The 57043-nt window shown below is 58.3% G+C and carries 48 protein-coding genes, 1 pseudogene and 1 other annotated feature (1 of these 50 cut by a window edge); of the genes and pseudogenes, 20 read left to right on the top strand and 29 right to left on the bottom strand.

The window, feature by feature from the left end; genetic code table 11:
* The 3 genes from ACXAIC_RS19710 to ACXAIC_RS19700 all read right to left on the bottom strand — a co-directional run.
* A protein-coding gene (locus ACXAIC_RS19710) for an ABC transporter permease (RefSeq protein ID WP_475184162.1) crosses the window boundary here: on the bottom strand, window positions 1-803 show its 5' portion. The gene continues 25 nt to the left of window position 1, outside the view; 803 of the gene's 828 nt are visible here — the first part of the coding sequence; its start codon is at window positions 801-803; its stop codon lies off the left edge, out of view.
* The gene (locus ACXAIC_RS19705; RefSeq protein ID WP_475184158.1) at window positions 800-1513 is read right to left on the bottom strand and encodes an ABC transporter permease; all 714 of its coding nucleotides are present in this window, start codon (window positions 1511-1513) and stop codon (window positions 800-802) included. Before ACXAIC_RS19705 ends, ACXAIC_RS19710 begins: the two co-directional genes overlap by 4 nt.
* 132 nt (window positions 1514-1645) lie before the next feature.
* Window positions 1646-2422 (bottom strand): ABC transporter substrate-binding protein, encoded by a 777-nt coding sequence (locus ACXAIC_RS19700; RefSeq protein WP_475184155.1) that lies wholly within the window; start codon window positions 2420-2422, stop codon window positions 1646-1648.
* Between the two features lie 365 nt (window positions 2423-2787).
* Between ACXAIC_RS19700 and ACXAIC_RS19695 the strand changes: the two genes are divergently transcribed.
* A complete protein-coding gene (locus ACXAIC_RS19695; RefSeq protein WP_475184154.1) occupies window positions 2788-3435 on the top strand; it encodes a glutathione S-transferase family protein in 648 nt (215 codons plus the stop codon).
* Here the strand turns inward: ACXAIC_RS19695 and ACXAIC_RS19690 are convergent, their stop codons facing one another.
* On the bottom strand, window positions 3436-4371 hold the full coding sequence (locus ACXAIC_RS19690; RefSeq protein ID WP_475184151.1) for a LysR family transcriptional regulator: 936 nt from the start codon (window positions 4369-4371) through the stop codon (window positions 3436-3438).
* A 175-nt stretch (window positions 4372-4546) separates the two neighbouring features.
* On the opposite strand from ACXAIC_RS19690, the gene ACXAIC_RS19685 reads away from it, so the two are divergent.
* Window positions 4547-5542 carry an MBL fold metallo-hydrolase gene (locus ACXAIC_RS19685; protein WP_475184148.1) on the top strand — a complete coding sequence of 332 codons (996 nt, stop codon included), beginning with the start codon at window positions 4547-4549 and terminating at the stop codon, window positions 5540-5542.
* Window positions 5543-5603: 61 nt separating this feature from the next.
* Here ACXAIC_RS19685 and ACXAIC_RS19680 read toward each other — a convergent pair whose 3' ends face one another.
* The 6 genes from ACXAIC_RS19680 to ACXAIC_RS19655 form a co-directional block, all read right to left on the bottom strand.
* On the bottom strand, window positions 5604-6881 hold the full coding sequence (locus ACXAIC_RS19680; RefSeq protein ID WP_475184146.1) for a molybdopterin molybdotransferase MoeA: 1278 nt from the start codon (window positions 6879-6881) through the stop codon (window positions 5604-5606).
* Window positions 6878-7399: a molybdopterin-guanine dinucleotide biosynthesis protein B gene (mobB, locus tag ACXAIC_RS19675; protein ID WP_475184144.1), complete on the bottom strand. Its 522-nt coding sequence runs from the start codon at window positions 7397-7399 to the stop codon at window positions 6878-6880. Before mobB ends, ACXAIC_RS19680 begins: the two co-directional genes overlap by 4 nt.
* Entirely contained in the window at window positions 7396-8049 is a 654-nt protein-coding gene (mobA, locus tag ACXAIC_RS19670; protein ID WP_475184142.1) for a molybdenum cofactor guanylyltransferase MobA, read from the bottom strand. The genes mobB and mobA overlap by 4 nt, the downstream gene beginning before the upstream one ends.
* Window positions 8046-8909: a formate dehydrogenase accessory sulfurtransferase FdhD gene (gene fdhD / locus ACXAIC_RS19665; RefSeq protein WP_475184139.1), complete on the bottom strand. Its 864-nt coding sequence runs from the start codon at window positions 8907-8909 to the stop codon at window positions 8046-8048. The genes mobA and fdhD overlap by 4 nt, the downstream gene beginning before the upstream one ends.
* Window positions 8910-9168: 259 nt before the next feature.
* Window positions 9169-9627, bottom strand: a complete 459-nt coding sequence (locus tag ACXAIC_RS19660; protein ID WP_475184137.1) for a BLUF domain-containing protein — start codon at window positions 9625-9627, stop codon at window positions 9169-9171.
* A gap of 315 nt (window positions 9628-9942) precedes the next feature.
* Window positions 9943-10623, bottom strand: a complete 681-nt coding sequence (locus ACXAIC_RS19655) for an SDR family oxidoreductase (RefSeq protein ID WP_475184135.1) — start codon at window positions 10621-10623, stop codon at window positions 9943-9945.
* A gap of 280 nt (window positions 10624-10903) precedes the next feature.
* On the opposite strand from ACXAIC_RS19655, the gene ACXAIC_RS19650 reads away from it, so the two are divergent.
* Together ACXAIC_RS19650 and ACXAIC_RS19645 are read left to right on the top strand one after the other, a co-directional pair.
* On the top strand, window positions 10904-12067 hold the full coding sequence (locus tag ACXAIC_RS19650; protein WP_475184133.1) for an Mrp/NBP35 family ATP-binding protein: 1164 nt from the start codon (window positions 10904-10906) through the stop codon (window positions 12065-12067).
* Between the two features lie 188 nt (window positions 12068-12255).
* Window positions 12256-13494, top strand: a complete 1239-nt coding sequence (locus ACXAIC_RS19645; RefSeq protein ID WP_475184131.1) for a multidrug effflux MFS transporter — start codon at window positions 12256-12258, stop codon at window positions 13492-13494.
* 65 nt (window positions 13495-13559) lie between these two features.
* On the opposite strand, the gene moaA is transcribed toward ACXAIC_RS19645, so the two are convergent.
* The 3 genes from moaA to ACXAIC_RS19630 form a co-directional block, all read right to left on the bottom strand.
* Window positions 13560-14549, bottom strand: coding sequence for a GTP 3',8-cyclase MoaA (gene moaA, locus ACXAIC_RS19640; RefSeq protein ID WP_475184200.1), 990 nt, complete (start codon window positions 14547-14549; stop codon window positions 13560-13562).
* Window positions 14550-14766: 217 nt separating this feature from the next.
* Window positions 14767-15213 carry a MarR family winged helix-turn-helix transcriptional regulator gene (locus tag ACXAIC_RS19635; RefSeq protein WP_475184129.1) on the bottom strand — a complete coding sequence of 149 codons (447 nt, stop codon included), beginning with the start codon at window positions 15211-15213 and terminating at the stop codon, window positions 14767-14769.
* Window positions 15206-16312 (bottom strand): Acg family FMN-binding oxidoreductase, encoded by a 1107-nt coding sequence (locus ACXAIC_RS19630; RefSeq protein WP_475184126.1) that lies wholly within the window; start codon window positions 16310-16312, stop codon window positions 15206-15208. Before ACXAIC_RS19630 ends, ACXAIC_RS19635 begins: the two co-directional genes overlap by 8 nt.
* A gap of 214 nt (window positions 16313-16526) precedes the next feature.
* Here ACXAIC_RS19630 and ACXAIC_RS19625 point away from each other — a divergent pair, with 214 nt between their 5' ends.
* From ACXAIC_RS19625 to ACXAIC_RS19605, 5 genes are all read left to right on the top strand, one after another.
* Window positions 16527-16868 (top strand): ArsR/SmtB family transcription factor, encoded by a 342-nt coding sequence (locus ACXAIC_RS19625; protein ID WP_475184124.1) that lies wholly within the window; start codon window positions 16527-16529, stop codon window positions 16866-16868.
* Complete coding sequence (locus ACXAIC_RS19620) at window positions 16865-17299, top strand: SRPBCC family protein (protein WP_475184122.1); 435 nt, start codon at window positions 16865-16867, stop codon at window positions 17297-17299. Before ACXAIC_RS19625 ends, ACXAIC_RS19620 begins: the two co-directional genes overlap by 4 nt.
* A 102-nt stretch (window positions 17300-17401) precedes the next feature.
* Window positions 17402-18841, top strand: coding sequence for a cryptochrome/photolyase family protein (locus ACXAIC_RS19615; protein WP_475184121.1), 1440 nt, complete (start codon window positions 17402-17404; stop codon window positions 18839-18841).
* Between the two features lie 61 nt (window positions 18842-18902).
* Window positions 18903-19271, top strand: coding sequence for a gamma-butyrobetaine hydroxylase family protein (locus tag ACXAIC_RS19610; protein ID WP_475184119.1), 369 nt, complete (start codon window positions 18903-18905; stop codon window positions 19269-19271).
* A 205-nt stretch (window positions 19272-19476) separates the two neighbouring features.
* Window positions 19477-20202, top strand: a complete 726-nt coding sequence (locus ACXAIC_RS19605) for a DNA helicase (protein ID WP_475184117.1) — start codon at window positions 19477-19479, stop codon at window positions 20200-20202.
* Between the two features lie 65 nt (window positions 20203-20267).
* Here the strand turns inward: ACXAIC_RS19605 and ACXAIC_RS19600 are convergent, their stop codons facing one another.
* From ACXAIC_RS19600 to ACXAIC_RS19575, 6 genes are all read right to left on the bottom strand, one after another.
* Complete coding sequence (locus ACXAIC_RS19600) at window positions 20268-20861, bottom strand: L,D-transpeptidase (RefSeq protein WP_475184114.1); 594 nt, start codon at window positions 20859-20861, stop codon at window positions 20268-20270.
* Between the two features lie 320 nt (window positions 20862-21181).
* Window positions 21182-22837, bottom strand: coding sequence for a DUF1963 domain-containing protein (locus ACXAIC_RS19595; protein ID WP_475184112.1), 1656 nt, complete (start codon window positions 22835-22837; stop codon window positions 21182-21184).
* 158 nt (window positions 22838-22995) lie between these two features.
* Window positions 22996-24633, bottom strand: coding sequence for a fumarate hydratase (locus ACXAIC_RS19590; RefSeq protein WP_475184110.1), 1638 nt, complete (start codon window positions 24631-24633; stop codon window positions 22996-22998).
* A gap of 416 nt (window positions 24634-25049) precedes the next feature.
* Complete coding sequence (locus ACXAIC_RS19585) at window positions 25050-25607, bottom strand: YceI family protein (RefSeq protein WP_475184107.1); 558 nt, start codon at window positions 25605-25607, stop codon at window positions 25050-25052.
* A gap of 24 nt (window positions 25608-25631) precedes the next feature.
* Window positions 25632-26216 carry a cytochrome b gene (locus ACXAIC_RS19580; RefSeq protein WP_475184105.1) on the bottom strand — a complete coding sequence of 195 codons (585 nt, stop codon included), beginning with the start codon at window positions 26214-26216 and terminating at the stop codon, window positions 25632-25634.
* A gap of 53 nt (window positions 26217-26269) precedes the next feature.
* Entirely contained in the window at window positions 26270-26851 is a 582-nt protein-coding gene (locus ACXAIC_RS19575) for a YceI family protein (protein WP_475184103.1), read from the bottom strand.
* A gap of 398 nt (window positions 26852-27249) precedes the next feature.
* Here ACXAIC_RS19575 and ACXAIC_RS19570 point away from each other — a divergent pair, with 398 nt between their 5' ends.
* The 3 genes from ACXAIC_RS19570 to ACXAIC_RS19560 all read left to right on the top strand — a co-directional run bounded on the left by ACXAIC_RS19570 (window position 27250) and on the right by ACXAIC_RS19560 (window position 31959).
* Window positions 27250-27972, top strand: coding sequence for a glycerophosphodiester phosphodiesterase (locus ACXAIC_RS19570; RefSeq protein ID WP_475184101.1), 723 nt, complete (start codon window positions 27250-27252; stop codon window positions 27970-27972).
* A gap of 385 nt (window positions 27973-28357) precedes the next feature.
* A complete protein-coding gene (locus ACXAIC_RS19565) occupies window positions 28358-29116 on the top strand; it encodes a FecR domain-containing protein (RefSeq protein WP_475184099.1) in 759 nt (252 codons plus the stop codon).
* A gap of 71 nt (window positions 29117-29187) precedes the next feature.
* On the top strand, window positions 29188-31959 hold the full coding sequence (locus ACXAIC_RS19560; protein ID WP_475184097.1) for an EAL domain-containing protein: 2772 nt from the start codon (window positions 29188-29190) through the stop codon (window positions 31957-31959).
* A gap of 127 nt (window positions 31960-32086) precedes the next feature.
* Here the strand turns inward: ACXAIC_RS19560 and ACXAIC_RS19555 are convergent, their stop codons facing one another.
* From ACXAIC_RS19555 to ACXAIC_RS19525, 7 genes are all read right to left on the bottom strand, one after another.
* The gene (locus ACXAIC_RS19555) at window positions 32087-33544 is read right to left on the bottom strand and encodes an NAD-dependent succinate-semialdehyde dehydrogenase (RefSeq protein ID WP_475184095.1); all 1458 of its coding nucleotides are present in this window, start codon (window positions 33542-33544) and stop codon (window positions 32087-32089) included.
* 191 nt (window positions 33545-33735) lie between these two features.
* Window positions 33736-34182, bottom strand: a complete 447-nt coding sequence (locus ACXAIC_RS19550) for a helix-turn-helix domain-containing protein (protein ID WP_475184093.1) — start codon at window positions 34180-34182, stop codon at window positions 33736-33738.
* A gap of 124 nt (window positions 34183-34306) precedes the next feature.
* Window positions 34307-38656 (bottom strand): translocation/assembly module TamB domain-containing protein, encoded by a 4350-nt coding sequence (locus ACXAIC_RS19545; RefSeq protein WP_475184092.1) that lies wholly within the window; start codon window positions 38654-38656, stop codon window positions 34307-34309.
* A gap of 175 nt (window positions 38657-38831) precedes the next feature.
* The gene (locus ACXAIC_RS19540; RefSeq protein WP_475184090.1) at window positions 38832-40736 is read right to left on the bottom strand and encodes an autotransporter assembly complex protein TamA; all 1905 of its coding nucleotides are present in this window, start codon (window positions 40734-40736) and stop codon (window positions 38832-38834) included.
* A gap of 360 nt (window positions 40737-41096) precedes the next feature.
* Window positions 41097-42008: a bifunctional methylenetetrahydrofolate dehydrogenase/methenyltetrahydrofolate cyclohydrolase FolD gene (folD, locus tag ACXAIC_RS19535; protein ID WP_475184089.1), complete on the bottom strand. Its 912-nt coding sequence runs from the start codon at window positions 42006-42008 to the stop codon at window positions 41097-41099.
* Window positions 42009-42152: 144 nt separating this feature from the next.
* Window positions 42153-43346 carry an AGE family epimerase/isomerase gene (locus ACXAIC_RS19530; protein WP_475184086.1) on the bottom strand — a complete coding sequence of 398 codons (1194 nt, stop codon included), beginning with the start codon at window positions 43344-43346 and terminating at the stop codon, window positions 42153-42155.
* A 169-nt stretch (window positions 43347-43515) separates the two neighbouring features.
* Window positions 43516-45054, bottom strand: coding sequence for a trimethylamine methyltransferase family protein (locus ACXAIC_RS19525; RefSeq protein ID WP_475184083.1), 1539 nt, complete (start codon window positions 45052-45054; stop codon window positions 43516-43518).
* Window positions 45055-45389: 335 nt separating this feature from the next.
* On the opposite strand from ACXAIC_RS19525, the gene ACXAIC_RS19520 reads away from it, so the two are divergent.
* Both ACXAIC_RS19520 and bmt read left to right on the top strand, forming a co-directional pair.
* Window positions 45390-47951 (top strand): GcvT family protein, encoded by a 2562-nt coding sequence (locus tag ACXAIC_RS19520; RefSeq protein ID WP_475184081.1) that lies wholly within the window; start codon window positions 45390-45392, stop codon window positions 47949-47951.
* A gap of 102 nt (window positions 47952-48053) precedes the next feature.
* Window positions 48054-49082 (top strand): betaine--homocysteine S-methyltransferase, encoded by a 1029-nt coding sequence (bmt, locus tag ACXAIC_RS19515; protein ID WP_475184079.1) that lies wholly within the window; start codon window positions 48054-48056, stop codon window positions 49080-49082.
* A 26-nt stretch (window positions 49083-49108) separates the two neighbouring features.
* Here bmt and ACXAIC_RS19510 read toward each other — a convergent pair whose 3' ends face one another.
* Complete coding sequence (locus ACXAIC_RS19510) at window positions 49109-49609, bottom strand: hypothetical protein (RefSeq protein ID WP_475184077.1); 501 nt, start codon at window positions 49607-49609, stop codon at window positions 49109-49111.
* 310 nt (window positions 49610-49919) lie between these two features.
* Here ACXAIC_RS19510 and ACXAIC_RS19505 point away from each other — a divergent pair, with 310 nt between their 5' ends.
* Both ACXAIC_RS19505 and ACXAIC_RS19500 read left to right on the top strand, forming a co-directional pair.
* A complete protein-coding gene (locus ACXAIC_RS19505) occupies window positions 49920-51287 on the top strand; it encodes a ferredoxin reductase family protein (RefSeq protein WP_475184075.1) in 1368 nt (455 codons plus the stop codon).
* 109 nt (window positions 51288-51396) lie between these two features.
* Window positions 51397-51822 carry a PaaI family thioesterase gene (locus tag ACXAIC_RS19500; RefSeq protein ID WP_475184073.1) on the top strand — a complete coding sequence of 142 codons (426 nt, stop codon included), beginning with the start codon at window positions 51397-51399 and terminating at the stop codon, window positions 51820-51822.
* Window positions 51823-51870: 48 nt separating this feature from the next.
* On the opposite strand, the gene ACXAIC_RS19495 is transcribed toward ACXAIC_RS19500, so the two are convergent.
* Window positions 51871-53082 carry a GGDEF domain-containing protein gene (locus tag ACXAIC_RS19495; protein ID WP_475184071.1) on the bottom strand — a complete coding sequence of 404 codons (1212 nt, stop codon included), beginning with the start codon at window positions 53080-53082 and terminating at the stop codon, window positions 51871-51873.
* 330 nt (window positions 53083-53412) lie between these two features.
* Between ACXAIC_RS19495 and rplM the strand changes: the two genes are divergently transcribed.
* Both rplM and rpsI read left to right on the top strand, forming a co-directional pair.
* Window positions 53413-53880: a 50S ribosomal protein L13 gene (gene rplM / locus ACXAIC_RS19490; RefSeq protein WP_475184068.1), complete on the top strand. Its 468-nt coding sequence runs from the start codon at window positions 53413-53415 to the stop codon at window positions 53878-53880.
* Window positions 53881-53882: 2 nt separating this feature from the next.
* Window positions 53883-54359, top strand: a complete 477-nt coding sequence (gene rpsI, locus ACXAIC_RS19485) for a 30S ribosomal protein S9 (protein ID WP_475184066.1) — start codon at window positions 53883-53885, stop codon at window positions 54357-54359.
* 195 nt (window positions 54360-54554) lie between these two features.
* Here rpsI and ACXAIC_RS19480 read toward each other — a convergent pair.
* Window positions 54555-55532, bottom strand: a pseudogene (locus ACXAIC_RS19480) (transposase).
* Window positions 55135-55251: a sequence feature (AL1L pseudoknot), on the bottom strand. Its footprint overlaps the pseudogene before it by 117 nt.
* Before the next feature lie 90 nt (window positions 55533-55622).
* On the opposite strand from ACXAIC_RS19480, the gene ACXAIC_RS19475 reads away from it, so the two are divergent.
* The gene (locus ACXAIC_RS19475; protein WP_475184063.1) at window positions 55623-55997 is read left to right on the top strand and encodes a hypothetical protein; all 375 of its coding nucleotides are present in this window, start codon (window positions 55623-55625) and stop codon (window positions 55995-55997) included.
* Between the two features lie 196 nt (window positions 55998-56193).
* Window positions 56194-56574 carry a hypothetical protein gene (locus ACXAIC_RS19470; RefSeq protein WP_475184061.1) on the top strand — a complete coding sequence of 127 codons (381 nt, stop codon included), beginning with the start codon at window positions 56194-56196 and terminating at the stop codon, window positions 56572-56574.
* Window positions 56575-57043: the final 469 nt, after the last annotated feature.

Raw genomic sequence — 57043 nt, 5'->3', positions numbered from 1 at the left:
CGCTGTTCAATCTTATCCCAGACCCGGCGCAGGGTTTCAACGATGAAGAGATACATCACGGCTGCCCAGATATAGGCCTGAAAGTCATAGGACCGGGAATAGGCCCGCCGGGTTTCGCCCATCAGGTCATAGATCGTCACAATCGAAGCAATCGCCGACCCCTTGATCATCAAAATGATCTCATTGCCATAGGGCCTGAGGGCAACCACCAGAGCCTGGGGCAGGATGACCTTGAAAAAGGTGACGGGTCTCGACAGTCCGAGGGCCTGAGCCCCTTCCCACTGACCGCGAGGCACGTTCAAGATCGATCCGCGAAGAATTTCAGCCTGATAGGCGGCCGTGTTCAGAGAAAATGCAAAGATCACGCAATACCAAGCTTCGCGAAAGAATGTCCAAAGCCCCAAGTCCGTCAACTCCTCTCTGAAGGCCCCGGCGCCGTAATAAATCAGGAATGTCTGGGCCAGCAGAGGGGTGCCCCGGAAGAAATAGACATAGGCATAGGCAGGCCAGGAAAGCAGCTTCCACCTTGACCCTCGCGCCACGGCAATTGGCAGGCTGAGCAAAGCTCCGATGAGCAGCGAGACGCTGACAATTTGAATCGTAACGAGAAAACCATCGGCGAATTTGGGCCAGTATTTGGCAACAAACGGGCTCGCAAGATTGTTGCCGAGATAATAGAGCAAGGAAACGCCGGACACGAGCCACAGAGACATCAGAACATGGCCGAGAATGCGCGCATTGGTCCAGGCACGTGGCGGCAGAGGCGGCGGCGTGGCGCCGGTTTCAGGATTTGCAGCAATCATCTCGCAGCATCTCCTTTTTTGGTCCAGCGGTCTATCCATGTCAGTCCGGCGGAGGACACCATGGCCAGCACAAGATAAATCAGACAGGCAACACCGAAGAACAGAAACGGTTCCTTGGTCACCCTGGCAGCGATACCTGCTTCGCGCATGAGGTCAGGCAGGCCGATCACGGACACAAGAGAGGTCTCTTTCAGCAGGATGAGCCAAAGGTTCGCGAGCGCGGGAAGCGCGAGGCGGATCAACTGGGGCAGGATCACGAGTGTTAGGGTTTGAAACCGGGACAGGCCAAGCGCATGACCGCCTTCATATTGTCCCTGTGGAATGCCCTTGAAGGCAGACAAAAAGGCTTCTGACGCGTAGGAGGAAAACACAAGGGAAAGTGCGACCATCCCTGCGACAAAGGAATTCACTTCGAAATAGAAATCAAAACCGGCGAGTTTCAGGGCAGCCTGGAGGCCTATCTGGACTCCGAAATAGACGAGAAACAGCGTGAGAAGTTCCGGAAGCCCCCGGAAGATGGTCGTGTAAATATCTGCCGCGAGCTTGAGGCTGGCTTCGCTTGAGTTTTTGGCAACTGCCAGCAGAAAACCAAGCAGTAGCCCAATCGGCAAGGACGCCAGGGCGAGGGCCACTGTGACAAGCGTACCGTACGCGATCTCGTCACCATAGCCTTCCCCTCCGAAGGACAGCAGCGTCAGAGCGTCATTCATGAGCTGGCGCTTCTTTCCGTTTTGTTTGAAGCTCCGCCCGATGGGGCGCGCCCACCGGTGAAGTTTTGTCCCCTTTGGCAAAGCGCGGCGCTGATGAGCGCCACGCTTCCTCGCGTTTCAACGGAAGAGAAATCAGCCGCCGTAAACGTCGAACGAGAAATACTTGTCGTTGATCTCTTTGTATTTTCCGTTCGCCAGAATGGCTTCGATGGCTTTGTTGAACATCTCTTTCAGCTCGCCGTCATCCTTACGGATCGCAATGCCGGCGCCCTCGCCGTTGATGACCGGATCGGGGGTCAAGGTGCCGAGCAGCTTGCAGCAGGCACCATCTTCCGTGGCCAGCCAGTCGGACAGAACCACGACATCGTCGATCACCCCGTCGATCCGGCCGCTGGCCACATCAAGCTTGTACTCATCCGGGGTCGGATAGAGCTTCAGTTCCGCAGAGGGAAGTTTTTCCTCCGCATAGTTGGAATGGGTCGTGGAGGACTGGGCGCCAAGAGTAAAGCCCTTCAAATCCGCATCAGCGGTTCCGGCAATCTTGGAATCCTTCGGCACGGCGATCGCCGGCGGGGTGTTATAGTATTTGTTGGTGAAATCCACCTTTTGCTTACGCTCTTCGGTGATCGACATGGAGGCGATGATCGCGTCGAACTTCCCGGCTTGCAGGCCAGGAATGATACCGTCCCAGTCAGAGGTGACGAATTCGCACTCCACCTTCATTTCCTCGCAAAGAGCTTTTGCGATATCGATGTCGAAGCCGACCAGCTGACCGTCAGCGGTCAGGGAATTGAACGGAGGGTAGGCGCCTTCGGTTCCGATTCGAACCTTGGACCAGTCTTTCGCCTCAGCGGCACCAACGGCAGCCAGAACAGCAACAGCAGCGGCAGCCATACGCAAAACACGCATTTATTTTCCCCTTGATTATGTTTGCGGCGCAGGAAAAACAGTACTCCTTTGCCAGAAGGCTCTATTCCATACACTTCCGCCCAGATTTCAAGCATGCACAGAAAAAAAACACAGCCTAATTCATGCCGCTACAACGTTTGGGAGGTGTTCTTTCAGGAAGGACATGCTGAGGGCTGTATTCGTGTGCGCGTGTGAGGGGACATATTTCAACAATGCAGACCGGCACGGATCGAAAACCCTTATGAATTGGATGAAATGATTGAATTGGAGCAGGCGCGCGCGCCGGGCTAACAAACGTTTGAGGAATTTGTTGAAGGGCCTCACGGGGCTGTCCCGTGGCGCCTTGTCCTGAAACCGGAGGCCCCATGGCACAATTTGAACTCTTCATCGGCAACAAGAACTATTCGTCCTGGTCCTTCCGGCCCTGGATCGCTCTTCGGCAAAAGGCCATTCCCTTCACCGAAACGCTGATTCCGTTTGATTTTGACAACGGCAATCCTGAGTTCAAGGCTTTCTCGCCGAGCATGAAGGTGCCGGTTCTGAAGGACGGCGACCTGACGGTTTGGGATAGTCTGGCGATCCTCGAATATGCCGCCGAGTGTTGTCCCGAAAAGCGGCTTTGGCCGGAAGACCAAAAGCTCCGCGCCCATGCCCGCGCCATAAGTGCGGAAATGCATTCCGGCTTCGGCGCCTTGCGGGGAGCATGTCCGATGAACATGAAGCGTCCGGTTGAAGTCTTGTCCGTCAATGAGGGCGTCAAAGCCGATGTGAACAGGATCCTCGACATCTGGGGCGAATGCCTGGACGTGTCGGGCGGGCCGTTCCTCTTTGGCGATTTCACCATTGCCGATGCCATGTATGCCCCGGTCGTCAGCCGGTTTGCCACTTACAGCCTGAGCGTTTCGCCGGTGTTTACGGCCTATCACGCGGCCATGACGGCCACTGGCGCCTGGCAGGAGTGGGAGGCGGCCGCTCTGAAAGAAACCTGGTATGTCGCGGTCGATGAAATCTGATCAACCCGCGCGCTTGACCGGGGCATGGCCGAGCGCTTCCAGCGCGCCCCGGTCTTCAAAATAGCTCCGCAAACGGTCCACAAACCGGCGCACTTTCAACGGGATGAACCGGTTGGACGGATAGACTGCATGGATGGGATGCGGCGGGTAGCGCCAGTCCGGCAGCACCAGCTCCAGCTCCCCGGACTGGAGCTGCGGCTCCACCATCCAGCGGTTGGCAATGGTGATGCCGAGCCCGGCAAGCGCCGCGCGGCGCAAGGTCGCCGAGTTGTTGATTTTCATGGACGGGCAGATCTTGATGGACAGTTTTTCGCCCAGGGTGCTGAGGAACGGCACCCGGTCGCCGGTCGAGATGTTCTTGTAGAGAAGATAGTCGTGATCGGGCAGATCCGCCGGATGCTGGGGCCGTCCGCGCCGGTTGAGATAGTCCGGTGAGGCGATCAGGCAGCGCTGCGCCACGCCCAGCCGTTTGACGATGAGCCGGTCATCCTTGATGTCTCCCATGCGAATGGCAATGTCGAGCCGTTCCTGGATCACGTCGACAAATTCATCCGAAAGCGAAATGTCCAGCAGCAGGCAGGGGTGTTCTTTCTTGAAGGCGATCAGGAACTCCGACAGGATGCTCTCGGCAAAGCCAAGAGGCAGGCCGATTGAGAGCGGACCGGACATTTGCGCGTCTTCGCTCTGCACGGACCGGTCGGCCTCCTCCAGACGCTCCAGAATGTCGCGTGCATAGCTGAAATAGCGCTCACCTGCCTCCGTCAGGTGCAGCTGGCGGGTGGTGCGGTTCAGCAGGCGCACGCCAAGATCGGTCTCCAGACCCCTGACCTGCTGGCTGACCGCAGGCTGCGAGATGCCGAGATGCTTTGCGGCTGCGGAAAAACTGCCGAGATTGACGGACTGAACAAAGCTGGCGAGGGCACTGAACCGATCCACTAGAGGCTCCATTTATCGCAAAGACGCTTTAGATATAAGCATAGATTATGAGTTTTATAAGTTAGGGTCCTCTTCAAAAATAATTTGAATGAAACATTTTCTAGAAAGCCCGGCCGGGTCACCGGTCGGGTCAGTCAAATCGACCATTCTCAAGGACTAAGCAGGAGGCAGACTTATGACCTTGTCCAACATTTCCTTTTCCCGACGCTCTTTCCTTGGAAGCTCCGCCGCTGCCGGGGCCCTGTCCGCAGCGGGGGGGCTGGCGCTGATTTCCAGCAAGGCCCACGCATCGGCACCCCAGTCGGGCGCGCCGATGGCTGGCGCCTTGCGCTACAAGGTTGGCAGCATGGAGGTCACCGCGCTTCTGGATGGCTATCTGGATGTCACGCCGGAGATTGTTGTCGGCTATGACGACGCCGAGGGCCAGCGCCTGCGAGACAAGGCGCTGATTGACGGTAACGCGCTCCGCATTCCCGTCAACGCCTTTCTGGTGAACACCGGAGAGCGTCTTGTTATGGTTGATGCGGGGACATCCGATGCCCTGGGGCCGACCATGGGGCGGTTGCCGCAGGCTCTGGCGGCTGCGGGCGTGTCTCCAGCCCAGATTGATGCGCTTCTGATCACCCATATGCACCCGGACCATCTGTTCGGGGCGGTTGACGGAGACGGCAAGAAGGTCTTTGCCAATGCGGAATTGATCCTGCCGGAGACCGACCATGCCTTCTGGCATGATGATGCGATGATGAATGGCGCCCCGGAGGAGTTCAAACCCTTCTTTGAGGGCGCGCGCCGGGCCGCGGCTGCCTATGAGGGCAGTACGACGCTTGTCTCAGGCGACGAAGAGGTGCTTCCCGGCTTCCGGACGATGGCGCTGCCGGGTCACACACCCGGTCACACCGGTTTCCTAATCGACAGCGATGGCGAAACGCTGGCGGTTGCCGGGGACATTTTGCATATGAGTGCGTATCAGTTCGACAGGCCGGACTGGGGGATCGGCTTCGACATCGATGCCGCTCAGGCGGCGGCGACCCGCAAGGCCTTCTTCGATCAGGCTGCCAGCGAAAAGCTGCTGTTTGCCGGCGCCCATGTTCCGTTTCCCGGACTTGGCCATGTGGCTAAGGAAAAGGACAGCTACCGGTTCGTGGCCGCCAGTTGGCCCTATGCCTATTAAGGCCATGCTGGTCTTGTTGACCAGTGCCTGACGAGAGCCCGGCGGACCGCCGCCGGGCTCCTTATCGGATCCCAAATCCGGAAAAGGGCAGATAGCGGACCATGTCACCTGCCTTGATGCTTGTGACCTCTTCCGGGATCTCGATCAAGCCATCGGCTTGGCGCAGTCCCGTGATCAGCCCGGACCCGTCTCGCATGAACTTGTAGGCGGCTGGGCGTCCCGCCGCATCAAGGCCGGTATAGCCACGGTAAAACTCCCGCCGATCGGGCTTTTTCTTTGCAATCTCGAAGGCTGCCGGCATCTCGAAGCGTTGCGGCTCCAGAAATGGCCCGCCGGACAGACGGCTGATAACGGGCCGAACATAGAGCAGGAAACAGACCATCGCGGCCACCGGGTTGCCTGGCAGTCCAAGAAACACGCAGGATTTAATCGTGCCAAACATCATCGGCCGGCCGGGCTTGATGGCCAGTTGCCACATATGACGCTGCCCCAGCGCATCCAGCGTTGACAGGATATGGTCCTCTTCGCCCCGGCTGGCGCCTCCGGTGGTCAGAATCACGTCAAATCTTTCAGCGGCCTCCGACAGCACCGCCTGCACATGCGCTGCGTCGTCCTTCAAGATCCCCAGATCCTCGATCTCAAGGGGGAGGGTGGCGCTCAGGCCGCGCAGCAGAAAATGGTTGGAATCATAGACATCGCCGAGCGAAATCAGCTGGCCGGGGCGGCGCAACTCGTCCCCGGTCGAAACCAATGCCACCTTGAGCTTCTTGCGCACGGAAACAGCCGCCTGGCCTGTGGAGGCGATCGCGGCAAGATCCTGCGGGCGCAGCAGCAGGCCGGGGGACAGCAGCGTACTTCCCGCCATCACATCCTCTCCCGCTTTCCGGCAATTGGCCCCCGGTCTGAGGCCTTGCGGAACGATCACGAACTCCTGACCGTCCTGCTGATGACGCTCACAATCCTCCTGCATGGCCACCGTGTCCGCGCCCGGCGGCATTACAGCGCCGGTGAAAATCCGGGCGGCAGCCCAGGGGCCAAGCAGACCGCCGGTGCCCTGTCCGGCGGCAATGCGCTGCTCAAGGCGGAAGAAGCCCCCGGCCTCGTCAAAATCCGCGTGGCGGAAAGCATAACCGTCCACCGCTGAATTGTCGGCCAGAGGCACGTCTCTTGGAGCGGTAACCGTTTCCGCCAGAATGCGCTCCAGCGCGCTCTCCAGGGGAACAGTTTCGGTGTCCGCAACTGGCGTCAGCCGGTCTTTGAGGATCGCAAGCGCCTCGTGGTGACGCAGCCGGTCCTTGTCATGCAGAAAGCAATCATCAAGCAGGGACTTCCCGGTCATGTTGCGGCCTTCCTCAGGTCAAGGCGGGACGCAATGAAGTCGGCCATGGCCGGGACATCGTCCAGGTGGAAAACAGGCAAGGTTTCTGCCGGAAGATCATGATCGGACGCGATCGCCAAAATGTTCGGATCACGAGGGGCCAAGGCTCCCCGATCCGCGCTTTCGGCCCGCCGGGCCTCGATCTTCGGATGGCTTTCCCGCTTGTAGCCCTCGATCAGGATCAGGTCACAGGGGGCAAGCCGGGCAAGGATCTCATTGAGCGGCGGTTCCTCATCGCCGTTCAATTCATGCATCAAGGCCCATCTGCGCCCGGACACTAGCGCCACTTGCTGCGCGCCCGCCTCCCGGTGGCGGAAACTGTCCGTTCCGGGATGGTCGATATCGAAACTGTGATGGGCATGCTTGACCGTAGACACTTTCAAGCCGCGTGCGGTGAATTCGGCCACAAGCCGGGTGACAAGCCGGGTCTTGCCCGAATTCTTCCAGCCGGTGATGCCAAAAACTGGGGGGGGGGTCATGGGGCAAGCGCGCTCAGGGTTTGGCGCACGGTTGTCAGGTCATCCGGACGATTGGCGTTGAAAAACGGGTCCAGCCCTGTTGCTGGGTCAGGGTCAAAGGACACCTCGACACTGTCATGCCGGTCGACAAAGGCCAGCACCTTGCCGCTTTGCCCCGTGGAAAGCCACGTATGGAGATCGTCATGCAGGGCCACGGGCCAGAGCCCGAATACCGGATGAAGCTTGCTGGAGGAGGAGGCAAGGGCAATGACGGGCCGGTCAGCAGGCACAGCCGCCCGCAACCGGTCTACAAGGTTTTCGGGAAAGAACGGCGTGTCGCCGGCAACCGATACCACATGGGTTGTTTCAGGGTGATGGCCGCGGGCATGGGTAAGCCCGGCCAGAACCCCGGCCAGCGGTCCGGCAAATTCCCCGACGGGGTCGTGCGCGACCGGCAGGCCAAACTCCGCAAAGCGCGCAGGGTCACCATTTGCATTCAGCACAGTGGCGGGGACCTGAGGGGCGAGCCGGGCAAGGATGATTTCCAGCATGGAGGTTCCGCCAACATCCATCAGGCTCTTGTCACCTCCACCCATGCGCCGCGATTGCCCGCCGGCCAGGACGCAGCCCATGATCCTGTCTGCAGCCAAGCCCGAATGCCCTGCTGTCATTGCGCTGCAAAGCTCCCTTTCCGTTTCACTTTCTCCGGCTCGTCATCGGCAAAGTCCGGGTCCATGTCAAATTCGATCCGTTCTGTGCCCGACAGTGCAACAAAGCGCTTGCCCCGCGCGCGGCCGATCAGGGTCAGACCGGCCTTGCGTGCCAGTTCCACACCCCAGGCGGTGAAGCCGGAGCGGGACACCAGAATCGGAATGCCCATCATCACCGTCTTGATCACCATCTCGGAGGTGAGGCGTCCGGTCGTGTAAAAGATCTTGTCGCTGGCGGGAATTCCGTTCAGCACCATCCAGCCGGCAATCTTGTCTACGGCGTTGTGGCGGCCGACATCTTCCATATAGACTAGGGGCCGGTCCTCCCGGCACAGCACACAGCCATGGATGGCCCCAGCTTCCAGATAAAGAGACGGAGTGGTGTTGATGGTTTTGGTGAGCCCGTAAAGCCAGGAAGTCTTGAGCGTTGCCTCCGGCCTCAAGGTCACGTCCTCAAAGCCTTCCATCACATCGCCGAATACCGTGCCCTGGGCGCAGCCGGAGGTGCGAACCTTCTTCTTCAGTTTTTCTTCGAAATTTGTTTCGGTTTCCGTGCGCACCACAACCACATCCAGATCGTCGTCATGGTCGATGGCGGTGATCACGTCCTCCGGCGCCAGCATGTTCTGATTCTTCAGATAGCCGACGGCCAGAAGGTCAGGATGATCGCCAATCGTCATCATCGTGACCACTTCCTGGGAATTCAGATAAAGGGTCAGCGGTTTTTCAGTCACAACCCGGGTTTCAACCGGTGCCCCGGTCTGGTCGATGCCGTTGACGGTGGTTGACAGTCCGGGCTGCTCCGGATCGGGCTTCAGCATGTAAGGGCCTGGCAAAGGCGCGCAACTCCCAATGTGATCTTTTCCGGAACACTATGGGACGCCAAAGGGCAAGGGCAAGATCTTAGTTGATCCTGTTGGTTGGTGGCGGATGGGAACAGACCAGCCCGGCGAAGAGAAATCGGACACATAAATTCGCAGGGCTCCGGCCACCACCAAACCTCCTCAGATCTTTCCGTCCCTTCAGGGCGGGGCGTCTAGAGGCATGCCGGTGCAGAGTTATCCGGACGGGCGGCGCCCGTCAGATCATCAGCATGTCATTTGTCAGGCGGCCCTGCTGCAGTTCCATCGCAAAATGGCTGAAAGCAAGATAGGCTTCATCGCGGGTCACGGCGCTCGGATGATCCAGAAGCGGCCGCAGCACCGGATGCTGCGACGCAGCCACGCCGTCGGTCAGGTCCCGGAAAAACATGAGCGAATTCGGGAACAGGCGGAAATCCACCGGTTCATGGATGAGTCCTTCTATATCATGCAGGCGCGGGTCGTTCATGACACAATAGACGGTGTCAAGAACCTGGCCGGTCTGGCCTTCCAGAACCTGAATGATGTGCTGATCCACCAGGAGCAGGGCGCCGGTGACCCCGGCCTTGCGGTTGATACGGCGGATACGCAGCAAGGTTCTGTCGATTTCGTCGGGCAGGGGCAAGCGCATGTTGTCCCATTTGATTTTGCTGCGATAGCAGGCGCGGTAGAGCTCCATTGCGTGTCCGATCTTCTGAATTCCGATACCTCCAGCCTGCGCCTCAATTCCTCACAATTTCTTAAAATTTGAATCAAAATGAAAGAAGAACGTGGATACCGATCTCCGGCATGCAAAGATCTGAGGATAACAGTGCTTGGGGCTTGAAAGCAGATTTCTTGGCGGGCGACCAAAACAACGTCAGATTATCTTTATGTGGAAAAGCTGCCGCTCGGTGCTGCAGCGGCCAGTGTGCAATCTCTCATTAAGGACTGTCTATACAGCCCTTGCGGCGACTCACAGCAGCGGAGCCCGCCGGGGAGGCTTTACAAAACCTCAAAACGGGCGCTCCTCGCCCGTCCATTTAAAGAATTTGCCCGTGCCGGTCATGGCAAGGGAGACCGCGATGGCCATAATTCCTTCAGCAACGTCTTTGGGATCATTGTCGGCTTGAGGCCCGCCCATGGACGTTCTGACCCAGCCCGGATCAATCAGTGCGACTGCAATTCCCTCCGGCTCCAGATCGGTGGCAAGGCCCTGCATGACCTTGTTCACTGCAGCCTTGGAGGCGCGGTAGGCGAGCGTGTCGGATTTCCGGTAGCCCATCCACGACATCTGGCTGGAAACGGTCAGGATCTTGGGGCTGGGGGCTTTTCTTAGCTGCGGCAGAAAGGCCTGGGAGACCGCGAGCGGTGCCAGGGCGTTGACCTCCAGTGTGCGGGCGAAGCCCTGAAAGTCCATATCGTCTGTGGTCTGCCGGTCCGGGCCGATGATGCCCGCATTGTTGATCAGAAGATCAAGAGGCTGTGCCAGCCCGGCCGCGGCCCTGTGAACTGCCGTGTGATCGGTGACGTCGAAGACCAGCGAATGATAGTCCGGTCCCAGCAGGGCGGCGGTGTCCCTTGCGGCCTCATCGCTGCGCACAGATCCGTAAACGGTCCAGCCGGAGGAAAGGGCGGTCCGGGCGAGATCGAAACCGATCCCGCGGTTGGTCGCGGTGATAAGGCAAGCGGGCATCGTGGGGTCCTGAAATGTCGGAGGGTGGCGAGAAAGGTACTTCCAGGAAAATGGGGGCGGATGGCAGGCAAACCGGTTTCCCTTTGGGACACCGAATCTGTTTATGGGAACGCATTGAAGGCTGCACCGCACCGCGAACGCTTTCAAGAGGGCACGACCTTCCAGGAAAGTGCTTATTGGGAGAGTGTGGCAATAGCAGGTTGTTTTTGTCGCTACGCAAATTAGATTTCCGGTCAGCCCTCCGGCAGAGCGAGCCGCCGGATATCAGACAGGACAGACTATGAGCGAACCAATCAAAAAAGCCGTCATGGACCGGTTACGGCAGATCAAGGGACCGGATCTTGAAGGAGACATTGTGTCCTTGGGGTTGGTCTCCGATGTGTTTGTCTCTGATGGCCGGGTCGCGTTTTCCATCACTGTTCCGGCAGAGCGGGCCCAGGAACTGGAGCCCTTGCGCCAGGCGGCAGAAAAGGTCGTCCGGGACGTCGAGGGGGTTGAAAACGCCATGGTGGCGCTGACCGCCGAGCGCACACCGGGCAGTGCAAGCAGCGCGCCACCCAAACCCGCAGCGCGCCCGGCCTCAGCGCCACAGGGCCGCGCTCCGCAAGGGGCTGACGAGCAGGCCACATCGAAGCCGGGTGTTCCCGGCATCCGGCACATTGTGGCGGTTGCCTCGGGCAAGGGCGGGGTCGGCAAGTCGACGACAACCGCCAATCTTGCGCTTGGAATGGCGGCGAATGGCCTGAAAGTCGGTGTTCTGGATGCGGATATCTACGGCCCGTCCGTGCCCCGTCTCTTCAACGTTTCTGGACGTCCGGAAGCCGTCTCCGGCCGGGTGCTGAAACCTCTGGAAGGCTATGGCATCAAGGTCATGTCGATGGGCTTCATGGTGGAAGAGGAAACGCCTATGATCTGGCGCGGGCCAATGGTGATTTCCGCCCTGACCCAGATGCTGCGCGAAGTAGCCTGGGGAGAACTGGATGTTCTGGTTGTCGACATGCCGCCGGGAACCGGGGACGCACAGCTCACAATGGCCCAGCAAGTGCCGCTCGCCGGTGCCGTGATCGTCTCCACCCCTCAGGACCTTGCCCTGATTGATGCCCGCAAGGGGTTAAACATGTTCAAGCGTGTGGATGTGCCGGTGCTCGGTATTGTCGAGAACATGAGCTATTTCCTGTGCCCGGATTGCGGCAGCCGCCACGATATTTTCGGTCATGGCGGGGCGCGGGCCGAAGCTGCAAGGCTAGGCGTGCCGTTTCTGGGTGAAGTGCCGCTCACCATGAAAATCCGCGAGACGTCCGACGCGGGAACGCCGATTGTGGTCTGTGATCCTGAGGGCCCGGTCGCAGCCATTTACAAATCCATTGCCGGAAAAGTGGTGGCCTCAATCGAGCGGCCGGAGGGCGCAGCCGGGAAGGTGGCACCGAAAATCGTCTTTGATTGATGTCCAAAAGGGGCGCCGGGCCGGTTGATCAGCGGCCCGGACCGTTCCGGGATGCAAATGGTCAGCTTGCAGCCATTTTCACTTGTACTTTCAATGTTTCACAGCCTGTTCACGCCTTCGGTCTATAACGTATCATCCGTTGAGTCTGTCTCAGATTTCAATTTTTTGTAGAGGGTGTATCTGCAGGCATGATGTCCAGCCAATCCGAGCCGTCCCGTCTTCGGAAAAAACCGTCCATTGGTATCCTGATTGCGATTTCAACGGTCAGCCCGTTGGCCATGCAGATCTATTTACCGTCCCTTGCTGGCATGATGATCGTGTTCGCCGCAACGCCTGACGAGATCCAGCTGTCCATGTCGGCTTATTTCATTGCCGTGGCCGTGTCGCAGCTGTTCTGGGGGCCCCTGTCCGACCGGTTTGGCCGCCGTCCGATCATTATTCTAGGCATGGCGCTTTTTGTGGTTGGCACGGTTTTGTGCATGATAGCGCCAACGATTGAGGCGTTGATTGCTGCCCGGGTGCTTCAGGCGGCCGGAGGCTGCACCGGAATGGTCCTGAGCCGCGCCATCGTGCGCGACCTTTATGGTTCAAGACAGGCGGCCAGCATGATTGGTTATGTCACCATGGGCATGGCCGTGATGCCGACCATTGCCCCGGCCATTGGCGGGCTCATGGACGAGTTCTATGGCTGGGAAGGCGGCTTTATTCTTCTGCTCCTGATTGGGATCGCCATCCTTTATGCAAGCGTCTCCCACCTGCCGGAAACCAATCTTCAGCGGGAAAAGACCTCCACAAGACAGGTCCTGCGCGCCTATACGGCCCTGTTGCGCGAGCCGCTTTTCTGGAGCTATGCCCTAACCGCAGCCTTCTCCGCCCTGACCTATTGCGCCTATCTTGGCGGGGCGCCCTTCATCGCGGCCCAGATCCTGAAGATGAGCGCTGCTGAAATGGGTTTCTATTTCATGTTTGTGGCCCTTGGGTACATTGTCGGAAATTTCATTTCGGGCAAATTCGCCGAGCGGGCCGGGCTCTATCCGATGATCCTGAGCGGCACAGTGATCGGGGCGCTGTCCGTGGCGCTGATTGCCGGGTTCGCTTATTTTGGAATTGTCACCGGACCCAGCCTGTTTCTGCCCATGTTCGTCCTTGGTCTTGGCAACGGGGTCTGTCTGCCCAGTGCAATTTCCGGAGCGGTCAGCGTCCGTCCGGAGCTGGCCGGGTCCGCCTCCGGTCTGGTTGCATCCCTGCAAGTGGGGATGGGGGCTGTGGCAGGCTCTCTGGTGGCTTGGCTGTTCGCCCACAGTTTCCTGGCCGGGTCCCCATGGAGCATGATCTGGATCATGGCACTCGGGATTACCGCCAGCCTGATTACGGCCCTGTCAATCAAACCGGTTGCCGAAGCAAGCGGTTTCATGCCCGCCGAATAAGTCCGGCGGGCTTTTCTCGAAAAGAGCTGGTATTTTGAAGACTGCCACCTGGGCCGGAGCTGTGATCAGCCTCCGGTGACGCTCATGTGGCGGGACACGGCCGGCTGGCGGGACCGCCGGTCGATCACAAAGTCATGGCCCTTGGGTTTGCGGCCAATAGCCTCATCGATTGCGGCATTCAATAGCTCATTGCCCTCGGACGCCCGCAAGGGCGCTCGAAGATCGGACATGTCGTCCTGGCCGAGGCACATATAAAGCTGACCGGTGCATGTGACCCGGACCCGGTTGCAGCTTTCGCAGAAATTGTGGGTGAGGGGCGTGATAAAGCCGAGCCGCCCCCCCGTTTCCTCAATCGTCACATAGCGTGCCGGCCCCCCGGTCTTGTAGGGGATATCCGTCAGGGTGAACTGGCTGGAGAGACGGCTGCGCACGGTCGACAGGGGCAGATACTGGTCGGTGCGGTCGCCATCAATTTCGCCAAGCGGCATGGTCTCGATCAGTGTCAGGTCATGTCCATGGCCGTGGCACCATTCCAGCATCGGCACGATCTCGTGCTCGTTTACATCCTTGAGGGCAACCATGTTGATCTTTATCTTCAGTCCGGCCGCGCTTGCCGCGCGAATGCCGTCCATCACCTTTTCCAGATCGCCCCAGCGCGTGACAGCCTGGAATTTTTGTGGATCAAGAGTGTCGATGGACACATTGATGCGCCGGACACCGCAGTCATGGAGCTCTTGCGCATAGCGGGCTAGCTGGGAGCCGTTGGTTGTGACGGTCAGTTCCTCCAAAGCCCCGCTGTCCAGATGGCGTCCAAGGCTGCGGATCAGGCTCATGATATTCTTGCGCACCAGCGGTTCGCCGCCGGTCAGGCGCAACTTGCGCACGCCTTTTTCAATGAAGGCGCTGCACAGACGGTCCAGTTCTTCCAGGCTGAGCACTTCCCGTTTGGGCAGAAAGGTCATGTCTTCAGCCATGCAATAGACACAACGGAAATCGCACCGGTCGGTGACGGAAACGCGCAAATAGGTCACTGCACGTCCGAACGGATCAATCATGGAAGCCGCTCCACTGGTCTGTCCGCCCGTTCCAGAAGGAACGACAATGCTGCCGTCGGTCACGTTTCGTCTCCCTCACTCATTCTTGTTGCAGCCATCATATGGCGTGCCCGGCACCAAGATCAATCGAAACAGCATGGCTGCATCCTCTCTTCGACCGGCAGGTAAACTTTACAGTGTAGACTTGTCAATCTGCAGCCCGCAGGTCCCGAGACAGTCAGTCCCGGCTTGCGTCGAGTATGGCGCGGATTTCGGCCAGGACAGGAACCAGATCCCGGATCCTGTCGTCCGGGCAGTGCTGACGAAAGGCATGGATATCCGGGTCGATCGCCCCGATGGCCTCGTCACGGAAGCGTTGACCGGCCTCTGTCAGCCAGACGGTTTTGCTGCGCCCGTCCTCCGGATTGGGCCGGATCTCGACAAAACCATGTGTCTCCAGCCCATTCAGCGTATGGGTCATCGTAGTCTTCGGAACCTGGAAGGCCCGGGCGAGCGCGAGCGGGGTCTGGCCGTTTTTCACACGGACCAGGTGGTTGACCACACTGAAATGCGGCAAAGTCATCCCCTTGGGCAGCCGGGCCTCCAGCGCGGTGCGGCTGAGCTGGGCGATGATCCCGATTTCGTTGAAAAAGGCAAAGAAGAGCGTCCGGGTCTCGTTATCCATTCATGATCCGTGTGTTGAGCGGCCAGCGGGGCGAGGGCGGCGTGATCGGGCCGTATCCCAATCTCCCCAGCATCTGAACCGTTTCTCCCGGTTTGGCAAGCAGGTCATGGGCTTTCATGTGGTGGGGCTGCATTTCCTCAAATTCCTGAAGGGCCTGGCTGACCGGGTGCAGCGCGAGCCCGAGCCGCGACGTTTCAAGGTTCAGCCGTAGCCAGCGCCGGCCGGCAGCGATCTGGTCCGCTCGTGTGTTCGAAGGACTGGTCAGGACGGCATAGGCCGGTGTCGCCGCAAGCATCTCCCGGTAGATTTTGACCCCTTCCTGAAATCCCGTCGAGGTCGTGTCGAGCTGATCCTCGCGGCTCAGGACACCGGCCAGCATGAGCGTTTCAAGAAAAGGGCCGCCGAGATCAATGCCGTCAGGATTGGCATTGATCTCGGCCTTGCCGAAGCGCATCAGATCAACGCTTTCCTTGAGCGTCCGGTGGGTATGCATTTCCGTGAGCCAGGCCTGCCAGGTCAGTTCCCGGACCTTTGCGACCGTGCCTGCATCCGTGAGGATGGTGGCGAAGGCGCTGAGGGCGTGAGCCGTCCGGTCCGGCACTGGCTTATCCAGAAACGGTTCCTTGCAGGTGCGCCTGAGAAGGATCTGCGCGGCCAGGGGATCGGGTTCCTGACCCGGGCGCAGGGTGACGTGGGCAACCGGACCGGCTTCCCCATCGGGAAACAGTGTGATGTCGGCCGTATGGTTTTTCATTGACGCAGCGACGGACATCAATTCCAGAAAGCACCCCAGCCCAATGAAGATCTGCCGGTGAAACGGGTCGGTCTGCGGCAGGTCCCGGGCCTCGTCCCGGTGCAGCAAAAACTGGTCGCCTCCCTTAAGCTCCAGAAGCCAGGGCTGTCTGTTATGCGGATTGGGAGCGAGCAGCGCATGGGACAGGGCAAACAGTCTCGGATCTTCATAAGACCCGGCCGTTTGCCAGGGAGCCAGGGCTTTTTCCGGTGTGCGGGTCATCAGGAAGGAACCGGCCGATGCTCCGGCTGCAACAACGGCGCCCCCACCAAGAATTGCAAGGGTCTTTCTGCGTGTCAGGGCCATGTGGATCTCCTCTAGTGCGATATCGCATTAAATAGTACGAAATCGCATCAAAATCAACAGGCGCGCAATTTTCCGGGTAATGCACATGTTGAGTCTTGGCATAACACCAAAAGGTGTTATTTAATATAACACCAAAAAGTGTCACAAAGGAGAGGGCAATGATTTCGATGAAAGTCCGGAGCACGCTGGACAGGACCGGAGGGGAAGGCTGACCATGAGCACGGGCCCTCAACCGGTCTTCCGGGCGCTGTCAGACCCGACCCGGCGGGAGATCCTGCTGCTTTTGTGCAAGGAAAGCCTGGCGATCTCTGAAATCTCGGATCGGTTCGGCATCACCCGGACCGCGATCAACAAGCATCTGGCCATTCTTGAAGAAGGCGGCCTCGTCAAAAGCGAGACGATCGGACGGGAACGGCGCAAAAGCCTTTCCCCCGACCCCTTGAAATCCGCTTTCGAATGGCTTGGCGTCTTTGAACAGTTCTGGGACGCAAAGCTATCCAACTTGCAGCGTGAAATTGCCAAAGACACGAAGGACCGGGAAGGAGATATGACATGACTGCCACAACGATGACCAAGACCATTTTCTTGAAAGCCCCGCGTGAAACTGTCTGGGCTTTCTTGACTGAGAAAGACAAGCTCGCCCGCTGGTTTCATCCGGCCGAAGAAGACCTTAAGGAAGGCGCCGACTACACGCTGCTCGACCAGCATGGCAACATGGACAGGATCTGCTGGGGCAAGGTTCTGGAAATGAGACCCCATGGAAGCCTCGTCTATACGTTCACCGTGAAGCCTTTGAACGGGGCCATGACAACGGTGCGTTGGACGCTGGAAGAGGCTGCGGGCGGCACGCGCCTGACGTTGGTTCATGAAGGGATTGAGCAGGCTGCAGGAGAAGCGGCGTTCCGGATGTTGACGGCGCTTGATGCTGGCTGGGATGAACATTTCGGGCGGTTCCGCAGGGAAGTTCTTGCGCCCGTCCCGGCGTAGCACAGATGCCTCGGCGGTGGGCCGGCAGGAAATTGCAGGCCAATCGGTTGATCCAGTTCCTGGCCGGAGCGTATCTGGAACAGTCAAAAACGTTGAGGCATCATGACGACACTTGTCTGGTTCCGCCAGGACCTCAGAATAGCAGACAATCCAGCGCTTTTTGAAGCCGCAAGGAAAGGTCCGGTCCTGCCCGTCTTCGTGCTGGAAGATCCGGCCCACAGCGGAGAAACCCATCCGCTGGGCGGGGCCAGCAAGTGGTGGCTGCATTTCAGTCTGAAGTCCCTTCAAAAGACCCTGCCGGGTCTGATCATTTGCCGCGGCGATGCAAGGCACCTCATCCCGCAGATCGCACGGGAAGCAGGCGTGCGCGCGGTGCACTGGAACCGCTGCTATGAGCCGAATGCGATTGAGCGGGACACGGAGATCAAGACCCTCCTGAAGGCGGACGGCTTTGAGGTGACCAGCTTCAAGGCGTCCTTGCTGTTTGAGCCCTGGGAACTCACCAATAAGACTGGCGGCTCCTTCAAGGTCTATTCCCCGTTCTGGAAGACGGCACAACAAAGGGAAATTGCAGCGCCTTTGCCTGCTCCCCAGACCTTGACGTGTTTGGACTGCGCGCATGGCGAAGAACTGGATGTTCTTGGCCTTTTGCCGGAGAAACCGGATTGGGCCAAGGGATGGGACAGGCTCTGGCAGCCGGGTGAAGACGGCGCCTTGAAGCGGTTGCAGGGGTTTCTCACAGCCGGGCTGATAGGATACGGGGACCTTAGAAACCGTCCGGATCTGCCCAATGTCTCGCGGCTTTCGCCTCATCTTCACTTTGGGGAGCTGTCACCGCGCCAGATATGGAAGAGGACTTGGGATGCGATTGAGGCCAACGAGGCTTGCCGTAAAGACGGGCTGAAGTTTCTGTCGGAGATCGCCTGGCGCGAATTTTCCTATCATCTCCTTTATCATTTTCCGAAGCTGCCTGAGGCGAACTGGCGCCCGGCCTTTGATGTCTATCCCTGGCGCGACAGCGCAACCGACCTGGAACGCTGGCAAAAGGGCGAAACCGGGTATCCGATCGTCGATGCGGGCATGCGGGAGCTATGGCAGACCGGGTATATGCACAACCGTGTGCGCATGATCGTTGCCAGCTTTCTGGTCAAACATCTCCGGCTGCACTGGCATCATGGCGAAGCCTGGTTCCGGGATACGCTGCTGGATGCAGACCTTGCGAACAATTCCGCAAGCTGGCAATGGGTGGCCGGCTCAGGGGCGGATGCCGCCCCGTATTTCCGGGTGTTCAATCCCATTAGCCAGGGACAGAAATTTGATCCGGACGGCACCTATGTCAAACGCTGGGTGCCGGAACTGAAAGACCTCGACAAAACCTATCTTTTCGCCCCCTTTGAGGCCCCGCCCGCTGTGCTCAAGGCCGCGGGGGTGATCTTGGGTGTGCACTATCCTCAGCCGATTGTGGATCACGCAGCAGCCCGCCAGGCGGCGCTGGAGGGGTATGAAGCGGTCAAGGCCGCCGGACGGGAACAGGCGGCTTGACGGGAAGAGGGCGGCCGCTATCGTCCCGCCCGCAACCTGATCAAGACCGGAAATGGATGTGATGACTGAGACAAGCGCGCCCTGGCCAACCGAATTGCGGGTGTCGGCGGATAAAAAAACGCTGACGGTGGCGTTTGATGATGGTGGCCGCCATGACCTGTCTGCCGAATATTTGCGGGTCTGTTCCCCATCTGCGGAAGTCAAGGGCCATGCCCCCTCCCAGAAACAGACCGTGCCGGGCAAACGGCAGGTGGAGATCATGAAGATGGAGCCGGTCGGCAATTATGCCGTGCGCATTCATTTTGACGACATGCACAATTCCGGGATTTTTTCCTGGCGCTACCTTTTGGAACTGGCGCTGGAGCCGGAAAAGCATTGGGACGTCTATCTTCAAGAGCTTGCGGCCAAGGGTTTGAGCCGGGACCGCTAGACGCCAGCTATGCGCCACATGGTCCCATCTGGTGTGCTATGGGCAGAATCAGCTATACGGCGTGTCCCGGCGTGGCCCGCGCCGTCCCCCTCCATCCGGAGCAGCAGTTGACCTGCAGGGCCTATGGATTGGCACCACTTCAGGCCCCGTGCGTGTGCAGAAGGAGGGAATGCGACAGACGCAGGTGGCTTTCTGGAGACTGCGCATGAAACTGTCCGTTCCCATTTTCCGTTTGAAACGTGCTGCCCGGCTCATGGCCCGGCGGGACAATATTGCTCTAAGTGCCGCACTCGACCGGATTGCGGCCGGGGAAGGGTTTTCAAGCTGGGGGCTGCTCGCCGCCCATCACAAGAAGCTGCGGGCCAGTCAGGTGACACCTGAAGCAAATGTTCTTCACCGGCTGAAAAACGGCGAATTGCTGATCCTTGCGGCCAGGCCGGGTCACGGGAAAACCCTCTTTGGCGTTCAGTTGCTTGTCGAAGCCGTCCGGTCCGGCTGGCAGGCCGCCTTCTTTTCAGCCGAAATTTCAATGAATGAGCTTGAGCAGCGTCTTGCTGACGCCGCTGAGACGGAAACCAAGGGCCACACCGGCCTGGAAATTGATTTGTCAGACACCCTGTGTGCAGATCAGATCGAAAGAGGACTGTCTGGCTGCGCCCCGGGAACGCTGGCGGTCATCGACTATTTGCAGCTTCTTGACCAGCGCAGAACCGAGCCGGAGCTTGGGGTGCAGATCGCGCAGTTGAAGCGGTTTGCCCAGGACAAAGGCGTGAGGTTTGTGTTTCTGTCCCAGGTGCACCGGTCCTTTGATCCCGGCAACAAGCCGTTGCCGGATTTCTCAGACCTGCGCCTGCCCAACCCTGTGGACTTATCTCATTTTTCCAAGGGCTGTTTTCTGCATGACGGCGAGATGGGCCTATGGTCCCAATGAGCAGAAAGCATGAAAAAAGCCGGGCAGCTTGCCCGGCTTTTCTTTGAACATCGAAATTGCTCAGATCAACGCTTCACGATGATCATAGCACCCAGATTCACATTCTTATAGAGGTGAATGATGTCTTCATTGGCAAGGCGGATGCAGCCGGACGAGACTTCGGAGCCGATGGTCCACGGCTCCGTTGTGCCGTGAATGCGGTAGAGGGTCGAACCGATGTAAAGCGCGCGGGCCCCCATCGGGTTGTTCGGTCCGCCGGGCATATAGGTCGGCAGAATGCGGCCTTTCTTGCGCTCGCGGGCCCGCATCTGCGCCGGTGGTGTCCAGCTCGGCCATTCTGCCTTGCGTGTCACGCGGTGGGTTCCGGCCCACTGGAAGCCCTGTTTGCCGACGCCGACGCCATATTTCATGGCCTTGCCGCCCGGAAGCACGTGGTAAAGGCGCCGCTCTGACGTGTCGATGACAATGGTGCCCGGAGAATACGGACCGTCGTAACTGACCTTCTTGCGCCGCACCGGCGACTTGCCGCCCGGATGGTATTTGGGCGTCACCCAGGTATTGGTGTTGTGATCGAAATAGCCGGCGCGGGCCGTAGCTTCTGCAGGCAACAGGAAACTTCCCGCGAGCACTGCAATGACTGCATAAAATAATGACTTCATTTAGGTCCCCCTTCAGCGCCTGCCCATTTCAAGGCACGCTCGATTTCGAAGGTTACGTTAGGAAATTCTCCTTGCCGCACTGTTAACGATGATGGCCCAAAACACAGGCGAAAGGAATCTCACGTTGATGTGAGCAGACAGGACATTGATCAATTGTGCCGAAATTGCAACGGAATTTCCCTTGAGGCGTGTTCCGTAACGGAGTGCGCTTTCAAGTTGCTGCATTTGTTTCGTTTTTGGAGGGAAAGCGGACGGATTTTATCCGCATAGAGACACCAGGGAGAATCACTTGGCGTGCAAAGGCGGCGGGTGAAGGATGGTCAGCAGCAGATGGCTTTCACTTTGCTGAAGTCACGATTCGACACATCGGGTCCGGCGATTGCAAAATCAAACTCGCCTCCATCTCCAATGGTGAATTCCGCACCCAGATCACTGAAAAGCTGGAACAGCAGCAGATCCGGCCCATCCAATGGCAGGCTGGCCTCCCGGGAGGCCAGGTGCCCGAAGAGCTGGTGATAACAAAGGGCTGCCCGGGCATCCGGCATCTGCGGCATCTTGAGCCCGTCCGCGTCCCGCAGCAGCACCGGGTGACGGTCGGAAGCGGCCAGATAGAGCCAGTCGGGCAGCTTGGCGGCCAGCGCCGGGCTGGAACCGGCCTCAGTGACGAGCCGGTAGAGCGCGCGTTCCAGATCGGCTTTCAGATAGGGACCGTAGCGCTTGTCGGCGGACTTCATCAAAAAGTCGTTCATGTCCTCGACAAAGGCATTGGCCATATTGGCGTCGAGCGCGGTCTCACCTGCCGCGTCGGCCTGCAGCTGCCAGTCCTCGAAACAGGTGTCGAACATGGTCTCCTGCAGCTTTTCCGCGTGCCGGTTGCGCAAGATCCGGCAGACCAGGGAAATGCCCCTGGGCGCGAACGGGAAACCGGTGTCCGCAAATGGCCGCAGCGCCAGGGCCGGGCTCTCATCGCCGTCGCCCCCGGTCAGCTCTTCAAACATCTGGAACCCGCAAGCCTTTGTGTCCTTTACGGACCAGACCCCGAGAACGCCTTGCAATTGCGCGGTCAGGTGCTCTTTCAGCGAGATGTTATAGCCTTCAGGGGCTTGGAATGGCAGGTCCTCGCCTTCGGGCATGGTTTCGACTTCAGCGAATTTGAGCGGCCATTCCGGGAAGGTCCGGCTCTTTTCGTCGCCCGGCAGGCCGAAGAGCAGATCAAACTGATATTTGCCGCTGCCGAGGGGGGGCAGATTTTTTGGTGGCGTGGTGGGAACGCCTGAACAGTCCGGATCAAAAATCACACGCATGTCATTGTCCGGGTCCACCTCACTGGCTGCCCAGTCCAGCATCTCATCGAAGCGGCCAAAAAACAGTAGCCTGCCGGTTTCCGGAAATCCCTTTGGGCGCCAGGCAAGTTCGCTCAGATCCAGCTGCGCCAGAAAGTGCAAGGGCAGGCCTTCCTTGACCTGATCCAGATGTCCGGGGGCCGTCGGCCATGCGACGCCTTTGGGCAAGTCCGGGCATCCGCCGATCTTGCTGCGGCCGTGGCTCTCCCGGTGTGGCGGATACGCCCGGAATGCATAGACCGCATTGCGGGAAAACTGTTTTATCAGTTCCTCAAAGCCTTCGCCCATGGCCTCGTCCGGGGGCGTCTGAAACGCGGGAACAACCGGCTCGGCGGGGGCAATGACGGGACTGGCTGTGGCAACTGCGAATTTGGCTGGCTCCCGGGTCAAGATGTCCTGGATGCGCTCCGGATTGACTTCCTCGGGTTCTTTCTCCGGTCCGTAGCGGGCTCTGGAGCGGACGCCGCCCACCACCGATTCCGCCAGCGGCTGGACTGCGGGAAAGAGCAGCATTCCGGCAACGCTGAAGAGAATGGCCAGCAGTGTGGTGATATAGAGCCCGGACTGATCCAGCCTGCGGCTGACGATAGCAACAATGACCAGAACCAGAATGTAGGCAGCGAATTTGACCATCAAGACGTCTTGCGTTTGCTTTTGCGTCCAACCTTCTTGCCTTTTTCAGCTAAAAAACCGGTTAAGGAGGATCCTCATGTTGAAAGTAAATGCAAAAAAGACGGCAAAAGCCGCCTTTTCCAAGATCTCTTGAGGAATAAGTTTCTCAGGCGGGGCGTCTAGCCGAGGTTCAATTCCTTGAAGAAGTCGTTGCCCTTGTCATCAACCACGATGAAGGCCGGGAAATCTTCAACCTCGATTTTCCAGATGGCTTCCATGCCGAGTTCTTCAAACTCGACCACTTCCACCTTCTTGATGCAGTCCTGGGCGAGACGGGCGGCCGGGCCACCAATGGATCCCAGGTAAAACCCGCCATGGGCCTGACAGGCGCGGCGCACCTGGGCCGAGCGGTTGCCCTTTGCCAGCATCACCATGGAGCCGCCAGCGGCCTGGAACTGGTCTACATATGCGTCCATGCGCCCCGCGGTGGTCGGGCCGAAGGAGCCGGACGGCATGCCATCCGGGGTCTTCGCCGGTCCGGCATAATAGATCGGATGGTTCTTGAAATACTCCGGCAGCGGCTCGCCGCTTTCCAGGCGGTCGCGCAGTTTCGAATGGGCCAGATCCCGGGCGACAATCAAGGGGCCGCTCAGCGACAGGCGTGTCTTGATCGGATGCTTGGTCAGCTCGGCCAGGATCTCAGGCATTGGCCGTGTCAGGTCGATCTTGACTACATTGTCAGACAGGGTCTCGTCGGTCACTTCCGGAAGATATTTTTCCGGCTGCATTTCCAGCTGTTCCAGAAAGATGCCGTCCCTGGTGATCTTGCCAACAGCCTGGCGGTCAGCGGAACAGGAGACCGCAAGACCGATCGGCAGGGAGGCGCCATGGCGGGGCAGGCGGATGACACGCACATCGTGGCAGAAATACTTGCCCCCAAACTGGGCGCCGACGCCGGTTGCCTGGGTCAGTTTGTGGATCTCTTCTTCCATCTGGGTGTCGCGGAAGGCGTGGCCCAGTTCCGAACCTTCTGTCGGCAGGCCATCCAGATAGCGGGCGGAGGCCAGCTTGGCGGTTTTCAGGTTCAGTTCCGCCGAGGTGCCGCCAATGACGATGGCCAAATGATAGGGCGGGCAGGCGGCGGTTCCGAGAGTCAGGATCTTTTCTTTGAGGAACTCAACCATCCGGTCGTGGGTCAGAAGGGACGGGGTACCCTGGAACAGGAAGGTCTTGTTGGCAGATCCGCCGCCCTTGGCCATGAACAGGAACTTGTATGCATCTTCCCCTTCCGCATAGAGCTCGATCTGGGCGGGCATGTTATTGCGGGTGTTCTTTTCCTCGAACATGGAAAGGGGCGCGAGTTGGGAATAGCGCAGGTTTTTCTTGAAATAGGCATCGCGTGCGCCCTCGCCGAGGGCGGCTTCATCGGTGCCGCTGGTCCAGACCCGTCGACCCTTTTTGCCCATGATGATCGCGGTGCCGGTGTCCTGGCACATGGGTAGCACGCCATGAGAGGCGATATTGGCGTTCTTCAGAAGGTCGAACGCGACAAACTTGTCGTTTTCAGTTGCGTCTGGATCGTCGAGAATGCGTTTGAGCTGTTCCAGATGGCCCGGGCGCAGGAAATGGTTGATGTCCTTGAACGCTTCTTCTGCCAGAAGACGCAGTCCTTCCGGTTCGACCACCAGCACCTCTTCTCCGTTGAAGGTAGCGGTGGAGACAAACTCCTGAGTCAGCTTGCGGTAGGGGGTCTTGTCTTCGCCCTGCGGAAACAGCGCGCTGTGCTGATAGTCGGGCGTGGTGACGGGAGCGTTCATGAGACGTCTTTCCTGGTCTGGCTGGCACCGGTGCTGCGGCCACCGGTCTCGCTGGAGCGTTGTGTGATGTTCTCATACGGCAAAAAGGCTGCAGACGCCAAGTCCCGCAGCCTTCTCACTTTGGTTGGGGCGTGCCGCGTTCATCCCGATTTGAACGGCTTTGGCCTTTGTGTTCACATCTCTGAATTCAGGCAGAGACAGACAAATCCAATGAAACGCTGCTTGGTCCTGGTGTGTTGGAACTGAAATCCGCCTCAAATGTGCAGCGCGCGCCGTAGCGTATTTCAATTCCGAAAACCAAAATCGAAACATAGACTTGCTAGTCACCCTCATGAATTTGAAGTTCGTGCTGAACGCGCTGGAAAATGAGACGAACTTCAGATCAGGGTGACAAGGGTGAAGAGCGCTGAGTGCGCTCAGCGGGTAGCCGTCAGGTCCAGGGTGACGGTCACCGCATCGCCAACCGTGTCCTTGCCGACACTGGAGCCCAGTTTGTAGTCCAGGCGGTTGAGTGAGGCTGTTCCCTTGGCCTGGGCTGTGTCGCCGGTGATGTCGAGAGTAAAGTCCAGCGTGACCGGCTGGGAAATGCCCTTGATTGTCAGCGTGCCGTCGGCCTTGTAGACGTTGCCGTCCACATGCGAAACGCTGTCCGCCGTGAATTCTGCCTTCGGAAATCCGGATGCATCAAACCAGTCCGGAGCGGGCAGGGTGCTGTCGAATTGCGGATTGCCCGTCGAGGCGCTGGCCGGTTCGATCTCGGCCGAGATCTTGGAGGCACCCGGATTGTCCGTATCGAAATCGATGTTTGCGGTCCAGGATGTGAAGGTGCCTTTGAGCGGCTGACCGGCCTGCTGGACTTCAAATCCAAGCGAGCTCTGGACCGGATCCACGGTCCAGGTGTCGGCAAAGACCGGGGCGGATGCCGTAATCGCAGACACCGCGACAAAGGCATAAGACAGCTTTTTCAGATGCATGTGAACATTTCCTGATTGAGCACATTAGGAGCTGGAACGGGCGGGGCCCGTGGAGATCATCCGCTTCAACGTGTCGTCCCGGGCGATGAAATGGTGTTTCAGCGCGGCGGCCAAGTGGGCGGTGATCAGCGCCATCAATAGATAGGCGCCATATTCATGCAGGATCTTGAACACCGTTTCCGCTTCGGCCTTGGAGCCGAGGACGCCGGGCACGGGAAGATGCGGCACCGGCACGATGTTGAAGATGAAAGTCGGAATGCCATAGGGAGAGGCGGATGCGACCATCCAGCCAGTGAGCGGCAAGGCAAACAAGAACGCATAGAGACCGGCATGGCCAAGATGTGCGGCCAGCTTCTCTAGAGGATGCATGCCGTCTGGCAGTTTCGGCGCCGGGTTCACCAGGCGCCACAAAAGCCGCAGAACCGCAAGCGCTAAAACCACGAAACCGATGGACTTATGCAGCTGAAACAGCGGAAAGGTTGCCGGATCGGTCAGAGGTAGCGATGTCATGTAAAGCCCGAGGGCCAGCATGGCGAAGATCAGCGCGGCCATTGTCCAATGAAAGGCAATTGCGATGCGTCCATAGCCTGAAGAGGTGTTGCGCAGCATGGCCGCCTCCCTGAAAAGAAGGAGGCCGGATGTTCCGGCCTCCGAATATTTTCTTATTCTGCGTCAGCTTTCAGCGCTTCCGCGTCGAAGGAAATGCTGATCTCGTCGCCGACATAAGGCACAAATTTGTCCATTCCGTAATCGGAGCGTTTGATCACGGTGGAGACGGCAAAACCGGCGGCCGGTTTCTTTTTCATCGGATGTTCACCCAGGTTCAGCACGTCCACGGTCAGGGTGGCCGGCTTGGTGATGCCTTTGATCGTCAGGTCACCGGTCACAGCAAGCTGTTTCTCGCCGGTCTGTTCAACCTTCGTGCTTTTGAAGGTTGCCGTCGGAAATTTGGCAGCGTCGAAGAAATCCGCGCTCTTCAGGTGCGTGTCGCGGTCCGGCCAGAACGTGTCGAGGCTGTCGATCTTGATGGTGAATTCAATGGTCGAATCGGCCGGATTGTCCTGGTCGATCATCAGTTTGCCATCCCAGTCGGCAAAACGGCCGTCTGTGGTGGAATAGCCAAGGTGGTTATAAGAGAAAGCCAGGTTGGAGTGGGACTTGTCGAACGCGTAGGAAACCGGGTCTGCGAGGGCAGGACCTGCCAGGAGCGTAAGGGCCAGTGCGGAAGCGGCGAGACGGATCATGATCAAACCTCATATCATATTTTGAAAGAGCGTTCGCTCATGAACGCTGCAGAGGGGAAGATAGGCCAGAAATCCGGTTGCGCAATTTAACTGACCGTTCGGCATGACTGAACAATACCCGGAAAAGAATCGGGGCCAGCGCAGCCAACCCGAAAAACGATCTGCCAACCGGACTGAGCATCGGAATCAAATGCGTCGCATGAGGTGCAAACTGTGCGTTTTTGATCACAGATCCTGTATGACTTCTTTGCCTAAGTGGTTGAATACGCTAAACAAGAAAAACTGTCATCATTCCATCAAGAATTTCAGGCACCACTTTATTCAACTTCCCTCACAGGGGGCATGATGGAAGCCCTTTCGCTCCAGACAATCTGTTTGGAGACACAGGAGTATTTAACGTGAACCACGCGGTCATAGTGTGTCATCGGGGAGCAAGCCTCAAGGCGCCGGAAAATACGTTCGCTTCCCTGGAAAAGGCGATCGAGCAGGGTGCGGAAGTGGTGGAGCTGGATGTGCGTCCCTCCAAAGATGGTGTTTTGTATGTGCTGCACGACGCCACCTTGGACCGCACGTCGAACGGAACCGGGCATATTGCCGACATGGTGTCCGCCGATGTGGACATGCTTGATGCGGGCAGCTGGTTCGGGCCGGACTACAAGGGAGAGTGTATTCCCCGTCTCGGCGCGTTTTTGGATGCCTGCAAAGCGCGGATCGGAACCTATGTGGAGATCAAGGAAGGAGACCCGGCCGAAATTCGAGACATGCTGGCGGTTCGCGGCATGTTGAACGATGCCTGGACCTTTTCCTTTGATCAGGCCATTCGGGCTGAAGCGCGGGCCAAGGTTCCCGATCTCAGGCGCATGGTTCTGTTTGCCCATGTCGGGTCGGTGGAGCGGGCTGTCGCCCAGGATGCGCATATCCTGGAGTTTGATGCGGATACTCTGGAACAGCAACTTGTCGAGGAAGCCAAGGCAGCCAACCTGATCACCCAGATGTTTTATGGCGGGGAGGACCGGGCGGTGTTTGAAAAGGCCGTTCGTTGCGGGGTGGAACAGATGAATATCGATCACGTGGATCTCTTCCGCGACATTGAACGCAGTCTTCTGTCTCCGGCTGCTTAAGGCTGGTGACACCGAAGAAGTTTTAATCTTCGTATTCACATTTGCGTAACCGTATCATCGAAATATCTCAGATAAACATCTGAATTCACGAAAGGTTAAATAGCTGAAGATGGCTATGAATTGGTTGCACCTGCGGAATTTGGATGTATGACTGTAAAAAATAGCAATTATCGCCAGAGATGTCGGGTTCTGAACTCGGGTGCAAATTCCTTTTACTGGTGCAGCCGGTACAAAATACGAATTTTTGCTGCCCTTTTTTTTAATAGTCTTGATGGTCGCTGGGGCCTTTCAGAGCGCTGCCGCCACTGAATGGGTCGTGAAGCGGGTTTCCGGCCCTGTTTATTTCGTTGCGCCTGGCTTGGAGGCATTCCGGGCCAGGAAGGGAATGGTCTTTCAAAAGGGCTTCACACTGGCGACCAGGTCCCGAGCCCGGGCGCTGATCGCCCGGGGAACGGAAACCATTACGGTTGGTCCTGAAACAACGGTTGCTCTGTCCAAACGGTTCAGCAACCGGGGAAAGACAACCCTTTTGCAACGTAAGGGCAAAGTAACTGTCGACGTCGCCAAACGGAACCGCCCGCATTATTATGTCGAAACCCCGTTTCTGGCTGCGGTGGTGAAGGGAACCAAATTTGATGTTTCCGTCGATAGCCGCCGGGCCCGGGTGTCTGTGCAACGGGGGGTGGTCGGGGTCGAGGACTTCGCCTCCGGGGACCGCGCGGATCTTGGAGCCGGCCAGAATGCGTCAAGTGCTTCCAGTGGCGGCCGTGGGCTTGATGTCGGCGGCCGGACGAAGCCATCGGTGCGCCAAGGGCGCCCAAGGAAACCGAAGGTCAGCGCGCCGAGCCCTCCTGGCCAGTCGAAAAAAGCCAGACATGCGAACCGTGTCGAACCTGCCATCAAAGAAAAACGTGGCTGGTTTGAGGCCCTCTTTTCCAGATCTGACGCTGCTGGCAGTTCAGGAACCTCCGACGCTGGTGGCGTAGGCAAAGGGAGTGAAAAGGGCAACAACGGGGACGGCAATGGTGGTGGCAATGGCAACGGCAACAACGGAAATGGGAGCGGCAACAATGGGAACGGGAACGGTGGTGGCAACGGCAACGGTGGTGGCAACGGCGGCGGCAATGGCAATGGAAACCGCTAGAGCCGACATGACGAAACCGGCGAATTGCGCGCGCCGCGCTGGACGTTAGGACACCTGAGCGGGGGCGGATGGTGCTGATTTGGCGGGACAATATCGGTGGGCGTTTGCTCAATGCCGCTCTGGTTGCTTTGGTGGTTCTTGTCTCAGTTGCGGGCTTGCGCGTTTTCGGTGTGACGGCGGCCCTTGACAGGCTGTTATGGGAGACCCGTTTTGCCCTCGACCAGCGGCCGGTCTCCGGGGACATCGTTTTTGTCGACATTGATGCCCGCAGCCTGGCTGAAATTGGTCATTGGCCGCTCCCCCGCAGGATCTATGCGCGACTGATCGACCTGCTGATTGCGGGCGGTGCTCAGGACATGGTCTTTGACATCGACTTCAGCGCAGAATCCAATGCTTTGGACGACATGCTTCTGGCGCAAGCCCTGAAAAAGGCCGGCAATGCCAGCCTGGCGGTCTTCACCCAGGCCGCGTCAGGGGCTGGCGCGGAGGGGACTGTTCTCAACATGCCCCATGAACAGTTTATCGAGCATGCCTGGCCGGTTGTTGTGATGGTGCCTATGGAGGCGGACAGCCGGATCTGGCGCAACCTTTATGGCCATGAGATCAACGGCACGACGGAACTGTCCGTCGCCAGCCTGATCGGAGAGCATACAGGCGGCGTGAACGGCAGCTTTTTTCTCGATTACAGCATTTCGATTGACCAAATCGCGCGCATTTCCCTGGTGGACGTCCTCGACGGCGCCTCCGATCCGTCTTTGTTTGATGGCAAAAAGATCATTATTGGTGCGAGTGCGCTTGAATTGCGTGATCTTTTTCCAGTGCCCGTTCACGGCATCTTGCCCGGGGCGCTCATTCAGGCACTGGGGGCCGAGACGCTTTTGCAGAAGCGGGCTCTGGAGCCCAAGGGCGAAGGCGTGGCGCTGCTCGTTGCAGCCTTGATCTGTGGGCTTTTGTTCATGACCAAGATTGACGGCTGGTCCATCAAGCTTGTGATTCTGGGTCTCGCAGCTGTTGCGATCGAGGCAGCTGCCATTAGCGTGCAGAGCACTGAGCCCATTCTGGTGCCGGCTGCAAGCGCCTATATCCTCCTGTTTCTGGTTGCTGGCGTGATTGTCCTGCGCGAACTTGGCTTCCACAAACTTCTGGCTCAGGTGGCCAATATCAACCAGCGCAACAGCGAGCGTATGCTCGGTCAGGTCTTTGACGACAGCTTCGATGCCATTCTTGTTCTGGACAGGGACTGCCTGATCACCGCAGCCAACCGCACTGCGCGGCAACTTTTCGACAATGAAAAACTCGCAGGCTGCCGCGCTCAGGCCGTTTTGCCCAATGCCCTGGTGGAAGAGGCGCTGGCTGTTCTGGGAGCTGTGAAAGACTGCATTCCGGTGCCGCAACTGCTGGTGCTGACCCAGGAGGGCGCAAGGCGCCGGCTGATCGAATATGTTGTTACAAAAACCGAAAAGACAATCGCGCCAAGCGGGCGGTCTGGCAAGACGAAAAAGACGGCCCTGGCATGCGTGACTTGCCGGGATGTGACGGATGAACGGGAATCGGCCGCCCGTCTGGACTATCTTGCCCGGTTTGATCCGATTACCGGGCTTTTGAACCGGAGCGGCTTTGAGAGTGATCTGGCTGAGCGGACAAAGTCCGCCTGTGTTTCCGCAAACAGGGTTCTGCTGCTTCAGTTTGCGATTTCGAATCTGGACCAGATCGTCGCAACGCTTGGATTTTCATATGGGGACCGGTTGCGGCGATCCATCGCCGCCCGTCTGAAAACCCAGTTGGCTGAGGACATCAGCTGGGCAGCTGTCACCGCTGATGTCTTTGCCGGTGTTCGGCTGCTGGCAGCTGATCAGGACAGCGTCTTGCAGCTTGTGGAGGACATTCAAAAGACAATTGGCGGTGATCATGTCATTGACGGTGCCCATGTCTCCGCGCGTCTCAATATCGGCTATGTGATTGCCGACGGCGATATGGCTCCGGACAGTATCTTGAAACGTGCTGGCAACGCCTTGTCGCTGGCGCGCCGGGACAGCCAGAACCAGGTAGTGTGCTTTCAAAATGAGATGGATACAGCTCTCCAGCGGCGCCGGAGCCTGGAAGGGGAGCTGTTCAAGGCGATTGTCCGCGATGAGTTGCGGCTCGACTATCAGCCACTCGTCAATCTGATCGACGGGTCCATCTTCGGGGTTGAGGCGTTGCTGCGCTGGGACAGCCGGTCCTTCGGGCCGGTGTCACCAGCTGAATTCATTCCGATTGCCGAAGAGACAGGCTACATCGTCGAGCTGGGATCCTGGGCGCTGAACCGGGGTATGAAGGAAGTCCAGTCCTTGCCGGGGGCGCTCCGGCTTTCGGTAAACGTGTCACCGCTCCAATTCTTCCGGGGCAATCTGCTGGAAACCGTGGCGGAAGCCCTCGAGCGCTCGGGGTTTGCGGCCAACCGGCTTGATCTGGAAGTTACCGAGACCCTGTTCGTGGATGAGAGCCCGGATTTGAAACGGAAGATGGAAGAGCTTCAGGCGCTGGGATGTCGTTTTTCGCTGGATGATTTCGGGACGGGCTACTCTTCGCTGGCCTATATCACCGACTATCCGTTCTCCAAGATCAAACTGGACAAGTCCTTTGTCCGGGACACCCTGGAGCGGGAGGAGGACACTGCGGTGATCGAAGCGGTGCTTCTGCTCGCGCAAGGCTACGGAATGACAGTGCTGGTGGAAGGCGTGGAAACGGCGGAACAGGCTCTCCGTCTTCATGAACTCGGCTGCCGCTGCGGCCAGGGCTATTATTTTGGCCGCCCGACAGGGGCGGCCGATATGGCGGCCCAGCTTGTGCAGGCCGCCTGATACATGGCGCAATTCCGGCGGCCACAATCCTTAAATGCCTCTTGGGTCGTGTAATGCGACCCCGCATCAGAGGCTTCGGAGAGTGGCCGCCGGAATTGCGCCATGTGTGACATCCTGTGACCTGAGCTTAAAGCCCCAAGCCGCCGAGGCAGCTGTATTTGATGTTCAGATAGTCATCGAGCCCATATTTGGAGCCCTCATTGCCGATGCCGCTTTCCTTGAAGCCGCCAAAGGGGGCGACTTCAGTGGTTATGACACCTTCGTTGACGCCGACAAGACCATATTGCAGCGCTTCCATGACCCGGAAGCAGCGACCGAGATTCTGGGAGTAAAAATAGCAGGCCAGGCCATATTCCGTGTCATTGGCGACCTGAATTGCCTCTTCTTCCGTCTCAAAGCGGAAGAGAGCAGCCAGAGGCCCAAAGGTTTCTTCACGGGCGACCTTCATGTTGGAGGTGGCGCCGGTGATCAACGTCGGCTCATAGAACGATCCGGGGCCGTCCGGTTTCTTGCCTCCAGCCTCAAGGGTCCCGCCTTTGCGCAGGGCATCCTCGACATGTTCGGCGACCTTGTCGGCGGCGGCATCATTGATCAGCGGTCCCTGGGTAACCCCGGCCTCAAGCCCGTTGCCGACTTTGAGCTGGTCCGCCATGGCTTGCTTCAGCTTCGCAGCAAAGGCCTCATAGACGCCGGACTGGACATAAAGCCGGTTGGCGCAGACGCAGGTCTGGCCGGAATTGCGGAACTTGCTGGCAATCGCCCCTTCCACCGCCCGGTCTAGATCCGCGTCGTCAAACACGATGAAGGGGGCGTTGCCGCCAAGTTCCATGGAGACCTTCTTCATGTTCTTGCCGGCATTGGACGCCAGCAGCTTGCCGACCCGGGTGGAGCCGGTAAAGGTGATCTTGCGCACGGCGGGGTTCTCGCACATTTCCTCGCCAATTGCGGGGGCGTCCCCGGTGACAATATTGAGCACCCCGGCTGGCAGGCCGATCCTGTCGGCCATGACACCGTAGATCAAAGCGGAATAGGGCGTGAATTCGGCCGGTTTCATCACCATGGTGCAGCCGGCGGCCAGGGCAGCGCCCAGCTTGCGGGCAATCATGGAATTCGGAAAGTTCCACGGAGTGATCGAGGCCGCGACGCCAACCGGTTCCTTGGTGACCAACAGGCGCCGGTCGGCCCAGGGGGAGGGGATCGTGTCGCCATAGATCCGTTTGCCTTCTTCGGCAAAGAACCGGATGTACTTCACACCAAGCGTGATCTCGCCCTTGGCTTCGGCAAGCGGTTTGCCCATTTCAGTGGTGAGGATCGCGGCGAGATCGTCCAGATCCGCCATCAGTGCATCGCATAATTTGTGCAGGTAGGTGGCGCGCGCTTCCGCAGTCAGCGCTTTCCAGGCGGGCAGGGCTGCCTCGGCCGCAGCGATTGCCCGTGCGGTCTCCGGGCGTCCGCAATAGGGAATGCTGCCGATGCTTTCGCTGGTCGCCGGATTGGCAACGGCAATCGTCTGGCCGCTGTCAGCGTCACCCCAGGCGCCGTTGATATAGACCTGTTGCTTGAGAAGCGCAGCGTTCAAAGTCATAGAAAACTCCGTGAAATGTCGCAAAGGAAGCAGTGGGAAGGCGTGTCCCTGTTAAGTTCCCCTGACATAGTGTGCGGGCAGGGGCGCTGGCAAGGTCTTTGAGATAAATGGCCTGTTGCCGTCACCTGGAAGGGCTGAGCTGTAGAGAACTTCGCCAGGGCCCCATGGAAAGAAAGCTGATCTGAAGAAGATCAGGCGCTGTTCAGGCGGTCTTGCAGCGCAGCAATGTCATCGGCAAGGTTCTGGGCCTGGCGTTGAAGACGGTCCAGCGCAACTTTCATACTGTCGAGATCAGCAGTTGCAGGTTCATCGGAAATGGGGGGCGTGCCCCGGCCCACCAGCAGCCAGGTCGGGCTCACATTCAAGATGCCGGCCAAAAGAACAAGTTTGTTGGAGCGGGGTTCGGACCGGTCACTTTCCCAGCTGTGCAGGGTTGAGGTTTTGATGCCAAGGCGCCGCGCCAGCTGTGCGGTTGACAATCCGGAGGCGTCTCTGGCCTTGCAGATGCGTTCTCCCAACGTGTAGTCGCTGCTGCGTGTGGACATGACTGAACTCCCGCCGGCTTCTTCGGAATCCGCCACCAGTTGAATGGTTCCGACCGGCCGGGCCGGAAGATTGCTGTTGTAAGGATTGGTCATGGCGCGCACCCTTGCATGTTCGCCCTTTGAGGCGCAACAGCTGCACGGGAATTTGTCGCATTATGAGGGTCCGGTGGCGGGTTTGCGGCAAAAACCTGCTAAAACTAACAAGATACCCGCTTTGTCAGTATTCTCTTTCGAAGAAAATCCCCGCCTTTGAGGAGCCGTCGGCGCCCACTTCGCCGCGCACTTTCAGGCCCCGGTCCAGGTCAATATCCACCTTGACCCTGCTGGAGTTGGACCCGGTGCCCTGTTCGACACCAAGATAGATATTGTCATTGATGTATTTCCCGACCGCAACGGATGGGCCGTCTTCGCCGTCCGTATTGATGTCGATGGCATCAAGACCAAGGGACTTGCGGATCGAGGCCAGCGGCCCGCTGTCGCTGCCACCGGTCAGCGTCGAGATCGCCGCAGCCAGACTGGCGACCTGGGTGGCGGAGAGGTTGCCGACGCTTTTGCCGAACAGCAACAGGGCCAGAACTTCGTCCTGGGGGAGCTCCGGAGAGGAACTGAAGGCGATCTGGGGATCATCTGCCTCGCCGCTCACAGTGACCGTGATGGTCGTGCTGTTGACCGATGTGGTTGCGACAAAGTCAATCAGCGGGGTCAGCGAGCCGTCAAAGGTCGCACTGCCCCGGGAGAAGACCAGACGTCTGTTCAGAATATCAAGCTGGCCGCGTTTCAGCGAAAAAGCGCCGATTGCCTGCGGATCGGCTGTTGTTCCGGCGACTTTCAGACTACCTTGCAGCTCAGTGTCGAGACCACGCCCGCGGATGAAAATCCGCCCTGGCGCTGACAGAAGAATGTCGAGGCGCGGCGGCACCGATTTTTGCTGGGCCTGACTTTGCTTGGGCTCGCCCCCGAGATCCGCCACCTGTTGACGCACAGCAGCCGACGCATTCACATGCTGAACATCGACCGGCGGGATGGCGCCGGGCAGATATTCGGGGATGGAGACATCGGCCTTGTTGATGGTAACAGTGCCACCAATAAGAGCGGAGTTTGAGGGCGAGGCGAGTGGCCCGGTGATCTTGATATCCGCCGTGACGTCCGCTGTGACGAGGCCAGGGTCCACATAGCGGCCATTGTTGAGCTTCAGACTGAGATCCGCGGGAAAGCCGTCTTTCATGCCAACTGTGCCGCTGGCTGCAAGGGAGCCGCCGGTGGCAAGATCTCCGGAGATCCCGTTGAGGGACGCCTGATCCTGGGTGACGGACGCAGTGCCCTGAATGTTTTTCAGTGTCAGCCCGGTGGACAGGCTCGTGACTTGCAGTCCGGTAGGCGTTGCGGTGATCTGATAGACTGGTGCAGTGGCCGAACCGCTCACCTTTCCGGACAAGGAGACTACGCCGTCGCCGCGCAGGCCTGCCTCCAGCAGTGGACGGCGCAGGGTCGCAACGGGAACGGTCCCGTTCAAAGTGACCGCAAGCATATTGGGCTGGGCCAGTCCCACTGTGCCCACCGCCGTCAGCTTCAGCCCGTTTTGAGTGCTGATCACCGTGTCCTGGGTAATCGTGTTGTCCTTCAAAGACCCGGAACTCTTCAGGCTGAGCGCGGCAAGGCCGTTTTTCTTCAACTCACTTGCGGTGAGGCCCGCGCCCGAGATCGTCCATTGTGCCTGCGGTGCGGCAGCACTGCCAGTGGCCGAGACTGTGCCCGACAGGGCGCCGCCGAGCCCGAGCGATGGAACAAAGGCGTTGGCCAGATCAAGCGGAACGTCCGTGAGTTTCGCGGTGAGGTCAAGCGTGTCTCCGGCCGATCCTGAGACGGCCAAAGATCCGCCGCCAAGTTGCAGATCCAGCGGCGTTAGGACCGCGGTCCCGTCCGCATAGGACAGGGTGGCCGGTGTTTTCAGCTGGCTTGCGAGGCCGAGATAGGTCATGGAAAGCTTGGACAGGTCCACCCGATAGGCGCTAGCCGAGGGCTGGGTCACGAAGGCGGCAAGAGACAGGCCGTCCTGGTTGTCCGGGTCGACCCGGACATCCGCCGTAAACGAGGTGCCGTTGCGCTCGGGCGTGGCAAGCAGTTTGACTTCATGAACCGGCGTAGCGTCGGTCACAAGGCTGGACAGGGCGATATTTGCGGACACGGTCTGCGGCGTATAGGGAGCTGCGATATCGGCTTTCAGCGTCAGGCTGCCGATCTTGACAGACGGCACGGCGATGCCGCCGCCCGACAGGTCAATCACGAGTTTCTTCGCATCCGGATCGGCAAAGACGGAGCCTTGCAACTGGCCGTCAATCTCTGTCAGCAGCAGTGGTGACAGGGAGGCCAGATCCGGTGCGTCGATTTTCAAAGTTCCGGCGAGGGTTTCCAGAGCATTGTCCAGACGGCCTACCTTGAGGGCGCCCTGAACGGTATTCCCGGCCAGTTTCACTGACAAAGGGTCAATATCTGCGCCGCCGTTCTGGCTTTTCAGGTCGACGTCAACGGAAATCGGCTGGCCATTGAGGCGCGCTGTCGTGGTCACAGTGGCGCTTGGAGCAGCCGGATTCGATATGGCCTTGACCGAAAACTCAAGCCCATCGAGCGGGGTTCCGGCAAGCAGGATCTGCTTTGAGGTGGCCTTGGCCTCAACCTGCAGCGCTCCGACCGGTCCTGCGGTCTTTGCAGTCAGGTTCAGCGTCCCGTCCAGTTGCGGATCGATGCGGGCCAGATCCTCAAGTGCCGCCGTCAGGCTGGAGGTCAAAGCGCCGGATTGATAGCGGGCGGTGCCAGACAGGGTGAGCGCGTCGTTCTTGAGGGCCAGGCTCTTCAGGGTGATGTCGCTGGTCCCTTTCAGGTCCAGAACCGCATCGAGGCGTGTGTTCTGCGACAAAAGCCCGTCGGCCTGAGGAAGACCGGTTTTCAGAGCGTCGGCAACCAGCGCAACCGTTGTGGACCCGGCAAGGGACTGCGGATCAAGATCCACGGAAAAGGACGTCGAGACGGCTCCGCCCAGATCCCGTCCGGCCAGGTTCGAAAAGACCTTTAGGTCAGGCACGGACAGCCGGCCCTGGCCTGAGACCTTGTTGGTGGAGGCAAGCGTGTCGCTCAGGGAGAGGGAAGCTGCAGAAAAGGCGAGGGCAAGATCAGAGACTTCCAGGGTCTGGGCCTTGCCGTCGAGTGTCCCAGCCCCTTTTAGCGACAGCGGGCCGGTGAGGGGCTCTGTCGCAGGAATCAATCCCTGAAGGTCTGACACGGTCAGATCAAGGTCAAAGGGTGAAGACAGGGCGTCGGGGGTTAGATTGGCCTCCTTGCCTGAGAGGTTCAGGGAGAGGCCTTCTATCTTTGCCTCATAGGATTGGAGGGAGGCGAGCGTCAGGCGGGTTGTCCAGCTTGCTTGAGACAGCGCGCCTGACACCGAGACGTCCGCGCTGAGCGGCCCAAGGGCAACCCGTTTGTCGCCCAGGTCAAGCGCAATCAGCTGGGCATCCCCGCCGGTGACCGAAAGGGTCCCGTTGGCGCTGATCTCTCCATTTGTCAGCGCGCCGGAGCCTTCAAGGGACACCGTCTGCGTTTTGAGGGAGAGTTTGACGGAAAGCGGTTCGAACACCGGGCTGAACCGGGCGGCGCCGGAGGCCTTGGTGGAGCCAAGTACAAATGCCCGGGCCTGCGGAGGCACCAGCGGCGCAAGGTCGCCGTCCAGATCAAAGGTGAGGTTGCTGCCGCCGCCGGTGTCTTGAAGCTTGGCAGAGCCTGTCACGGTCCGGTGGCCGTCAAGGGCGACGGCAAGGTTTGCTCCCCAGTCGCTCAGAGGGCCCTGGCCTTCGAGATCCACGGACAAGGCCGGAAGATTGGGGACGTCCAGAAGGCGGGCCGCCAGGCCGCCCCGGGGCTCGCTCAAGGCCACCTGAAAGGTCAAGGTTTCGGCGGCTGGTTCAAATTCGGCCCTTGCGGTTAGCTCTGCTGCCACCCCATCCACTCTGCGGACGTCAAGATCGGCGCGCAGCAGCGCCGGGTCGGGCGCAAAGGATCCACCTCCTGAGGCGGTCAGAGACACTGGCTCTCCGATCAACGCCGCGCCGAGATTGACCTCCTCCAGCTTCAAGCCGCGCACGGTGATATCGACGGGGACGGAAAATCCGCTTTCAGTGGGTGTGGCCGTTTCGGAACCGGGTGCATCCGAAGCTGCGTTCGGGGCCGGTAGTCGGTTCAGGTCTATCCGCCGGGCTGAAACGCCGGTGATCTCAAGATGACCGGCCAACAGCTGCAGCGGATGCCAGGACAGTTTAAGCGTTTCAGCGTCAAACCAGGGGCCTTTGGTGTCCGTGATCCGGACTGCGTCGATTTGGGCATTCAGGCCGAAACTGACATAGAGGCCTTCAACCGTGATGGTTTGAGTGTCACTGGAGGCCAGAGAACTGACGAGCGAGGAGACGAAGTCCCGGCCCGGCTGAACGTGTAAACAGGCAATCAGCACGACGGGCAAGGCGGCCAAAAGGGCCACCAGAGCGCCAAAAATCCGTAAGGTCAGTTTCATCAAACGCATTTGGTTCCAGCTCTGCCGGTCTCCAGCCGTTCTGCAACCCCAAAGTGCCGGACGGCTGACTTTTTCACAAGCATTTGGCCTTGCCGGGGCCTTGAGACAATAGCTGATAAGAAATTGGAAACGTTCCGTCCAGTTGCCGGGGCGCGGGCGTGTGGCCCGCAGCGCGGCAAAACGCCTAAAATGCCTGGCTCAATCCCACATAGAGCGCAAAATCAGGGTCGTCTTTCTCCGGTTCCAGCGGTATTGCAGCATCAATGCGTAAGGGGCCTATGGGAGTGAAATAGCGCAGTCCAGCCCCAACGCCCACTTTCAGCTCTTCTGAAAAATCGGGGAAACTGTCTTCATAGGCATTGCCAGCATCGACGAAGCCGACCAAGCCAATGGTCTCGGTGATGCGCACGCGCACTTCCCCCGACAGTTCGATGAGGGAACGGCCTCCGACAACGTCATCGCCAATCCTCGGCCCGACATTGCGGTAGGCGTAGCCCCGGATGGAACCGCCGCCACCGGCAATGAACCGGCGGCTGGCGGGAACCGCTTCGATGGAGGGCGCGAAGATCGACCCGGCGGTGATCTTGCCTGCAAGAATAAAGCGTTTGGACTTATCAAGCGCGTAGTAGCTGGACACCGTGCCCTTTACGAAGCCCATCGCGTTGGAATTGAGCGTGTCATAGGCAGGCTCTGCAAACAGGGCGGCAAAAACGCCCTTGGAAGGGTTGAGCTTGTCGTCCCGGTTGTCGAACAAGAGCTCCGCGGGGAGACCCACCAGAAGATACCGGTCATCCCCGAAGGCATCTTCTTCATCTGCATAAAACAGTTCGGCCCCGGCGCTGCCTTTCAGCGTGTCCGAGAAGTCCCGGTTGAGGCGCGCATCATAGGTGAGCGTCTTGCTCTTGTAAGCATCCGGGTTTTCCTGGCGGGCCTCAAGGCTGGTGGAAAAACTGGTCAGGGGTCCAAAAACACCTGGCTTTTCAAACGCGATCCGGGCCGAATATTCCTGGTTCTCAAAGCTTTCCGTACCGATCCGGCCGATGGAGCCTTCAACAGACAGAAGTTCACCTCGGCCAAAGAGGTTCCGTCGCCGCCAATAGGCTTCCACACCAAAGCCTTCGGTGCTGGACCAGGACGCTCCCGCACCGATGACATGGCGTTTGCGCTCGCTGACTTCGATGGTGATTGGCATGACGCCGTCCGGACCGGCAATGTCGCCTTCCACGAATCGGATCGACGAAAAGATGCCAAGGTCGTTCAGCCGTTTGCGCGCCCTTGCAATGTCTGCAGGTGAATAGGTGCCGCCTTGCGGCAGCATGGCCTGCTGCCTGACAAAATCCGGGTCCGTGACCTCTGTGCCGCTGACCGAAACAGCGCCGAACTGGGCGCGCGGGCCTGCATCCGCCACAAGGGTTACATCCAGTGTGTTCCGGCTGTGATCGGCCGTGATCCGCCGTTCGGCGATTGAAGCCTTGGGATAGCCGCGGCCGCGAAGCACGGACACGATTTTGCTTTCTGCTGTGAGAATCTTGCCTGATCCGGCAGTTTCGCCGGGAACAAGTCCCCAGAAGGACGGATCGGTCGACAGTTCGCTGCCGGTCGCGGAGACCGCAACGTTACCGAAAATGAACGTGGGGCCGGGATCGACCAGAATGGCAACTTTGACCGGACGGGTGTCCGGCAGGTTGTCCTGTTCCAGTGCTGTCTCGAGAGGGATACCGGCCAATGTGATGGAAACCGTGCCCCCGTAGCGGCCATCCGCATAGAGCTTGGCGATCAGGCGTTCCCGGTCCGAAAGCGCCCGGGCTATCAGGCCCGGTTCTCCGGAGGGGCGCTTTTTCTGCTGCTGAAGCAAAAGGGAGGCGGATTTCAGGCCTGCTGTCAGCTCTTCATGGCCATCGGTTACCGACAACTCGGTCTCATAGGAGATCGGATCAGGCACCGCCTCCGTTTCCTCTTCCTTTGCACCGCCGAACGGGGTCCAGCCAAAAAGGTCAAAGGCATTGGCAGACGACACTGGCAGGCAAAGCGCAAGGGCGACGCAAGTGCCTGGAACCAGCCGGTTTGAAAACGCAAAAAGGGCGGTCACCTTGCAGGCAACCAACCGGCCCAAAGCAGTTCGAACCGTGTTCCAGGCATCGCCGGAACCCGAAGACGGTAGACCCTTCACTTACTGCCGCCTGACGGTTGAGCCGGCCCACAAAGGCCAGGCTGTCGAATAAGCTGTCTCAATTGTGTTTACGCAGTCCCTACACAATTGAACGTAGAACTTCGTCATTAATGTTTGCTGAACAAGGGTAGACCATGCTGCCCTGCCGGTTTCAAGAGCCGAAGCCCATCAATGAATTTATCAGAACAACTTAGGAGAAGACTTCTCTGTTGGTGAAGTATTTTTGACACGGGGCCCACAGTAAAAATCGCGAGCCCCGATTTTGAAACGGAAACAGATTTAAAAAAGCGGCTCTTCTTCAGGAAGGCCCATGAGCCGGCGGGCAGCGGTCAGGGTGTTGACCATAAGCATCGCAATGGTCATCGGGCCGACGCCGCCTGGAACCGGCGTGATGGCCCCCGCATGTCCGGCGGCTTCTTCAAAGGCGACATCACCCACCAGACGGGTTTTGCCGTCGCCCCGTTCCGGAGCCGGAACACGGTTGATTCCAACGTCAATAACGGTTGCCCCCGGTTTGATCCAGTCTCCCTTGACCATTTCCGGGCGCCCGACGGCTGCCACGACAATGTCGGCTGCCCGCACCACATCCGGCAGGTCTCTGGTACGGCTGTGGGCAATGGTGACCGTGCAGCTTTCCTGCAGCAGTAGGCTGGCCATGGGTTTGCCGACAATGTTGGAGCGGCCGACAACCACAGCACTCTTGCCAGAGAGCGTGTCTCCCAGAGTGCGTTTCAACAGGACCAGACTGCCGGCCGGTGTGCACGGCACCAAAGCGCTGTCCCGTTCACCGGCGGTTAGAAGTCCTACATTGACCGGGTGAAAGCCGTCCACATCCTTCTCCGGGCGGATCAGGCGCAGGACCTTGCTTTCGTCAATGTGCGCGGGCAGGGGCAGTTGGACGAGAATGCCATGAATATCGGGATCATCGTTGAGCTGCCGGACGAGGCCGAGCACTTCGTCTTCGCTCACCGTTTCGGCAAGCGTGTGTTTGACGGAATGGAAGCCGCAGGCTTCTGCCGCCCGGTCCTTGTTGCGCACATAGACTTGGCTGGCCGGGTCTTCCCCCACAAGCACAACCGCGAGTCCGGGACGCTGTCCGCTGGTTTCCAGAAGCTTGGCAGCGCGGCGGGTGATTTCTTCGCGAACCGATTCAGCAATCGCCTTGCCATCGATGAGTTGAGCCTGTGACATGCGGCCTTCCTGTCGCCTTTCGGGAGTTTCAATGAGATCCGGCGACAAGCTATAGAGCGCGCAGCGCAGGAGAAAAAGGCCGAATACGTCTTATGTGACCCTGTCAGCGCCAATTGGACACGGGGCGAGGCCGTGTTTCAGAGTCTAAGAAGGCTTCAAAGTCCCGGTGACCCGGTCCAGTTCCGAAAGGGCGCACACGATATGATAGAGTGAACTTGCCGGGGCCGGTTCCACGGCAAAGCGTCCATCCGGGCTCTGCTTGTCACGCCATAGACCGGCGGGAGCCGTCTCCAGAAAATGCCGGAGGGCTGCAACAGCGTCCGGAACATCCGACAGATAGGCCTCCCGCTCCGGGCCGCCCGACACTTCGGCCAGCGCGAGAGCGGCCTTGATCCATTCGGTCTGGCCCCAGAGGCGGGCGAGAGGATCGTGAACGGTGAAATCGTCCTTCAAGGCCATGAAAGTCACGCCGCGCGTCTCATCGATCCCGTAGGTCCAACCAATGTCATAGAGGCGCCGAGCGGCAATCAGAGCGCCCGCATCTCCCCGGGAGGTGCCCCATTTGCACAGGAGCCAGGCCCATTCGAACTGGTGCCCGGGTTCCATGATCCGGCCGCTGTCTCCTTCGAGCGGGGACCAGTCCAGATCGAAGTATTCGCGCAGGCCGCCGCTGACCGGGTCGATGAAACGGGTGAGCGCCAGCTCGGCAATTTCGTCGGCGAGATTCTGCCAGACCGGATCGTCCGAAACCGCTTCCCAGGCCAGACAAGCCTCAAACAGATGCATATGCGGATTGGAGCGCAGCGGGCGTGTGTCCGGATTGGCCTCCCGGAACCCGGTCTGCGGGTGGCGGTACCGGTCCATGAGATTTTTGAGCACATTGTTGGCCTTGTCCGCGGCCTGCCGCTTGCGCTCCGGCACCTGGCCAGCCACATGGGCAAAGGCGAACAGCGCAAAAGCCTGATTGTAGAGATCAAAGCGGTCATCGGTGACCGCATTGTCCAGATCAACGGCGGCCACGCATGTGCCGGAGCCGGTCAGATAGGTGTTTGAAAACCAGTCGAACAGGCCGGTCGCGATGCCGTTTGCCTGGTCCTCCCAGCCAAGCCGGCCGCCTTCCAGAAAGGAATAGATCTGCCGGGCCACAACACGGGCTCGCCGGGATTGGTCCGTTGGAGTGAGCGTTTCAAGATCTATGGCTTCGAAACATTCGCCCTTGGATAGATCCGCACCGGTTTCCAGCCAGAGAGGAAGCGCCTTTGAGGTCAACCAGCGCAACATGTCCTGCGACAGGAGGCGCAAGCCTGCAAGGTCCTGGGGTCTGGACTGGGATTCCATAAGGGTCCTTTCGGCCTTGGATGTCTGACGGGATGCGCGGATGCGGACCGGCCCGCGGACAATAGCCCGCTTCGCCGTCAGGTCACGCAAAAAAATGCCGGCCCACGTCAGGCCCGGCGGTTTTTACAAAAGCCTGTCAGGAGGGAGCCTGCCGGAGACGGCGCTTGGCTCAGACATTGCTGTCGGGGAACGAAGCCTTGCGCTCGGCCATAAAGGCCATCAGAGCCTCGTCAATCGCTGGATCCAGCTCCGGTCCGCTATAGGCGCGCAGCATTTCTTTCCATTGGGCATTGGCCCGCCGGGCCGCGTCCAGCTCGCCGTCGGCCAGCCATTGCTCATAGGAATTGTTGTCGGCAATCGGAGAGCGGTAGAAAGCGGATTCGAAATTGCGCTGGGTGTGCGCCGCCCCGAGGAAATGACCTCCCGGGCCGACTTCCTGAAGCGCATCGAACGCCAGGGTCTCGTCCGACACATCAATGCCTTTGGCCAGAACATGCATCATGCCGAGCTGGTCCGCATCCAGAATGAACTTTTCATAAGAAGAACACAGCCCCCCCTCCAGCCATCCGGCTGCGTGAAGGGCGAAATTCACGCCTGACTGTACCGTTGCAAGGATGGTCTGGGCGGATTCCTGCGCCGATTGCGCGTCCGGAAGTTTGGAGGCGGTGAACGATCCGCCGGAGCGGAAGGGAAGATTGAGACGGCGGGCCAGTTTGGCGGCACCGTTCAAAAGCAGCGAGCCTTCCGGACTGCCGAAGGTGGGCGCTCCGGACTGCATTGAAATTGAGCTGACAAATGCGCCGAAGACAACAGGCGCGCCGGGGCGGACCAACTGGGTCAGTGCGCAGCCCGCAAGTGCTTCGGCCAGTACCTGCGACAAGGTGCCAGCCACGGTGACCGGGCTCATGGCGCCAGCCAGAATGAAGGGAGAGACAATGCAGGCTTGATTGTGTTTGGCATAGACTTTCAGGGCCCCGAGCATGGTCGCATCAAAAACAAGCGGGGAATTGGCATTGATCAACTGGATCATGACGCAGTTCTGATCGACGAATGCGTCTCCAAAAGCGATTTGCGCCATGCTGACTGAATCTTCCGCCCGCTCAGGGGCCGTCACAGAGCCCATGAACGGCTTGTCTGAATATTTGATATGGGAATAGACCATATCGAAATGGCGCTTGTTGACCGGCAGATCGACCGGTTCGCACACAGTTCCGCCCGAATGATGCATCCAGGGCGACAGATAGGCGAGCTTCACGAAATTGCGGAAGTCTTCAATGGTGCCATAGCGGCGGCCCTGATCCAGGTCTGTGACAAAGGGCGGGCCGTAGACAGGCGCAAACACCAGATTGTTGCCGCCGATTTCCACATTGCGGGCTGGGTTACGCGCATGCTGGGTGAACTGGCGCGGCGCGGTCTTGAGGATTTCGCGCAGCATGCCTTTTTCAAAGCGCACCCGCTCGCCCTCGACCTCGGCACCTGCCGCTTTCCATAAGGCCAGCACTTCGGGATCTTCCCGGAATTCCAGTCCGATCTCCGCCAGAAGACGGTCCGCATTGGCCTCGATCTTTTCCGCACCCTCATCGCTCAGCACATCATAGACGGGGATTTTGCGGGAAATATAGGGAACGGCCTGGCTGCCCGGACCGGATTGCCGGCGCTCCCGGCGGGCGGATCGTCCACGGCGGCCTGAAGGAGCGGCGTCTGACATGTTGTGCCTCCACATGTGCTTTCTTGTTTGACCCAGTCTTGAACAAACCGTCTGGCGGGCGGGGCCCAGATCCGGCGCTCACTGCCCTGAATGCGTCATTTCAGGGCGGGGGGGACTCTATCGCAGCCGGCTGTCCCGCGCCATGGGGCAAGGCCAATGGGAGGCGGGAAGCGCTTGGAGGCCTTTGGGAAAAAGCCGTTTGCAGCAGCCTTTGTGCAGCAGGTCATTTTGGGGCTGCGTGTCGCGGTCAGTATGCCGCCGTGACGCAATCAGACTATTTCGCGCAAGAGGCTGCCGCGATACTGCGGCCCGAACGAATTGAAGAGGACGCAAACATGTCAGCCTTTCCTGACAAAGCCAGGGTCGTCATTGTCGGCCTCGGTGGTATTGTCGGCGCATCTGTCGCCCATCACCTGATCGAACGCGGCTGGGATGATATTGTTGGCATCGACAAGTCTGGCATTCCGACAGATATCGGCTCCACCGCCCACGCTTCCGACTTCTGCTACACCACCAGCCACGACTACCTGTCGGTCTGGACAACCCAGTACTCCATCGAGTTTTTCGACAAGATGGGACACTATGCGCGGGTCGGCGGGCTGGAAATTGCCCGTAAGGGCGACGATGCCTGGATGGAGGAAATCAAGCGCAAGGTCACCTCGGGCAAGGCGTTCGGAACCAATGTGCGTCTGGTAGAGCCCGACGAAATCAAGAGCCTCTTTCCCCTGATTGAAGAGAACATGGTGCAGGGGGGCATGTTCGATCCCGATGCCGGTCTTGTTGTTCCGCGTTCACAGACCGTTGCGGGCAAGCTGGTGGATGAAGGGGAAAAGACCGGCAAGCTGAAAGCCTTTGCCAACACGCCCGCTCAGTCACTGATCGTGGAAGGTGGCCGCATCAAGGGGGTTGTGACCCATCGCGGCACTATTCTGGCCGATCATGTGATTGTCTGTGCCGGCCTGTGGGGACGCCAGATCGCGGAAATGGTCGGTGAAGACCTTCCGGTGATGCCGGTGGACCATCCGCTGACCTTCTTCGGTCCTTATAATGAGTTTGAAGGCACCGGCAAGGATATCGGCTTTCCGCTGCTGCGCGACCAGGGCAATTCGGCCTATATGCGCGACACGGGCGATCCGAAAACCGCTGAAGGCGGGCAGATCGAGTGGGGCTATTATGAGACCACTCATCCGCGCATGTGCCATCCCCGGGATCTGCAGGAAAAGCATGAAGCGCGCCTGTCGCCCTCCCAGCGGGATCTGGAGATGGAACAAGTCATCGAGCCCCTGGAGCGGGCGATGGAACTGACCCCGATCCTGGGCGAGCTCGGCTATAATGAAAGCCATTCTTTCAACGGCCTGCTTCAGGTCTCCGCCGCAGGTGGTCCCTCCTGCGGGGAAAGCCAGAAAGTACGCGGGCTTTGGTATTGTGTTGCCATCTGGGTCAAGGACGGTCCGGGCTACGGTAAGCTGATTGCCGACTGGATGACCGACGGGCGCACCGAAATCGACCATGCGTCAATCGACTATTCCCGGTTCTACCAGCACCAGCTGAGTGAAGAGTTCATTGAAGGGCGCTGTTATGAGGCGGCCCAGAAGATCTATTTCCCGGCGATCCACCCGCGCGAGCCCTATGCCTCCGGGCGCAACATCAAGCGCTCGCCCTTCTATGAGCGGGAAGTTGAACTCGGTGGCTACTTCATGGAACTGGGCGGCTGGGAGCGGGCGCATGGTTATGCGGCCAATGAGCATCTCTTGGAGAAATATGCCGACCGGGTGCCGGAGCGGGCAGCGGAATGGGACAACCGCCACTTCTGGCGTGTCTCCAATGCGGAACAGCTGGCCATGAGCGAGGATTGCGGCCTCATCAACCTGTCGCATTTTTATATGTTCGATGTGGAAGGGCCGGATCATGTGGCCCTGATGGAATGGCTCTGTGCGGCCCGCATTGGCGGCGATGCCAATATCGGCAAGGGCATTTACACCCACTTCCTGGATGACGGGGGCAATATCCGCGCCGATCTGACCGTGTTCCGCATGGAAGACCGTTGCCGCATCGTTGACGGGGCCGATGCCGGGCCGCGTGATCTGCACTATGTGAAGCGCGTTGCCGAGGACAAGGGCTTTGATGTCACGGTCACAGATGTGAGCGAACGCTTCACCACGATCGGGATCTGGGGGCCAAATGCCCGTGAGAACCTGAAAAAGGTGGTTTCCGATCCGGCTGCGCTCGATCCGCAGGCCTTCCCCTTCGCTGCGATCCGTCCCCTGGAGATCGCCGGACGCGGGGTCTCGGCTCTGCGCCTGTCCTATGTGGGGGAACAGGGATGGGAACTTCACATGGCCTATGAGGATGGCCTGGCGGTCTGGGACGCCTTGCGCAGCCTCGGTGTCACGGCGGTTGGCGTGGAGACCTATGCCAATTCCCGCCGTATGGAAAAGAGCCTGCGCCTGCAAAATGCGGATCTCTTGACCCAGTATAACCTCTATGAAGCCGATTTGGCCCGGCCCAAGGTCAAGGATGCGGATTTCCGCGGCAAGGCCAAACATCTGGAATACCGGGCGCGGGCCCATCAGCCAGCGACGCTGTGTACTCTTGTTATGACCGAAAATACCGATGCCAGCGGGATCAAACGCTATCCGGTCGGCGCCATGCCGGTCATGGATCCGGAGACCGGCAAAACCCTGGTCGACAGTCTCGGCCGTCTATCCTACACGACGTCGGTCGCTTTTGGCCCGACGATCGGCAAGAATATCGCGCTCGCGTATCTGCCCCAGGGCTATTGCGAAGTGGGCCGGAAACTGACGGTCGAATATATGTCGGAGACCTATCCGGTCGAAGTGGCCGGGGTTGGCTATCAGCCGCTTTATGATCCTGACAATCTGAAGCCGAAAAGCTGATTCTTAAAGACAGGGCAGGGGCTGACACTGGGCTCAATCCTTGAACATGCGCAGTTGGGGCGCTTTGAGCCGACGGCCCCAGAAGGAATGAAAGACCATTTGATGTCGAAATTGGAAGACCTTCTGGCCCAAAAGGGTGCGCTCCTGGCGGATGGGGCAACAGGGACAAATCTTTTTGAGATGGGGCTTGTCTCGGGGGACGCGCCGGAATTGTGGAACTTGGAGGCACCGGAAAAGATCAAGGCCTTGCACCAGTCTTTTATCGATGCCGGGTCTGACATCATCCTGACCAATACTTTTGGCTGCAACCGTCACCGCCTGAAGCTTCATGGCGCGGAAGGCCGGGTAGAGGAACTGAACAGGGCGGGAGTGCAGCTGGCCCGGGACGTGGCCGCAGGCGCTGGGCGTGAGGTTCTCATTGGCGGGTCCATCGGCCCGACAGGCGAGCTGTTTCAGCCGTTGGGTGCGCTCAGCTATCAGGAGGGTGTTGCGGCATTCCGGGAACAGATCGAAGGTCTGGTAGCAGGCGGTGCTGACATCCTTTGGGTCGAGACCATGTCAGCGGTTGAAGAGATGAAGGCAGCCGCCGAAGCGGCCCAAGGGGCCGGATTGCCGCTCGTGATCACCGCCAGTTTCGATACGGCAGGCAAGACCATGATGGGGCTGGCTCCGAAGGGGCTTGGTGATCTGCAAGCGCAGTTTGCCTGCATGCCCGTTGCCATCGGTTCAAATTGCGGGGTTGGTGCGTCCGATCTTCTGGCTGCGGTCATGGAAATGACCGAGGCCTATCCGGAGGCGATTGTGGTGGCCAAGGCCAATTGCGGTATTCCCCAGATCCGCGGCGATGAAGTTGTCTATACGGGCACGCCTGACCTGATGGCCAAATATGCCCATATGGCCCTCAATGCCGGTGCCCGGATTATCGGAGGCTGCTGCGGCACGTCTCCCACCCATCTTGCGGCCATGCGTCAGGCACTGGATGCCCATGAGCCAGGCCCCCGGCCGGATCTGGAAGATGTTCTGGCGAAGATCGGCCCGCTGATATCCCCGCCAAACAAGGAAGCCGATGCGGTCCGCGCGGCGGGAGAGAGTGGCTCAGGAGGGCGGCGGCGGGGCCGCCGCCGGGGGTAGCTCTTTTCGCGACCAGAGACACTCCTTCAGCAGGGGCCGGGCTGTGCGTCCATGTAAGGCGTTTTGGTTTCCGTGAGCGAGGCCGAGACAATACCCATCGGCTGGTAGGGCGGATCCACCTGCATGCCCGGATTTGTCATATGGATCTTGTAGCAGCCCGTATAGGTTTTGCGTGTGCCGTTGGTCTGAAGCGACAGCAGCGCAACGGGAAGAGCCCAGTAGATTTGCCCTGCTCCAGGGTCAGGCTGCGTGCTGCCGAATTTCACCTCAACTGATTTCGTGCCGGCATAACCCTTGACCCAGATATTGAAATCCTCCGGTGCTGACTGGGCCTCAAAGTAACCATAGGCCTGGGCGTATGAGCGGGTGCTGATGGCAAAATAATAGCTCTCGATCAACCTCTGCGGGCTCGACCGGTCATCCAAATAGGTCCAGTCCTGCGCATAGGTTTCATCTGGCGCAAGGCCGGCCAGAAGGGGCAGGGAGGCTGAAAGGATGGCAATGCGTGCAAGTCGGATGGGCTGCATGTCTTTCTCCTTTTCCTGAAAGGCCAAAACCCATCGCGTTTTATCGGACTTGGTTTTCGCCGTCTGACATCAAAGAGGCCACAACTCAAGACAAACCACTTTGAAACTGCATAAATGCGACAGGCTCCAGATGAGTGTCCGGTGAGTGGTGTTGTGACGCAAGAAGGGTAGTTTTTGCACGTCCATTGTCCGGAAATACCCCGTGAACTCCCGCAGTTTGGGCAAGGTCCGTGCCGGACAAACTTAAGTTTATTGATTTTACGTCTTCAGCTGCTACGTCAACGCGGATTTGGCCGTCAGGATAGCCGTGATGGCTGGCACAGGAGGGGTGACGTTGCGGATTTTCGGTCTTTTGGTGATTGGAGCGACTTGTCTTGTGCCGCTGGTCTGGTTTTTTCAGATCGCGGCGGCGCGTGATCCGGTGGCTGCCTTCAGCCAGTATCTGGGAGCGGCCGCCCTCATTGTGATGGGCATCAATCAGGCTCTGGCCACCCGGGCGCCCGGTCTGGAGATGATTTTTGGACCGCTCGACCGGATCTATGTCCTTCACAAGTGGCTGGGCGTTGGCGCGATGGCAGCCCTCGGACTGCATGACATCATTGATGCGGATATGCGTGGCCTGAACGGGGGGGCTCTGTCCGGGATCGCCGAGGATATAGGTGAAATAAGCCTCTATGGTCTCCTTATTCTGGTTCTGGCATCGGTGATCACTTTCATTCCCTATCATTTGTGGAAATGGAGCCACCGTCTGATCGGGGTCTTTTTCCTGATGGGCGCCTTTCATTTCTTCTTCATCGAGAAGCCTTTTTCCAACACGGACCCTGTTGGGCTCTATATCTCCGCCTTCTGCCTGCTCGGGCTGGCCAGCTATGCCTGGATGTCAGTTATCCGGCCAATGGCGCCCCGTGGACACCGCTACAAGGTGATGTCGGTCTGCCACTTGGATGGTGTGACAGAACTGGCGCTTGCCCCGGAAGGGCGAGGGCTGAAACACAGGGCCGGGCAGTTTGCCTTCTTGAGCCTTGCAGGCCATGGCCTGTCGGAAGCTCATCCTTTCACCTTGAGTGATGCGCCGCGGCCGGACAGGAGCCTGCGGTTTTCCATCAAGGATCTGGGCGATTACACCAGCCGGTTGCGCCGCAAGGCCGAAGAGGGCATGGAGGTCCGGGTGTCCGGCCCATTCGGGCATTTTTCCATGCCCGCAGGCCGCGACCCGCAGATCTGGATCGGGGCCGGGATCGGGATCACACCCTTCCTGGCTTTTGCTGAAAGCCTGAAGTCTCGCGAAACCGGGCCGGTGAAACTGTATTATTGTGTACGCGGGCGCGAAGATATTCCCTATGCGCTGGAACTAGAAAAGCGTGCGGAAGAGGCGGGAACCCTGGAGGTGGTCATCGTCAATTCCGCGGAAGGTGTCCGGTTGACGCCGGAGCGGATTGCGGCGGACCTGAACGGGGACCTCAGCCGCGCACATGTGTTTTTCTGCGGGCCGAAAGCCATGCGTAGGTCCCTGAGGCGTGGCCTGGTGTTGCAGGGGCTGCGGGCATCCCGGTTCCATTTTGAAGAGTTCCAAATGCGTACGGGCATTGGCCTTGGCACGCTCGCCGCCTGGCTCTGGGACAGTGGCATTTATGCCCTGGAAAAACGGCGCGCCGGAAACCGCTTGCCGGCGGAATAGGGTCTCCTGCACTGCTGGTCTGCAATTGCACTTGCCTTCCGGCCGCTTTGACGTTTACGTAAAAGAGAGCCGGGAAGCCGGCGCCGAGGTGCAGATTGGGGGAGGCCGCATGCAGCCAGTGATGTCAGTTGGGGAGATCGAGCAATTTCTGGACAGGGAGTTTCCCCAGATTCACGCTGGCGGGCGGGCCTATTGGGCGGAAAGTCTGAAGCCCGGGGTGGCCGTTGTGCGTTTGAGCGCGACGGAGCAGCATCTACGCCCCGGTGGAACCGTCTCCGGGCCGTCTATGATGGCACTCGCGGATCTGGCGGCCTATGTGGTGGTTCTGGGCCATATCGGCCCGGTGGCGCTGGCGGTGACCACCAGTTTCAACATCAATTTCCTGCGCAAGCCACCGCCGGGAGATCTCCTGGCCTCGTGCCGGATTTTGAAACTTGGAAAACGGCTTGCCGTTGTTGACTGCGCCATTTCAGGGAGGGGCAGCGAGGATCTGGTTGCTCATGCCACTGCTACCTATTCGGTGCCGCCCCGCTGATCACCGGCCCGCGCGCAAGACGATTGAAACTTAGGCTGGCCTTGCACCTCAGGCGGTTTGCCGGGGCCTGTCCTGCGTGAACAGGCCTTCCAGATCCCGTGAATATTCGATCACCTGGCCGCGGCCGCTGCGTTTGGCGGCATAGACGGCCAGATCGGCCCGGTGCAGAGCTGTTTTGGCCGTATCCCCGTCAACGGCAATATAGGCGCCGGTGCTCAGGCTGGGCACGTAGCTGCGGCTTTCGTGATAGAAAGTCTTGCGCGCATCTTCCATGATCCGGCCATAGAGGCTGCGGAACTCGATCAAACCGATATCCGGGCACAGCACCACGAATTCATCCCCGCCGAACCGGCCCACATAATCCCCCTTGCCGCGCAGGTTGGCCTTAAGGATCCGCGCGGTATGCTGCAACAGGCTGTCACCATAGGCGTGTCCGAACTGGTCATTTACCTGTTTGAAATGATCGAGATCGACAAACAGAATTCCAAGACTGAGCGGAACCTGCGGTGCGTCGAAAAGATCTGCAAGAATTTCCGTCGTGCTGTTGCGGTTGAAGGTGCCGGTCAACTGGTCGTAGCGCGTATATTCCAGAAGCGTCCGGTCTTGCCGTATCATTTGCCGGGTCTTGTGGATATAGGCCGCAGCCGGAACAAGCAGGATCAGGATAGTGCCTGCAATCAGATAGCCGCTGATTTGACGAAAGGAGACTTCAAGGGCTTCTTCAAGGTCGCCGACATTGACCGAGACTTCAACAGTTCCGATCCGCTCGCCCGAGGGGTGGAATGCGGGCATAAGAACTTTCACATAAGTCTGAAGATGTTCGGGAAGGCCGATGCGTACTTCTGGTTCGTGCAGCGTTACGATGCTTTGGCCGGTTTGAAAAGTCTGCAGCGCCTGTTCACTGAAGAACTGTGTGGGCGCGAGCACCCCATTGTCTGACAGGAAGGTCAGCATGCCCTGATCGTCAAACAGCTTGAACCGGATGACCCCTGTGAGTGCAAAGGAATTTTCCAGCCGGGCGAAGTCATCTTCGGGGGCGACGCCGGTTTCGATCATCTGCACGGCGGAAGGTGTTGTCTGAAAAAAGTTGTCGCTCCAGTTGCGTGCCCGGATTTCAGCATCCTTGCGTATGGCAACGTGGACCTGCCAGTCAATCAGGGCTTCGAGCGAAATATAAACAATACCGACAAGAAAGAGCGTTCCGAGCAGCGCGAAAAGCAACGGATACCGTTTTACTCGCTTCAGGTTGTCGCGACTCATTCTCGCTCTTTCCGATGTTCGCTGAGGGAAATTAGGACTCAGGACTTAAGACTAGGTAAAATCGACGGGAACGCCGGGCAAGACGGACTCGGTCCGCTGAAGGAGGAGGGAAAACATTAGATCGGAAAGCTGGAAAAAATGTGGTAACATGATACCGTTTTTGTAAGTAATTGAAATTATTAACATAAAATAGCGAGAGGTCCCAAAAAGTCTGTTGACGGCTGTTTTGGCTGCGCGTATAAGCACCCTCGAACGAATTCAGGGTCCGTTCGCTGGCTCATTTGCAGCCGCGCGGGCCCTTTCCTTAACCGACCAAGTTGGATCAAACTCATGAAGACCTTCTCTGCCAAGCCGGCTGAGGTCGAGAAAAAGTGGATCTTGATCGACGCAGAAGGCATGGTTGTCGGCCGCCTGGCCGCTTTCATCGCCAACCACCTGCGCGGCAAGCATCTGCCGACCTACACCCCCCATGTCGACACCGGCGACAATGTCATCGTTATCAACGCTGACAAGGTGGTGTTCACTGGCCGTAAATACGACAACAAGAAATACTACTGGCACACCGGTCACCCGGGCGGCATCAAGGAGCGCACCGCGCGTGGCATCCTGGAAGGCCGGTTTCCCGAACGTGTTCTGGAAAAGGCCGTTCAGCGCATGATGCCGGGCGGTCCGCTGTCCAACAAGCAGTTGAAGAACCTGAAAGTTTACGCTGGTCCGACCCACCCGCACGAAGCTCAGTCGCCGGAACTCGTCGACGTGAAGGGCCTGAATGCAAAAAATGACGGCAAGAGGGCTTAAGAATGGCTGAGCTGCAATCCCTGGAAGAACTGGGCGGTGCGGTCGAAACCGCTGCCCCTGAAGCTCCGGTCCATGTCCAGAAGCTGGACGCTCAGGGCCGTGCCTATGCAACCGGCAAGCGGAAAGACGCCATTGCGCGTGTCTGGATCAAGCCGGGCACTGGCAAAATTGTCGTCAACGGCAAGGATTTCACCGAATATTTCGCACGTCCGGTGCTGCAGATGATCCTGCGCCAGCCGGTCATGCTGACCGAACGCGATGGCCAGTATGACGTGGTTGCAACCGTCACCGGCGGTGGCCTGTCCGGTCAGGCGGGTGCCGTGCGCCACGGTCTGTCCAAGGCCCTGACACATTACGAGCCGGAGTTGCGGTCCATTCTGAAGAAGAATGGCTTCCTCACCCGCGACTCCCGTGTGGTTGAGCGTAAGAAATTCGGCCGCCGCAAGGCCCGCCGGTCCTTCCAGTTCTCCAAGCGTTAGACCACCGCTTCACAAAAAAATATACAAAACAAAGGGTTGCGTGTTTCGCAGCCCTTTTTTATTGCCTTTTATGCGTAGCACAGAGTTGATCTGATTGACAAAATGGTTAGCTAATATAGCATATGCGTAGCACACAGCTCTGCTATTGGTTTGAGGTGAACCGCACCGGGTTTACCGGAGGCTGTTTGGTTTAAGTTATGCGGCTTCGGCCGTTTGATCTAGCCTGGCGTAGTATTGTTCCTTGCTTCAGCCGGAGGCATGTTTCCGATCGGCTCCAGCAAGCGCCTGTGGTTGAACCAGTCGACCCATTCGAGTATTGCGAATTGACGGCTTCGAAGTTTCGCCACGGTCCACGCCGATGAATGACCTCGGCCTTGTAAAGCCCATTGATCGTTTCTGCGAGAGCATTGTCGTAGCTATCGCCGACGCTTCCGACGGAGGGCTCGATACCAGCCTCGGCCAGGCGCTCCGAATACCTGATCGACACATATTGGGCGGATTCAACCGGTCGTCGCAACCCCCCGTTGATGGAGGTGTAAATGACAAAAACAGGCAGACGAAAGTCCGAACGTTCGACCCGGGACAAATTAAACTCTCCCGGCAGGCCGCCAGTCTGGCAACGTGAGAATCTATGCCGGTTCTGGCGTGCGCCATAGACCCGAAAGTTCTCTTCGAAGACACGGCGGATCTCGATCTTCAGAGCGATATCGCGGCGAGCGCGGGACGATAGGCGATCCACATCCTCACGCTTGGAGACATTCTCATAATAAGTCGAAGGGGCAATCGGCAGAACTTTGCAAATCGGCTCGACCCCGAACACCGGGCGGTGCTCATCGATGAAAGAAATCATCGCTTCAATGGGCGGTCGAGCTCCGCCATCGCGAAATATGCAGACGCCTTGCGCAAGATCTCGTTGGCCTGACGAAGCTCACGGTTCTCCCGCTCAAGAGCCTTCATCTTCTCGACCATCTCCGTCGGAATGCCAGCCCGGACACCACTATCAACCTCGGATATCTTGACCCATTCGTTCAGTGTGTGCGCCGAGCAACCGATCTTGGCTGCTATCGATACGATCGCCTGCCAGCGAGACCTGCGCTGGCCTTCACTATCCAGCACAAGACGAACCGCGCGCTCGCGTACTTCAGGGGAAAACTTGTTTGTTGTTTTACTCATCGTGCTCCATCCTACTCAGGAGTTGGAGCCTCCGGCAAACCCGGTGCGGTTCAGTTGGTGATTTTACACCACCATACTTAAGGAAATAGGATGGAGTACAAAACAGAAATGCGAAAGCTAATAGACATTGTTAAGCAACAAAGCTTCAATGCTCCATTAGAAAGCAGGTTAGAGGATCTAACAACATTATCAGCAGCAATAAAATATTTGTCTGATCGTATAAGCATTAGAACAAAGAAAAGTCTTTATCCAACTGACAAAGCTGTCATCAAACAAAAGGGTAAAAAGCAGAAACCAAAAGCTTACCTTTCAGTTAAACCATTGCCAATACCACAAAGTAAAAATACACCTTCATCATCAGCACCAATACAAAGCTTAAGCAACTTTGACTTTAATGCGAAAAGAGATGACTTTTTGGCAAAGCAGTCTGCTGTTAAGCCAATCAAACCACAGCCACCAACGTAGAAAATGTAGTAAGCAAAAAATACATTGGCAGCTGTGTTTTTCTATCAACGTTTAAAATCGTTGGCGTGTAGCAATAAGTGCGATTAACATACGTTTTTGTAGGGTTGATAATCTAATTTGACTAAACGACAGACTGACTATGTGACACATGATAGAAAAAGTTGTGTCGAAATAGCTGATAGGTTACGTTTTATCGATGAGTAGGTTAATTTCAAAAAAAGCTATAAATTATCATTCAACTGAAGCACAAGCGGCAGATTGGGTCACCTTTAGAGTCGAAAGAGTAACTGTAATAAATTCTGCGAAAAAAATTATAGGTGGTCTTTGGATTGGTGGAAGTTGTGAGCTTTATGAAGATAAAGTAATCATACGACCGAATGGAATGAATGTTGCTAGTCATAAAAATATTTCAGAAATTGAAATTCCTTTTGAGTTTGTAGAGAACTGTGAATTAGAAAAAAAGCTCACCACAAGTATTGTTAGAATAAATTTTGCTGGCACCTTTATAAGATTTAGGTGTTGGGGAGCAGAAAAGTTTATGTATGATATTGAACAAGCAGTAAATAACTTAAACTAAGTAGTAGCACAGCCGTAGCACAAAAATATCCGCCTTAAATATATCAATATACACAATGACTTGTCGAAGAGGTGGCTTAGCAAAGCGTTAATCGCCGGACAAACTGGTTCCGATCTTTTAAAGAACCCGCTGGAGCGATCCAGCGGGTTTTTGTGTTTTGGGACCTGTGTACGTTTTGCAAAGCGCAGTGCGGGTAAAGAACGCGCTTCAAGATTTTCTATCCTTAAGGAAAGACTGCATCTCCTCTTTGCGTTTTTTCTGAATAGACGTGAGCGTCCGTTGAACCCGACCTGCCGCTTTTCGATTTGGTGCGTTAAGTGTCCGCTTAATTAAATGGACATTTAAGGGCCCTTAATGAGTAAGCGAAGAAAGCGGCGGAGCTGGGCACCCGCAACAACCCGCTATTTTGAGGCGTCCCGACGGCTTTCAGCCATGAGGCCCGCGTTTTTGCCCCGGATCGGATTGATCC

This window comes from Roseibium sp. AWQ4_254 (assembly GCF_056161025.1).
The sequence above is the reverse complement of the archived record's forward strand: the minus strand, read 5'-3'. Positions and strand labels throughout refer to the sequence as shown.

Coding starts and splice junctions, on each gene's coding strand:
- ACXAIC_RS19705 (WP_475184158.1), bottom strand. CDS start 1,513: ATGAATGACGCTCTGACGCTGCTGTCCTTCGGAGGGGAAGGCTATGGT.
- ACXAIC_RS19700 (WP_475184155.1), bottom strand. CDS start 2,422: ATGCGTGTTTTGCGTATGGCTGCCGCTGCTGTTGCTGTTCTGGCTGCC.
- ACXAIC_RS19695 (WP_475184154.1), top strand. CDS start 2,788: ATGGCACAATTTGAACTCTTCATCGGCAACAAGAACTATTCGTCCTGG.
- ACXAIC_RS19685 (WP_475184148.1), top strand. CDS start 4,547: ATGACCTTGTCCAACATTTCCTTTTCCCGACGCTCTTTCCTTGGAAGC.
- ACXAIC_RS19680 (WP_475184146.1), bottom strand. CDS start 6,881: ATGACCGGGAAGTCCCTGCTTGATGATTGCTTTCTGCATGACAAGGAC.
- mobB (WP_475184144.1), bottom strand. CDS start 7,399: ATGACCCCCCCCCCAGTTTTTGGCATCACCGGCTGGAAGAATTCGGGC.
- mobA (WP_475184142.1), bottom strand. CDS start 8,049: ATGACAGCAGGGCATTCGGGCTTGGCTGCAGACAGGATCATGGGCTGC.
- fdhD (WP_475184139.1), bottom strand. CDS start 8,909: ATGCTGAAGCCCGATCCGGAGCAGCCCGGACTGTCAACCACCGTCAAC.
- ACXAIC_RS19660 (WP_475184137.1), bottom strand. CDS start 9,627: ATGGAGCTCTACCGCGCCTGCTATCGCAGCAAAATCAAATGGGACAAC.
- ACXAIC_RS19655 (WP_475184135.1), bottom strand. CDS start 10,623: ATGCCCGCTTGCCTTATCACCGCGACCAACCGCGGGATCGGTTTCGAT.
- ACXAIC_RS19650 (WP_475184133.1), top strand. CDS start 10,904: ATGAGCGAACCAATCAAAAAAGCCGTCATGGACCGGTTACGGCAGATC.
- ACXAIC_RS19645 (WP_475184131.1), top strand. CDS start 12,256: ATGATGTCCAGCCAATCCGAGCCGTCCCGTCTTCGGAAAAAACCGTCC.
- moaA (WP_475184200.1), bottom strand. CDS start 14,549: ATGATTGATCCGTTCGGACGTGCAGTGACCTATTTGCGCGTTTCCGTC.
- ACXAIC_RS19635 (WP_475184129.1), bottom strand. CDS start 15,213: ATGGATAACGAGACCCGGACGCTCTTCTTTGCCTTTTTCAACGAAATC.
- ACXAIC_RS19630 (WP_475184126.1), bottom strand. CDS start 16,312: ATGGCCCTGACACGCAGAAAGACCCTTGCAATTCTTGGTGGGGGCGCC.
- ACXAIC_RS19625 (WP_475184124.1), top strand. CDS start 16,527: ATGAGCACGGGCCCTCAACCGGTCTTCCGGGCGCTGTCAGACCCGACC.
- ACXAIC_RS19620 (WP_475184122.1), top strand. CDS start 16,865: ATGACTGCCACAACGATGACCAAGACCATTTTCTTGAAAGCCCCGCGT.
- ACXAIC_RS19615 (WP_475184121.1), top strand. CDS start 17,402: ATGACGACACTTGTCTGGTTCCGCCAGGACCTCAGAATAGCAGACAAT.
- ACXAIC_RS19610 (WP_475184119.1), top strand. CDS start 18,903: ATGACTGAGACAAGCGCGCCCTGGCCAACCGAATTGCGGGTGTCGGCG.
- ACXAIC_RS19605 (WP_475184117.1), top strand. CDS start 19,477: ATGAAACTGTCCGTTCCCATTTTCCGTTTGAAACGTGCTGCCCGGCTC.
- ACXAIC_RS19600 (WP_475184114.1), bottom strand. CDS start 20,861: ATGAAGTCATTATTTTATGCAGTCATTGCAGTGCTCGCGGGAAGTTTC.
- ACXAIC_RS19595 (WP_475184112.1), bottom strand. CDS start 22,837: ATGGTCAAATTCGCTGCCTACATTCTGGTTCTGGTCATTGTTGCTATC.
- ACXAIC_RS19590 (WP_475184110.1), bottom strand. CDS start 24,633: ATGAACGCTCCCGTCACCACGCCCGACTATCAGCACAGCGCGCTGTTT.
- ACXAIC_RS19585 (WP_475184107.1), bottom strand. CDS start 25,607: ATGCATCTGAAAAAGCTGTCTTATGCCTTTGTCGCGGTGTCTGCGATT.
- ACXAIC_RS19580 (WP_475184105.1), bottom strand. CDS start 26,216: ATGCTGCGCAACACCTCTTCAGGCTATGGACGCATCGCAATTGCCTTT.
- ACXAIC_RS19575 (WP_475184103.1), bottom strand. CDS start 26,851: ATGATCCGTCTCGCCGCTTCCGCACTGGCCCTTACGCTCCTGGCAGGT.
- ACXAIC_RS19565 (WP_475184099.1), top strand. CDS start 28,358: ATGGTCTTTCAAAAGGGCTTCACACTGGCGACCAGGTCCCGAGCCCGG.
- ACXAIC_RS19555 (WP_475184095.1), bottom strand. CDS start 33,544: ATGACTTTGAACGCTGCGCTTCTCAAGCAACAGGTCTATATCAACGGC.
- ACXAIC_RS19550 (WP_475184093.1), bottom strand. CDS start 34,182: ATGACCAATCCTTACAACAGCAATCTTCCGGCCCGGCCGGTCGGAACC.
- ACXAIC_RS19545 (WP_475184092.1), bottom strand. CDS start 38,656: ATGCGTTTGATGAAACTGACCTTACGGATTTTTGGCGCTCTGGTGGCC.
- folD (WP_475184089.1), bottom strand. CDS start 42,008: ATGTCACAGGCTCAACTCATCGATGGCAAGGCGATTGCTGAATCGGTT.
- ACXAIC_RS19530 (WP_475184086.1), bottom strand. CDS start 43,346: ATGGAATCCCAGTCCAGACCCCAGGACCTTGCAGGCTTGCGCCTCCTG.
- ACXAIC_RS19525 (WP_475184083.1), bottom strand. CDS start 45,054: ATGTCAGACGCCGCTCCTTCAGGCCGCCGTGGACGATCCGCCCGCCGG.
- ACXAIC_RS19520 (WP_475184081.1), top strand. CDS start 45,390: ATGTCAGCCTTTCCTGACAAAGCCAGGGTCGTCATTGTCGGCCTCGGT.
- bmt (WP_475184079.1), top strand. CDS start 48,054: ATGTCGAAATTGGAAGACCTTCTGGCCCAAAAGGGTGCGCTCCTGGCG.
- ACXAIC_RS19510 (WP_475184077.1), bottom strand. CDS start 49,609: ATGCAGCCCATCCGACTTGCACGCATTGCCATCCTTTCAGCCTCCCTG.
- ACXAIC_RS19505 (WP_475184075.1), top strand. CDS start 49,920: ATGGCTGGCACAGGAGGGGTGACGTTGCGGATTTTCGGTCTTTTGGTG.
- ACXAIC_RS19500 (WP_475184073.1), top strand. CDS start 51,397: ATGCAGCCAGTGATGTCAGTTGGGGAGATCGAGCAATTTCTGGACAGG.
- ACXAIC_RS19495 (WP_475184071.1), bottom strand. CDS start 53,082: ATGAGTCGCGACAACCTGAAGCGAGTAAAACGGTATCCGTTGCTTTTC.
- rplM (WP_475184068.1), top strand. CDS start 53,413: ATGAAGACCTTCTCTGCCAAGCCGGCTGAGGTCGAGAAAAAGTGGATC.
- rpsI (WP_475184066.1), top strand. CDS start 53,883: ATGGCTGAGCTGCAATCCCTGGAAGAACTGGGCGGTGCGGTCGAAACC.
- ACXAIC_RS19475 (WP_475184063.1), top strand. CDS start 55,623: ATGGAGTACAAAACAGAAATGCGAAAGCTAATAGACATTGTTAAGCAA.
- ACXAIC_RS19470 (WP_475184061.1), top strand. CDS start 56,194: ATGAGTAGGTTAATTTCAAAAAAAGCTATAAATTATCATTCAACTGAA.